Raw genomic sequence first — 57,671 nt, 5'->3', positions numbered from 1 at the left:
CCTGGATGAGGAGTCAGGGGAGCTGATTGTCGAGGGCAAACCCGTGCAGACGCCTGCCCAGGTATTTCTCCTGCTGCAGTATCTGTGCCAGCATCCCAATATCGTCATTTCCAAGACGAAAATGCTTGAAGCCGTATGGGGATTTGACAGCTTTGTGGATGACAATACCGTTACTGTCCATATTCGAAGAATTCGGGAAAGAATTGAGAAAGACCCGAGCCATCCTGAACTGCTCGTGACCGTCCGCGGGCTGGGATACAAACTGGTTAAGGGGAAAATGGAATGATGTCGCTCAGGCGGAGGGTGGCTCTGCATTTCTCTCTTCAATTCATTTCCATCATGGTGTTTGTCGGGATTTTTTCTTTGGTGTTTCTATTTGTGCTTTTGACACATTTAAACAGAGAAGAAATTAAGCAAAACTTTCCTGCCGGTGCTCTTGAAAGCATTGCGATTGATACGCGGATTGACAAAAATAAAGCCATCATCAGCGACTCATGGAAACACCAGCTCAAAGAACGAAATCTCTGGGTTCAGGTTGTGGATAGGAAAGGAGACGTTATCGGATCAGAAAATACACCTAAACTCCTGCCTGACTCCTATTCAGTCAACGATCTTCTCCAGATCGAAAAAACGAACCAATATGAAGGCTACTACGTTTACTCCCAAGTCGACACCACCTTTAATGACCCGTATTTTTATATGCTCGGATACAAAAACAATGAGCTGGAAACCCTCCGGCACTGGTTTTCACTGTATTCAAGCAACGGCAGGATCTCCGGTGCAAACCTGAAGAAGCTGGAAATGGAATTAAAGCCGATGAAAGGCTCCATTCATGTGGTAAACCAGGAAGGGAAAATCATCCAGTCCGCCGGGTCTGACATAATGAAAGAAGACTACAAGCCGCTGGATGTGCTTGTCAGGGCAAAATCACCAGGGATATTTGATACACACACAACCATCTTCAATGATCCGCAATCTGGTTTCACTTGGATTTTGCATACACCGAGGCAGGAAGCAGAACCTGCGTCCTCTTCCATTCTTTCTGAAGTAATGAGGATCTTCATGATCCTTGCAGCTGTTTTGCTCACATTGACAGTAGGCATTTCCTTCTGGAATGGCTTCAGGTACGGCCAGCCCCTGCTTCTCTTCACCGGCTGGCTGGAAAGAATGGGGTACGGAAAGTACGAGGAAGTCCTGACAGAAAAAGAGCGCAAAAAAGTCTTCAAGAAAAATGGGAAAGTGCGCCTGAGGTACAAGCTCTATCAAGAAGTGATCGGGGCCTTCTACGAAATGGCTGAAAAACTTTCCGCCTCAGACAAGGAAAGGGACCGTCTGGAAAAAACGCGTGAAGAGTGGATGACTGGCATTTCCCACGATCTCAGGACACCCCTTACGACGATCCAGGGCTATGCCCATTTGCTTGAAAGCGGCCAGTACCGCTGGACCGAAGAAGAGCTTCTGGATATGGGGAAGATGATCAGGGAAAAAGGAGATTATATGACCGCCCTTATTGAGGACTTCTCCCTTGCTTTCCAGCTCCAAAACCAGTCGCTCCCCCATCAGCTGAAGCGGGCAGACCTGAATGAACTTGTGCGGGGCATTATTCTTAAATTTGTCAACGACCGCACCCTTGAAGACATTCCCTTTAACTTTAAAGGCGCTGATTCAAATCTTTATATACAAGCAGATAGACGCTGGTTCGAGCGGATGCTCGATAACCTTATCTATAACTGCATCAAGCATAACCCAAAGGGCACAAGCATTACCGCCTCAGTCAGCAGACAGGGCGAATCCGCCATTGTCACCATCTCTGACAATGGTGAAGGAATGGACGAAGAAACCGTCCGGCACCTCTTTGACCGCTACTTCCGCGGAACAAGCACAGACGAGCAGACAGAGGGCGCGGGCCTTGGGATGAGCATCGCTCGCGCCATCGTCGAGCTTCATGGAGGGAGCATTTCTGTCTCTTCTGTAAAACACCAAGGCACTGAGTTCAGGCTTGAATTTCCTATGGAAGAGGGGCAAAGCAATTGAAATGAAAAAAAGGAGCCAGCAGCTCCTTTTTCAAGTGTTCTCTTGTTTGTATTGGAAGGAAGCGCAAGAACCGTCCCCGTGCTTCTAAGAGCCTAGGATTGCATCTTTATACAAGGGATGTTGTATTTTCATGGAAGGAAGCATCAGAACCGTCCCTATGCTTCCTATCCCAATATCTCCCCAATTCCCGTCCCATACTTCTTATCCAGCCACTTGCCCAAAGTCTTCATGGTGCTGTCGAAGTCTTTGGTCTGTGTCTTCGATAGAGTGTGGTAAAGAGAGGGAAGGTCTTTTTCATAAAGCTGTTTCCAAAATGTTTCCCCGCAGTCTTCCCAGCCAGTCAATTTCTTGCTTTCCAGGATTTCTCTCAAATCGAACAGATTGTTCCGGTATTTTCGAATGGTGCTGTCTGATTTGCCAATCGTTTTTTCGATGAAAAAGTCCTTCAGATCCCGGGCATAGAAATTATTAATGGTGTTCGGCTGGAAGCCGAGCAATTCATAAAATTCAATATCCGTTTTTGATACACCCTCATCTGTTTGAGGATGGTGTCCGCGCTGCTTTAAGGCAGATATTCTGTCTGCTCCTCCTGTAACGAATGGAGAGAGAGGCAGGTTCAATTTTTTGCGGATTGTATTAAAATCAGCTGTTATTTCTGCATCTGGATGCCGTTGTTTCGTCAGCATATAAGCGTTGAATTCCATCTGTTTCAGCCAGTTGTCCGCTTTTTCTTTTTCACCGGATTCAGCTAATTCACGGATGGAACGGTCATTGAGCATAGGGATCGGCACATTTGCTTCCAGGTTTGCATAAGTTTGAGCAAAATTAGCGAAGTAGAGTGGTACACTCTTGTCAGAGAAATACACTAGCTGATTTTTCACTTGCAGCCTAGCAGGAATCTCTACATTTTTTTCATATTCTTTCTCAAACGTCAGGAGGCTGCGCAGCGGGACAAAAATCTCTTTGAATTTCTCCGCATACTCTTTTTCCTCCGTGATAAGTAGAAGCGTTTGATCAGTGACAGAAATTGTGCCATAAACATTGCCAATGGAAATACTGCTCCCTTTAGCAAGCTCGCTGTCTGTATAAGCCAGCCACTCGCCAACCCAGGTAACCCGCTTTTCATCATCTTTCCATTCATCAATCTCAAACTCTTCCTGAAGCATCATAAATTGATACAAAGCAGTCAGGTCATTCACCTTAAATTCCAGGTGATGATGAGGAACCTTCTTTGTGCCGCTTGCGGCTATCTCTTCTCTCTCAAGCAATGCCCCTAGAATTTCAGGGTAATACTGCAAAAGAACCTGATCATGTTCTAGACCGGTTTCTTCCGACAGCTGATTAACTTTTTCCGCTGCAAGCTCAATGCCTTTTGGTCCTTCAAAAAGAAAGACGCCATTAAAATAGAAGAGGCCGTCAAATTCTTCTAGGAAGCCAATCGTGCCATACCATGGCGCCAATCGATTTTCTTCTTTATTTAACACTTTATAGGTATCCTTAGTAAAAACATCCTCAAAAACGATATGCTTCTCATCGGCAGAGACAGCCTGAACAAGCATCGGCTTAAGCTTTGTCCATTCTTCCAGCATCTCCCGCTCGTCCTGCTTCAAACGGTCACCCATTTCTTGGTAGAACCAATCAACTCCGCGCAGTTCTTTCTGTAACGGGTAAAAGAAGTACATCCAAAAATCGATAAATCCGAACCGGTTCGGATCAGAAATCACATGATTGGAGCGCTCCTTAAACTCACCCTGGATACGCTGAGAGTCAGAAAACGAGACATGATGAGAAACAAAGTCGCTCATCTTCGAAACAAGCGATAACTTACGCTGCAAAAACCGCTCCGTTTTCGCCTCGCTCATCTGCACCACATTTTCCTTCAGCATGCAGCACTTCTTATATTTTTTCCCGCTCCCGCATGGGCAGGGAGCATTTCGGTTAATAGCCATAAATAGTCACCTTTTTCCTTGTTGATAGCATACTATTAGTATCGCATTTATGGCATTAGGTCAACCCAAATACAGGGAAAACAAAGGATTTACATATATTTCAACGAAATAGTCTCCCATAATGTTGCCCCTCTAGCTGAATCTCTGAAAGTAAACATCGTCGTATTGAAAATGACCGTCATCTCGGCTGCCTGCTTAATGGCAGAAGGGGGAATAGGAGTCTGCAGTATTTGAAAGTCATTTAAATGCATGAAATATTCCTCATCAGGTTCACCTTTGTAATCTGCCGTCTCCATCTGTCCTGTCGCAATGCCTCTTGCGATGATCCCTTTCCCGTTGCTGTAGAGGAACACTCGATCATCCCGCTGGATTTTCGTAATGAGTTTTTTCCAGCGGCCGAAGTAGGCTGCGCATTTTTGGTTTTCGAGCATATCGGCTTCACAGGCTGGGTTTTCGGTTTTGTTGGTGTTGATGATGTGGAATTTCATGACTGGTCTCCTTTTTTATAGAAAGAATGAGGATGGGGAGATTTAAAGGATAGCAGAATCAGAAATACTTTTTCTGATATGTAGAATGATTTCTCGGGAAATAGTTTGGTTTTTCGACTTGGCATCCTTTAGTAAGAAAAAGTCCCGCGTTTTAATCCGCCCGTTACTGGGTTTACAACAAAATGCCATTGGCATCTGCCGTATTTATCCTCATCTTCACCTCCCTCACACACAATAGAAGGCAAACCCTCTGTCTCAGACAAACGATAAAAAGAATAGCCGGCAGGAGGGGGCGTTTCAAAGAGAATAGAACCATCTAAAGAAATTCCTATAAGCTTTTCTTTAACTTTATCAATCGCTAAAATTAATTTGTGATCAAAGCAGGATTTTACCTCTGTTAAGGATGCGTTCTGTATTTTTATGGTACACCCATTATGGAGCCAGGTAGCCGTTCCCAGCATGCGGTCATGCGCAAATAGAATCGTACCTTCATTGCTGAACTCATATATGGCGGTCTGGATGAAATTCTTCCCGCACTCTGCATAGATTCCAGAGGGTTCGTCGCTGGCGAAAAATATGTCACTTAACTTCCTAGTGATTTTTTTGCCCCTATGAACCCAGCTTATAGAATTATTGTCATAGATAAGGTCTTTTACTGCCATAAATATCCGCCTTTCAGTAGATAATGGAAAACTAGCGCCGCATCAAAATTGAGAATAGCAAAATTCAGCAAATCCCGCACATAATTCTTCAATCTCTGCCTTTCTCGCCAATGTTTCCAGCCAGTCAGTTGGAATACTGTCCATTCCATATGCCATACCAGCAAGAGTCCCTGTTAATAACCCAATTGTATCGGTATCGTTGCCAAGATTGACTGCTTTAAGGACAGCATCCCGGTAGCTTTCATGGGTTAAAAAACACCATATGGCCGCCTCGAGGGAATGGACTACATAACCAGTCGATTTTATTTCTGAAATATCAGCGTCCAAAATGGATTTGTTGAAAATTCTCTCGTAATGAGAAAACTCTCTTTCGTATTGAGTAAGCCCTCTTAGCTCTTCCAAGCAAGTATCAGCTGCTCGACGGAATGCATGAAGGGGAGGGTGCCCGTTATATAGCTCAAGCAGCAGCTGGATATAGATGATACATCCTAATGTCGAGCGGGGATGCGAATGAGTGATGCCGGCTACTCTCTCAATCTCTTTTCCCCGAACATGAAAATCATTTTCCTGCCTGAGGGTAAAAACAAGCGGAGCAATTCTCATTAAAGCGCCATTTCCATTATCAGATTCGGTTTTTCCGCCGCATTCCTGCAGTGGAATACCATTAACGTAGCGTTCAATGGCATTGTCAGTAGCATGTCCGATATCAAACATCGTCCCATAAGGAGTCCAATAGCCTTTTCGGTACTCCATAAACTTTCCCATCAGGTCGTATTCGTCTTTCTCTTCGATTAAGTTCTCAATCAGGCAAAGTATAAGGGAGGTATCGTCTGACCATGTTCCTGGCGGCTGGTTATGGGTGCCATAGCCCGTCATGCCTGTAATGTGTTGCCCCCTTGGCTGGAATTCGTTTGGTACGCCGAGCGCATCCCCGGCTATGCCGCCGAGAATAGTGGAGTGAATTTTAGTTTCTAACTCTTTAAAAATCGGCATATTTTCCTCCATACTTTTGTTAAAAGATTAGGGAGCCTTATTCTCTCTCTCTTCTAATACCTCAACTCTGTCCTTTGGAATCCACATGTCATAATAGTATTTATCAGTCCTATCCATCCCCAATTCTTCTGCTATTGCTGAATCAGGTGTGCCTATAAAATATTCATTTTCGTTTTCTTTTGAAATATTAACAATCCGGCCTTTTATTTTTCCTTTCGTTTTGACTCTATAACTATTAGTTATTTCCTCTTCTGATATAACTTTGCTATAAAGTCCACTATTATAAGTGTCTATAAAACCTTCTTCAATTGTGGAGGGATCATGGGAAAATACAAGTAAATTTCCTTCCATGTCTCTATTAATTTTATATTCTTTGCCTTTATAAGTTCCGTAGTAACCTTTTCGAATCATCCTATTTCATCCTCCGCCTATTTTTCTAAGGAAACAAATCTATCACCATCAAATATAGCTACTAGTTCTTCTTTCCCTTTTTCCACTATATAAAGCTCAGCCCCTTTTACAGGCAATTCTCTATCTGCAAATTTCCACTCAGGGACAATATTGTTATTTCTAGCTGCAGTAAAACCATTCAAGGTACATGGGGGACCATCTTTATTGGTACCCCCAAACTTTTCACCATAAGGGATTTCTACATCATCTGCATAATTTGATTTAAATCTTATTATCCCATAAGAGGTCCCATCAACTGGAAAAGGCCTGATTCCCCCAGATATAGTATAATCTAATCTTAGCGTTTCAATTACATCATCATATTCTATTAAGTCTTTTAAATCTTCCACTTTCGCAACATACCCGCCTATTTCAGTATATGGATCAGAACCTGAAATGTAATTTTTCACGTCTTGGATTGGAAGGGTTTTTTGTAGCAGAGTTTCCTTAGTTACAGGTGGGACTGAATCCCTGATTTCTTTCATAATTTTAATTTCATCTAAAGTTAACTCTTCAACAGGCTTTAATCTCAGTTCATGAAATTTATCAATTGTTATATCAAGTTTTTTAAGATGAGTTTCAATTTTGTCATTGAAAGATGGTAAATGACGTATAGAATTTAAGCTATATTTTCCTTGGATAGGGGGCTCTTTTGGTTTAATAGTCGGCTTATTCGATTTATTAATCTTATTTATTTTGCTCATATCCTTCTCAATGAGCCGATCTATATCAACAACATTAAACGACCCTTCATTTACTGCAGCAAGAGCGGGTTGAAGTTTCCTGCTTGGAACGGGAACTTTCTTCTTAATGGAATCAATCTTTGTTTTGCTCCCATTTTGCAGTAAAGGTACTTTGCGAGAAGGAGCATTATTCTGATGTATAGAAGCGATCTTCTTACTTTGCATTGATTGAACAAGTTCCCTTTTTACTACAATTCTGCTTTTTGCAGGAGAGCCTGCTATTTTAGCTATAGACGGAACTTTATTTTTGGGAGCGGTTATTCCTTTTCTTATAGCGGTTTTAGCTGCAACTGCGCCTTCTTTTGCAGCGATTGCTCCAGCCTTAGTCCCAGCCTTCGCAACCCCCAACCCAGCCTTCCCAATCCCAGTCGTCCCTTCCGTCAACAGCGCAGGAAGCACGTTTCCAATCATATTCCCGGCCCAGTGCCCTCTGCTTTCCGCGTCACCATAAACTACATCCTTCATAAAGGAATCTTTGATCGCTTTTCCAGCATACTTAATAACCTCTACCGGATGATGGGCAGTATAGACGATCCCGTTCACCGTATCCATCGGATGAGTAAAGATATTTTTTACATCATCCCACATCCCGGTAAAGGCGGCTTTCATGCCGTTCTTTCCGCCGATGTTGAACTTGTATGTATTGTAATCCAGCTTTTGATCCCATGAAAGATTTTCATAGCCGATCTTATCTGCTATTTTGATATATTCTTCTGCTGAGATAAAAGGGTTAAGTTTTGCTTTTAGTCTTTCTATTTCTGCGAGGTGTTTTTTCTCGGCTTCTTCTTCCCTCTTTTTTAAGTAGGCATCGGCATTTTGATTAACGGTGATTTGCTGATTGAATAGGTCTTTTTGGTGAAAGGCTTTGGAGTTGAAATGGAGCGGGTTTGCGCCTTTTCCTCCGGCTGTTGCGCCTGATAGTTCTGTTAGGTAAGATTTGATAAATCTTTCGAGTTCTTCCGATTTTGCATATTCACTTGTCAGCTGGCTGTCTGCATGATGCAATGCCTGCATCGTGTCCTGTCTCTCTTTTTCTGCGCTGTGAATGGCTTGGTCAAAGGGGTCAGTTGAGAAGGAGTCAAGCGGTAAGGTATCATGTATCTCATTTAAAATGGCATCCAGATCACTCTTTTGGCTGTCTATTAATTGCTGGGAGATCCGTAAACCGCCGGGAATGCTTCCTTCGAGGAAATTTCCGTATACAGAAGCATCCTCCAGCTTATATCTCTCTAACACGTCATGAATAGTGTTAATAAAGGCTGTTTTCATCTGGATGAATTTCTTCCATTCTTCAATGAGGGAAGAGTGCTCGGAAAAAAAGCTTTTAATGGACTCCGCACCTTGGCCTGTAAAATGGCCGTTAGTGACAAGTACTTGGATTTGCTTGTCGAGATTTTCGATTTGCTCTTGGTATTGCTTGTATTCTTTTGCGCGCTGCTGGACAGAGGAGAGGAGGGATTCGGCTTCTAATATTTTTGGCATTCGGACGGGACCCTTTCTCGATAAAATAGTATGTATTATGACATTATCTAACAATAATGGTAGCACTTTTATCTCTTTACCCAAATATGCAGGAAGTCCTACCTTTTTTTCGGAAATATATCAGCTAAAGGAAAAAAGCAATCCTATCCTTTTAAGGAAGGGACCGTCTTTTAGCATCCGATTAAGGGGTTTATTTAACTTTTTAACACCAAGTACCATCCAAAAGTTTTATACGATCTCCAAAGTGAACGTGCCAGTGCATATGTTTATTGCTTTGATAATTACCTATATTCGTTGATACAGTACAAGCACCGTATTCATCGTTTACCTGCCTTGATACTTTCTGAATCACTGATAACAAATCATCCAGCTCAATTTTATCTTCTGGTGCAATATCTATTAAAAAAGTAATATGCTTCTTGGGGATCACCACGATATGCACTTCATAAAATGGACGAGTATGATAAAAGGCCACAGTACGATCAGTCTCCAAAACTTTTTCTATTTCCGTCTTACCGCTTAATACTTCTTCACAATAAAAATCCTCAATACCATTTGCCAAAGTAACTGCTCCTTTTTGATAAGTTTATATTCTCAATCTTTCATAAGATGTGCCTGAAATTTCCACTTAAAATCAAGGCTTTCTACTGCTTCATAAACTTTACCGGTATTTTTGCTAACTCACTCCTCGTAATAAATTCGAGTTAATTCATCTGGGTTACAAGGCTGTACAACATATAGTCCATCACCATCATCGCAATTGCTATGAAACCAATCATGACAGCGAGGGGTTTATTATTGCTGTACCTAAACATGGTGAAGCTAACTATTAGATAGTAAATAGCCATCGCAAGAATCAGCAGTACCAAATAAATACTGGTTTTGAATAAAATAGACAGAATGGACAATGGAAAAACAATAACCAGGGCACCATAACTTATTCTTTTATCCATGCTGGAACTCCTTTCCATTTTTTGTTCCATTCCCAAAACAGACGAGATTGTAACCCAGCACAAGTGCGTGGGCTGGTCGCAGCAGTTTTGATTAACTGAGGAGAAACTGAATGAAAAGAGGCGATCCCAAATGAACAAGCTGATCATTCCCTGCATCCTCGTGATTTTCGTGCTATGGATTTTGTTGCAGCTAGCTTTAAAAATGAGTATATTCGCCAATCCATTAAACTATTTCATCGTCATTATCCTGCTGTTCCTGACGATAAAAATGGCAAAGGAAAACTAGCAATCATACAAAAAAGCATCCGGGAAAATTCCCGGATGCTTTTTCCTTCCTCAGTTCTTCGAATACACCACATTTCTCTTCTCATTCATGACATAATATCCGCCGCCGACCATCAGCTTATTGCCCTCAGTGCTGTAGACGCGGTAATCTTTGCCCTGCATGAGGGATTGTACCGCTTTGCCGTCTTTATACATCGGTGTGTCTTTCAGCATTTTAACCATGCCTTCGTAATAAGCGGAAGCCCTGGAGAATTTCACTGTAAAGCCGCCGCCTGTGTCATAGCTGTCAGCCAGAAAGTGATAAACCTTAATGGCTTCGCCGCGGTGTAAGGTGCGGTATGGTTTGCCGTCTGGTGAATAGAGTGTTGCATTTTCTTTTATTAAAATTCTTCCTTGGTACATCGCGGTTTTGCCTTTTTCGAGCATGATGTAGTAATCACCGCCGACGCTGGCCATTTCTTCATTTTGGCCGTAAACGCGGAGCACTTCGCCAGGCTGTGCAGTGCGCCATGGTGTTTTTTCGCCTTTATCGTTCAGCTTGAAAATACTTACCGGCTTCTTAATGATTGCTCTGCCAATCGGAGAAGGAGAGACTTTGATTTCATCTTCTTGCTTTGGAGGAGTTGTTCCGCCGCCGTTATCATCATCTCCTCCGCCGTTGTTGTCATCATCTCCGTGACCGCCGCCCTGATCAGGAGGCGTTACACCCGGTGATTTCACTTCAAGATCCAGTGTTCCGGTGATTTTTCCGTATTTATAGTTGATCTGAATATTCCCGGTTTTCTTCGTCTGAAGCATGCCGTCCTTCAGCAGCTCTAGAGAATTTTCTGGGTTATAGCTTAACTGTACTTCTTTAGGGTCTATGGCGAAAATATTGCCGAATTGGTCCACTGCTGTAAAGGATAGAGCTGTCTTTTCGCCAATCAAAACAGAGCTTTTTGAAAGAGCGCCTTCCAGCTTGATTGGAGTTATGGCAGCAGGATCAACAACGTGTACCTTTACTGAATTGGACTTTCCGCCTGATACAGCTGTGAGTGTGACGGTTCCTTCAGCTTTTGCCGTCAGCTTTCCAGTGGAATCAACAGTTGCAATTTCAGGGTGATCTGATGTCCATCCAATGTTTACTGGCGGGAATTGGCTAATGTTTACGATATAGTGACCAGTGTATTCATGGAAGTCGCCGTACAGCTGCATGTTTCGGGTCGCGCCTTTGGCCATTTTCATTTCACGGTTTGAATTCAACGCCCGATCGACAATCGATACGGAAGAGAGCAGCGGATTGAATTGATAGGACATCTTGTCACCGACAGTCAGAATGCCGCTTCCAAGAATGTTTCCTTCGTCCTTTGTGACATATCCTTTGCTCGCTGCATTTCCGCCTACCGTGTACATAACCCCGTCTTTTTCCCATTGCTGCAATGTGTGAAGGTGACCGAAAAATACCTGGATGTTCACTTCAGGATGAGATTTTTTGTAAGAACCAAGTATGTCTTCGAACTTTTTCGCATCAGCCGGATTCATTTCATGGGCAGTGCCAAAATCGTCTTTTGTCAGAACATGTACAGCGACAATGACGTTTTTCTTTTTGTTTTGTTCCAACACATTCTCCAAGTAATGGAACTGGGTAGAATCAGAGGCTGAAATGCTCTGCCCATAAGCTGTGTTCAAGCCGATGATATTGGCATTGCCGTATTCAGTGGAGAATGTCGGACTGCCGATTATGCTTGTAAAATAATCAAGATCTCCCTTAAATGATTCGTGATTTCCTGGAACCATTAAAAATGGTTTATTCTCAAATATTTTCAGATCATCCTTCGCCTGATTCCATTCTGCTTCAGATGAAGTATCCACGAGATCCCCTGTGTGAAGGACAAGATCAGAATCTTCCTGTTCCGCTCTTTCAAATATCGGTTTTTGATAAATCATTCCATGCGTATCAGGAATCATGGAAATCTTAAAGTTATTTGGATCCTTTGGAGCAGGCAAGGATTTGATCGTGAAATCCGTTTTGATCGTCTCAATGCTGTTTCCGGCGCGGTCTTTTGCGTCAATGGTGTAAGAATGCTTACCATCCGCAAGCTTCTCTGCAGGTACGGCATAGGCCCAGCCAGTTGCCGCATCATAGTAGGTTTCTGCCTGTTTGCCATCAATGGAAACGGCGATATCCTTCTGCTCAAGCCCGCTTTTTGGATCTCTTGCTCTGAAGGTAATTCTAGGCACGGCTGTCTGCTCAGCCGCTGTTGGTGTCGGGGTTACATTTGTTACAGTTGGCGCTTCTGTATCTTCCGTTAAGTCAACTTTGATATTTTTGCTCACAGGCGGAAGGGCCTGGTTGCCTTTCTTATCGCTCGCCGTGATGCTGAGAGGGTAAGTGCCTTCTGCAAGACCTGTGACAGTTCCAGTGATTTTTCCTGTATCCTTATCGTAGTTGAAATCCTGCTCTTTATTGTTAAAGGTCACTTTAATCGTTGAAGGATCAACACCTGAGCCTTCGTCTTTTACCGTTGCGGCAAAATCAAGTTTGTCGCTGTAGATTGTATTGCTCTCTGGTGAAATCTCGCTGAACTCAGGACCGCTGAAGTCCTCTGTTTCATTTGTATAAATAAAGCGCATGTCATCAATGTAGACACTGCCGCTGTAATCTGGCTTTGTCTTGTTTGTTTCGACAAAATAAAGGTAATTGAATGTAATCGGCATAGCCCACTCTGTTGGAATGTCTACTTCGAGATATTTCCAGCCGATCCAGTTCACGCTGCCTGCCAGATCGAGTGTTTTATTGGCACCATTGGATTTGAAAATTAAGCGGGCCCATGGAGCTTTGCCGTCCCCATAAATCCAGACACCGAATTTCTTGGGCCTGATCTCAGTTGTATACGTTTTGAACATGGAGTCAGCTAGCGTATCAGACCATGCTGGAGGGGTTGCTGTGCTTTTAAACCAATGAGGCTTCAAGTTAATTGTCCCATTATATTGGCGGGTCCAGTTTTTTGTATCATAGTTGACTTTAATGCTGCGGCTGCCGGATTTTTTCTGCTCCGTTGAAAGCTCGAAATTTCCTCCAACAAAGCCATTTACCTCATACCCTTCAGCAGGATACGTTTCAAAGTCATCAATCTTCTGTTCCTTTAATCCAACCAAAAGCGTCAGTTCTTTCGTAATGTCTCCAAGTGTCGCTTTGATGGTATAGGTGGAACCGTCCTTTGCGCTGTCAGAAATCTTCAGCTTACCGTCCTCAATGGTGCCGGCTTCAGCTGGAATCTCCCATTTTACAGAGCTTCCGTTCAGGATAATGTCTTTGCCGTCCTTTTGGGCATTCACCTTTAATTCTTTTTCTTCGCCTTTTTGAAGGATGATCGGGCTTGAGTCTGCAAATTGAAAGTCGCTTACGCTGTCAATCACGTGGATGGAAGATTCTCCTTTCGCTCCGTCAATTTCAGCGGTTATTTTTCCTTCGCCAGCTTCACTCGGGGCTGTGAACTCCCCGTCTTTTGAAATCGTGCCAAGCGTTGTGCTCCAATTTACACTGCGGTTGTCCAAATCTGTCGTGTTGCCATTGGCATCTGTCGCTTTAGCCGAAAATTTGTAGGAGGAGCCTTTGAAAATGGTCAGGTCATTTTTCAGCAGCACTTTGCCGACTTCTGGCGATTTTTCAGCAGAAGAGCTGAAAAGAATGCTGTTTGTCACCACACGGGAAGAATTATCAGATGGGTGATTGGCGGAAACGAGCTGGTCTGTGCCTTCAGGTTGAATGACCATCTCTGTTGAACCGCCGCCATCAAGACTAAGCGCTGAAACAACGCCATAGCTTTCATATTCCTTTGCTACCTCTGGGAGAGTCAAACCAACACTGTCAGAGAAGAGCGTGCTTGGCTTGTCCACTGTCATGGCGATCACTTTGTTATCAGCTGTAATACCGATGGACGTACGCCCATTTGGCGCTGTCACATGCGCGTCGTTGGCATTGCGGAATTCGCTTTGAGTTTTCGCTTTTCCGTCCTTCACAAGCCAGTCATATCCTCCGACTGCATCGACGACATCATTTTTCAGTGTATGGCTTGTCCCTTTATAAACATTATATTCAAAAGTAAAAGGAGTGTTTTCTTTCAGGGCTGTGCGCATCCATTCTGCTTTCGTTCCAAAGCCTGCAAGAACAACCCCGTTTTTCGGAATCGCGATATTGCTGATGGAAGGATAAATCTTCGTAATCGTCCCGGTGTAAGCTTTCCCTGGCTTGATATGCTCCGGATCGTCAATACCGGTAATTACGGCCATCGCTCCATTTTTCACAAAGGTATTTTTCAAGTCATAAAAAGACATTTCGCCTTTTTGATTCAGGTTCGGTGTGTAAATGCCGAGCTTTTCTCCGGCACCTTCATTGCGGTTCAGCAGTTCAATTGGTTTATCCGCACCGTCATATGTAAGCTTTCCTTCGATAGACAAATTGTCAATAAACGGCTTGCGGTTTGCATCAATCCCGAATTCCGGCTGTGCATTCACTCCAGAAGGACCTGTATGGCTCACAAGGAGGTTGCCATCCTGGATTTGGGCTGCTACATTCATGCCTGTCTGCATGTTATACATATCCCCATTGATCGCACCCACGACATTTTTCCCTTTAAAGCGCTCGCGGCCCGCCTGGTCGCCAATCGTCTCCATGGCAGCGACTTTATCAAGCGCTTTCCCGGAAGTGACAGAAACATCTGGATTCGACAAATCGGCTGTTAACACATTCAAACGCTGAGTATAATTGATTTTTCCGCCAAAATTCTCAATGCGCTGCTCCTCATGAGTGATCCCGCCTGCAAGCTGATTGCTTGAAAGTACCGTTTTCTTCTCAGCGGGCGTTTCCGCTGCAAAAGTTCCCGCAGCAGGCTGAAGCAGCATCCCGAAGATTAAAAGGACAGGGACTAACTGTTTACGCATGTTTTTCCTCCCATTTTCTGAATATTTTAGGTTAACAGCTTTAGTTTATAAGTCGGATATAAAGGCAGTTTGCTGATTTTGTAAAAGAATCTTCTGGAAACTTTACATATAAATAGGGAATTTAGGGGTAGTATTATTTTTTACGCTTTTTGATCAAAAGCGGTATGGGAGGAAAAAGGTTGGTGGAATGTCAGCTTGTTTAGGTTTCTGACTAATTGGTACAGTGGCTTTAGGATAGGGTCATTTGGCAGGCAAAAGGACTATGTTTCGCAAAACATGTCGAACGATTATAAATAAAGGAAAGACTGTTCAAAGTCTTTCCGGTGATGATTCTCTCACGATTAATCTGGCAGGCAGCAAAATTTCCTGATTTGGTTCATCTTTATGATCCATCCGCCAAAACAGCTGCTCAACGCTTTTTCTGGCAAAAAGCTGGAGATCAACGTCCATCGTTGATATCTTCGGATTAGCCAGCTGGGAAAGCTGTCCGTTATCAAAGGACACAATGGCTGCGTCATCAGGGATCTTGTAACCAAGTCTGTGCAAAGAGGACATGGTTAAAAATCCAAAACCGTCGTTTACGCAAAACCAGGCATCAGGCTTATCGCTCAATGCCTCAAGGGAAGAAGTTAAAAATGATTCATCCTCCGCTGCCTCTGTCAGCATCCATTCTTTTTTCCGCGGTAGACCGTGCTTATGCATAGCCAATAAATAGCCTTCCCATCTTTCCTGATAGCTCGGGGAAATATCAATGTTTCCAATATAGCCGATTGTCCTGCAGCCTGCGGTGATTAAATGCTCGATGGCCAGATAGGCGCCAAACCGATTGTTGGTGAGAACTGCATCAGCAGGATTCAGCGGATGATGATGATCGACAAGAACTGTCGGTATGCCGGTTGAAAGTATTTTATTAATATAGTCAGTGGAAAGATGGGAGAGGATCAGGATACCGTCAATTTTCCCTTCCTGGATAAAGGAGGGCAGAAGCTGCATTTCAATCGCTTCCTCATTGATGGATTCAATCAGCAGGCTCATGCCATTGGCTCTGATTTCTTTTTCTATTGAGAGATAGATTTCTCCAAAGAAGTTCAGCGAAAAAGCCCGTTCTGAAGCAATTAAAGCAATGGTTCCAGAACCGCTATGCTTTACTGTTTCTTTTTTTCCTTTCGTATATTCGTAGCCAAGCTCTTCGGCTGCTTTTTTTATCAGCTCTCTTGTTGGCTCGCTTACACCTGGTTTTCCTGTGAGCGCCTGTGAGACGGAGTTTTTCGAAATATGTAAATGGTCGGCAATGGTTTGCATTGTCACACGTTTTTTCATAATAGCAGCACCTTCCCAAATTGTAACGTTACAAACTGATCATACAAGAAAAACGGTCACACGTAAATAATTAGTGATAATTGCAAGTTGACGTTCTGTTTAGTAACGTGCAATAATGTATCTGTAAAGTTACAATTAAGATTACAAGTTAGTGCTTCTTTTTTTGAATCAAAATGATAACGCTATCATTTTACGGGGAGGATGAGCAGGGTGAAAAGAAAAACAGGTTTGCTTTTAGCCGCATCCTTGGCCATTGGGGTTATGGCCGGATGCTCAAACAGTGGAGACAGCTCGACAAAAAACGGGGTTACGACAATTGATTTCTGGGCCGCGCCAAACCCGCCGCAGCAAGTTTACTGGAAGGAAATGGCGCAGGAATTCCAAAAGGAAAATCCAAAAATTAAGGTGAACGTATCAGCCATTAAAGAAAGTCCGACATCTGAAGCAAGCATTCAATCTGCTCTTGCCGGAAAATCAGCGCCGACGATTTCTGAAAACATTAATAGAGGTTTTGCCGCACAGCTTGCTGACAGCAAGGCCCTTGCACCGCTTGACCAAATAGATGGATTTAATGACATTGTCAAGTCACGCAACATGACAAACACAGTAAAGTCATGGAAGTTTTCTGACGGCCATCAATATGTGCTGCCGATCTATTCCAATCCCATGCTGTTCGGCTGGCGCCTCGATATTTTAAAAGAGCTTGGCTATGATTCACCGCCGAAAACCTACAGTGAAGTGCTGGATGTCGTGAAAAAGCTGAAGCAGAAGTATCCGGACAAATACCTCTGGGCGAAAGCAGACCTTGCTGATCCGACTGCCTGGAAGCGCTGGTTCGACTTTTTCATGCTTTATGACGCGGCATCAAACGGCAACAACTTTATTGAAGGTGACAAATTTGTCGCAGATGACAAAGCAGGCGTTCAAACGTTGACATTCCTTGATGATGTGCGCAAGGAAAAAGGTCTGCTTGCGAAACAGGCACAGGATCCGTTTGAAACAGGCACAGGTATTTTTACCGATATCGGCCCCTGGACCTTCAGCTACTGGGCAGAAAAATTTCCTGATATGAACTACGGCAAAACGTTTACCCTTGCACCGCCGCCTGTCCCAGATGGAGCGAGCACAGAAAATGTCAAAACTTTTGCAGATACAAAAGGGCTTGTCATATTTGCACAGGCAACAGAGGAGCAAAAGAAAGCAGCGCTGAAATTCATTCAATGGGTGTATTCAAAGCCTGAAAATGATTTGAAATGGCTGGAAAAAACAAATCTTCCGCCGGCAAGAGACGATTTGTCATCAAATGAAACTTTCTCGAAATTCTTTAAAGAAAACCCTGAACTGCAGCCTTACGCAGAATCCGTGCCAAATGCGATTCCATCCATAGATAATGCCAATTACAATGACCTGCAAACCATGATCGGCCAGCAGGCTGTCAATCCTGTTGTACAAGGAACCATATCGCCTGAAGAAGGCTGGAAGGCAATGAAACAGGCCATCCAGGGAGGTCTTAAGCAATGAAGTCAAAAGGGAATACGATGGGCTGGCTCTTCGCCAGTCCATACCTTTTATACGGCATTGTCTTTTTCCTGATTCCGCTCTTATGGTCCCTGCAATTGTCGATTACAGACTGGAATCTCATTTCACCGGAATACGCCTATAAAGGCATCGAAAATTATGTAAAAGCTCTTCAAAACCCGGGGGTGCAGGCGGCCTTTGGCGTTACCTTTAAATTTATGGCAGCATTTGTCCCGCTTGTTATTGTTTTATCGCTTATCGTGGCAGGGCTGATTCACGGGCTTCCGAAATTTAAAGGCTTGTTTTTAATCGGCTTTTTCCTGCCGTACCTTTCATCAGGTGTTGTCTCTGCTTTTATCGTAAAAGGATTTTTGTCCTACAACAGCCCGCTGAATGCTTTTTTAAGAGGAACCTTCGGGCTTGATATCAACTGGCTTGGATCGCCGTTTTCCGCTCTTTTTGTTGTCGCTGTGATCATTGCCTGGAAGTTCACGGGCTATTATGCGCTTATCCTGACCTCGGGCTTTGAGAGCATCAACAGCGAGATTTATGAAGCCGCTGCCATTGATGGCGTCAATGCGAGACAGCGGTTTTTCAGAATCACGCTGCCGCTTTTATACCCTGCGCTGTTTACTGTTCTGATTTTGTCGATCGGGGTCACGTTCGGCATTTTTACAGAGGTCTACCAGCTGACAGGGGGAGGTCCGAACAATGCAACCAATACGTGGCAGATGGAAATTTTCAATCAAGCCTTTAAAAATCTGCAGGCAGGCTACGCTTCAGCTGTAGCGATCATTGCCTCGATTGTGACCTTTATTTCCATTTTCATTATCCGAAAACTATTAGAACTGTGGGGGAAGCGCAATGGCTGGGTCTAACAATAAAAGCTTGGCAGTCCGCTATACGCTTGCATCCATCCTGCTCCTGGTTATGGTGTTTCCATACCTTTACATGGTGCTCAATTCATTTGCGGACTGGGGCCAGGTTGATAAGAAACTTATCCCGTCGCATTTTACCCTTCGCTCATGGGAGTGGCTGTTTGGCGGCGGCGAGGCTGTTATTCCGAGGCCGTGGCTGCGGGCATTTTTAAACAGCTTTATCGTCTCAACGGCTTCGACTCTGCTGATGATGGTGACCGCCATTATGGTCGGCTATGCACTCGCAAAGCTTGAGTTTAAAGGAAAAAGAATGCTCGACAACATTATTCTTTTTCAAATGTTTTTTCCTGCGATCATTTTGCTGATTCCTTCCTTCTTGCTTATCCAAAACTTAGGAATCTATGATTCTTACTTGGCTATGATTCTGCCAAAGGCGATGAGCCTGTGGGCGGTCTTTATGTACACGAACTTTTTCCGGGCGATTCCGGACACCTTTATTGAAGCAGCAAGGCTTGATGGTGCCTCTGATTTTCAGATTATGTACCGCGTTGTGCTGCCGATGTCAAAGTCCATTACAACCGTCATCTTTCTGTTTTTATTTATGGAACGCTGGACAGAGCTTCTCTGGGATATGGTTGTTGTCCGGAGCGACAGCATGCTGACATTGAACGTTCTGCTTTCGCAAATGTTCGGTCCATATGGGGGATATCCGGGTCCGATGTATGCCGCATCTGTTCTATTAACCTTGCCTATTATCGTTCTCTTCCTCTTTTTCGCCAAGAAGTTCCAGGAAGGCATGCAATTCACATTAAAATAAGCACGCTGGAGGCATCGTACACTATGAAAACATGTGCAGAATTACTAACAGAGTTTCAGGAGGGGAGCCAGCCTTTTAATCCTGAAAAGATTCTCTTCGGCGGGGTGGAGGAGCTGGATGTTTACAACGTTACTGCTCCATTTGAAAACGTGGGAGAATCCGTAATCGCAGGCAGGGTAGAGGCGAGGGACAGCGAGGAATCCAGGATCCTGTTTTTCAGCAAACAGGGAGAGGTGTGGATGCCGAAAGAAAACACACCTGTTCTGTCTCTTCAGGATCCGTTTTATACCGTCATCAGTGGGGAGCTTGTCATTGGCGGAGTTGAAACCTTTCCGCATCCTGTTTTGGCAAACGCACTTGGCTGGAGAACTGTTTTTTATAAAGGAAAGAATCTGGCAGGATTAACAAAGTTTTTTGAAGGGCCTGACGGGATGAAGGATTTGCGGCTCATTCAGCTGCATAGCGGATCGATTGGTGTTTTGACGCGGCCTCAAGGCGAGAAGGGAGGACGCGGGAAAATCGGTTTTACAACTGTGGCTTCCCTTAAAGACCTGTCAGTAAAGGTTATCGATGAGGCGCCTCTGTTAACTGGTCAGTTCGCAGAAGATGAGTGGGGCGGAGCAAATGAAGCGCATCTTCTCAGCAATGGCATGCTTGGTATATTAGGGCATATCGCTTCTTTTGATGAGGCTGGCGACAGGCACTATTATCCAATGGCTTTTCAGCTGAACCCCGATACGCTGGACTGCTCTGAGATTGAACTGATTGCCGAGCGCCGCAATTTCCTTCCGGGAGAAACGAAGCGCCCGGACTTGGAGGATGTAGTGTTCAGCGGCGGCTTAGTCAGAAAGGGCGATGGTTACGCCGAGCTGTACGCTGGGATCAGTGATGCAGAAGCTCAAAAAATCCAACTGGAAGATCCTTTTAAAAAATATGAAGCAGAGGAGCAGGCATCATGACACCATACCGATACGAGGAAAATCCCCTTATCACGCCGGAAGACGTAAAGCCATATCATGAAAACTTTGAAGTGATCGGAGCGTTTAATGCAGGCATCGCAGAATTCAAGGATGAGGTGATCATGCTTTTAAGGGTTGCGGAACGCCCAATCAGCGGTGAGCATGACGTCATTAAAGCGCCCATTTACCATCCTGACAAAAAAGAGCTTGAAGTAAAAGAGCTGTATAGAACTGATGAAAGATATGACTTCTCCGATCCGCGGGTTATCAGAAAAAGCGGCAGCGAACAGTTTGCCTACTTAACCTCTCTCTCTTATCTTCGGATTGCAAGAAGCAAGGACGGCCGCAATTTCACCGTCGACCCTGAGCCATTTATTTACCCGTCAACAGCCCACGAAATTTTTGGCTTGGAGGATCCCCGCATCACCCAGATCGGGGAGGAGTACTATATTTATTTCACGGCTGTATCACCTATGGGTGCCGGCGAAGCAATGGTCCGGACCTCGGATTTTATCAATGTAGAGCATTTAGGCATGATTTTTGCTCCGGAAAACAAGGATGTCGCGATTTTTCCTGAAAAGATTAACGGCAAATACTATGCGCTGCACCGGCCAGTTCCGAAAAGCAACGGATACCCTGAAGTATGGCTTGCCGAATCGGATAACCTGCTTTATTGGGGCAATCATCATCATTTGTTCGGCCTGAGAGAAAACCATTGGGACAATGCGCGTATCGGGGGCGGAGCGGTTCCAATCAAAACGGAGCAAGGATGGCTTGCCCTGTATCACGGTGCTTCAGATGATAACCGCTATTGCATGGGAGGCGTGCTGCTGGACCTGAATGATCCGAAAAAGGTGATTGCCCGTTCCGAAAAGCCGATCCTCTCGCCTGAAGCAGACTATGAGCAGCACGGATTTTTCGGAAATGTTGTCTTTTCCTGCGGTGCTATATCGCATGGCGATACGATCAAAATGTATTATGGAGCGGCCGATACCTCAATGGCCTGTGCGGAAATCAGCCTGAGAGAAGTATTAGAATCACTTAAGCTATAAGAAAAGAAGCCAAAGCCTAAAAAGGGCTTTGGCTTTTAGCTATTTAAAAAGAGCGCAGAGGTTTTTTCGGCCATTTCCTAGGGAATAATCATGGTAGAATAGACGTTGAAAACACATACATATTATAAATAGGAAGGAAGACGCCGCATGAGCCAGTCACCGATCTTTTTACGTCCTGTTTTTCAGGACCGCATTTGGGGAGGCACAGCCCTTAGGGATGAGTTTGGCTACGACATTCCGACAGAAACAACGGGAGAATGCTGGGCGATTTCAGCCCATCCGAACGGGCAGAGCGTTGTGGCCCTCGGAGAACTGCAGGGGAAAACACTGAGCGAGCTTTGGGAAAACCACCGCGAGCTTTTTGGAAATGTTGCAGGAGAAAAATTCCCGCTGCTGACAAAGATACTGGATGCCAAGAAGGACCTATCTGTACAGGTTCACCCTGATGATGAATATGCAGGAGCTTACGAAAACGGAGAGCTGGGAAAAACAGAATGCTGGTACATTATTGACTGCAAGGAAGGCGCTGGAATGGTATACGGGCATAACGCTGAGTCCCGCGAGGAGCTTGTTTCCATGATTGAAGCGGATGAATGGGACCGTCTTCTCCGCAGAGTCAGCATTAAGCCGGGCGACTTCTATTATGTTCCGAGCGGCACGATCCATGCGCTGTGCGAAGGCACGCTTGTTCTTGAAACACAGCAAAGCTCTGACACAACTTACCGTGTATACGACTATAACCGAAAAGACACAGAAGGCAATACGCGCGATCTTCACCTGAGGCAGTCAGTAGAGGTGACAAAGGTGCCTCACACAGATTGGCAAGGAAAGCCTGCGAGAAATGAGCTCGGCAATATGGCGATCACTTCTTATGTGAAGGAAAAATATTTCTCTGTTGCAAAATGGGAAGTAAAAGGTGAAGTCAGCCTTACCCAGGACGAGCCGTTCCTGCTTGTGAGTGTCATAAAGGGAGATGGCATTTTTACTCAAGGAGATCTTACCTTCCCGCTTTCAAAGGGAATGCATTTTATCCTGCCTGCTGAAACTGGAACATACCAATTAGACGGGGAGCTTGAACTGATTGTTTCCCATGTGTAAAGAAAGCCGGCTGAAAAGCCGGTTTTTTACATTTTACGGCAATAAAATCTACAATTTTACAAAAGTTTACATATAATTAACTTACCAAATATTAGTATTTTTATATAATAGAAATATCTGATAGTTCAAAAGAACTGCCGGGTAGAGGGAAGTAAGACCTATATCTGAGGGGAGGAGGCTATTAACCAAATAAAAAGGGGGATATATATGTTTGAAAAAGACAGAAAAAGTTATTTGATAAGCGGCCAAACCAATTACTTATCACCGGTTTACAACGAATATGGTGAGCTCTGTGCTGACGCAGGAGAACAGTTTCAGGAAGTGAAGGTATTAAAATCACCGAAGAAGATCATTCATGAAAATTGTCTTTATTTTGGAAGCTGCTATAAGGGACGTGTCAAAGCGGCAGGTGATCTTTTTCCTGGTCAAAAAATGCTCCCTATCTGTATCAATGAACTCCTTCATTTGTATTTTGCTCCAACTGCTTCACCAGAGAGCGATACATGTATATGGATTGGCTGCAAAAATTTCAAAAGCGCTGTGCCTTATAATGGGAAGTGCATGGTGATGTTTACAAATGGCAAAAGCCTGTATGTTCCTCTTTCGCCGGAAGCGGTGCAAGCAAGAATTGATAAAGCTTCCCGCATGATGCTTACCCTGCTGATCAGGCACAAAAAACTGCAGCAGGAAGCACTGAAATGGCAGCTTGAACTGGAAGAAAACTTTTATCTGCCGGGCAGTGAGGAAGTTGAGAATGGACTTTATCTAACGTAATATCCCTTCGGGGAAAACGGGGAGCCTTTTGAAACATAGAAAAGAAGATCAGCGGCTATCCGCTGATCTTCTTATTAATCTGCTAAAATGGCATCGATACTTAAAATATCTGTCAGTGTATCAAGAGGTACAGGCCTGCTGTAGTAAAAGCCCTGTCCCTGCCTGCAGCCGATTTCTCCCAGCAGCCTGCTTTGTTCCTCTTTTTCAATGCCTTCTGCAATCACATTCAAATTCATGGAATCAGCGATGCTGATAACAGCCTGTACAATAGCAGCGTCCTGGGCATCGTCTATAATATCCTGAATAAAAGACCTGTCTATTTTTACAATATCAATCGGAAGCTTTTTTAAGTAGTTTAGCGAAGAATAGCCTGTGCCAAAGTCATCCAAAGCAATTTCAATGCCTAATTCTTTAATCCTTTGCAGCTGGCTCAGCACAAGTTCCAGATGATCGATGACAACACTTTCTGTAATCTCTATTTTTAATCGTTCCCTTGGAACCTCATATTCTTCTAACTTTTGGCTGAGTATATCAGGCAGTGACTGATGATAAAACTGCTTGATGGAAATGTTAACAGAAAAAGATATATCACAGTAGCCGGCAGAGCGCAGCTTTTGCAATCCTGCAGCTGCTTCCTCGATCACCCATTCCCCAAGTGTTCGGATAAAGCCCGTTTCCTCAGCTATTGGAATAAACTCACCAGGCGAAATGTTCCCAAGTCTAGGATTCTGCCACCTGACGAGTGCTTCTGCTCCGACAATTTTTTTAGAAACAAGATCCACCTGCGGCTGGTAGTACAAGAAAAACTCCTTGTTTTCAAAGGCTCTTTCCAGCTCTTTTTCAATCTCCAGCTTCCGCTCTCTCGTATCCCGCAGCACGGGATTGAAAAATTCATATGTGTTTTTTCCTTTTTCCTTCGCCCGGAACATCGCAATATCTGCGGTCGTTAAGAGTTCTTCCTGTGTTTCGGCATGATAGGGGAAAAGGCTGATGCCGATGCTGCAGGAAACAGATACTTCATGGCCTTCAACGGGTATCGGCTGCTTCAATTTTTTCAGGATCTGCTGGCTTAGTATTTCCAGCTCATCCGCGTTTTTAATTCCCTGCACGGCAATAAGAAATTCATCGCCGCCATGACGGCACAATATCGCTTTACTGCCGCAAACCTCACGGATGATGTCGCCGATCCCTTTCAGCAGTTCGTCGCCGATCTCATGGCCTAGCGAATCATTAATCAGTTTGAAGCGGTCCAGGTCACAGTACATGACGCCAAGGATGGTCTCCTCGCGGCGAGCCTTCTGCAGCGCTTTTTCGAGCTCTATTGAAAAGGAATAGCGGTTATGCATGTTCGTCAGCACATCGTAATGAGCAAAGTATTCCAGCTTGCTTTGTTTCTTCCTCAGCTCGCCAAGGACAAGATTAAAATCGCTGACAAGCCTCTCAAAGCCTTGGATCAGCCTTGAGACCTCCCTAATAGAGCTCTTTGGCCAAATAATAGCTGCAGCGTCTAATCTTTTGGCTGATAGCTGGTCAGTCAGAAGCGACAGTTTTTTAATAGAAGAAACTAGGAATCTGCTGAGGAAATAGGCAGCGATCAGAGCAAGGAAAATGATCAGCAGCATAAAAAGAAGGATGCCGGTATAATTGCCGTACAGCTTCGACTGATAAGGCTCAATCGGAACTTTTGCCGCCAGATCCCATGGTATGTAGGGCAAATTAATTTTTTCAACAAAATAAGAATCTTGCCAGACGGATACCTTTGAAACGAAAAGATTATCAGGCTCCATTAAGTAAATGGTATGGTCCTTCATGAGGCCGGCCTGTACTTGGCTCTTAATAGAAGTGAGCCGCTGATGTTCAATAAGGCTGTCACTGAAAAGAGACAGGCTGACATCCGTTTGCCTCATATCCTGATGATTCAGCTGCTTTAAGAGCGGCTCCATTTTATATGTTCCGATCACATAGCCGGAAAATCCTTTTTCTTTAATAGGGACGACAAGGCTTGTCATGTCGGCCTTAAGAAGGGCGTCACGGTAAACGCCGGTCACATAGGGCATGCTCGTATCTGTCAGAAGCTTTGCCGGATAAAAAGGCTGCTTTTTGTTTTTCGTATAATAATAGGCGAGATGAAGTGAGCTGTCATATACATAGAGATCTTCAAGCAATGGCATCGACTTGCCGAGCTCAGCGAGATGCGGCTCGTCTAAAGATATTTTTAAGTTTGAAAGAGCGGCCTCGTGAGTCTGCCGCCAGTTGGAAAGATAGTTGGATGTAAACTGTGATTTCTTCTCTAGAATTAACTGCAGTTTATCCAGCTCTTCCTTGTATTCTTTGCTTCCCTCATAACCGAACAAGAAAAGTGAAGGAATCAGGAATACAGCTGAAAACATAATAAAAAGAAGCTCCTGAAAGCGAATCTGCTGATTCTTTTTTATCATTTGAATGGCAACGTGAAGCAGGGAAAAGATAATCACATTGAATATGCCGTTAATGCCATCTTTTAAGGCAACAAGAAAAGAATGGCCCCAGCTGATGTTAAGCAGCAGGCTGTATGATAAAAGAATAATAGGGATGCCGATGATCAGCCAGTATAGAACATCTATTAAAATAAAGCTGTAGCTTTTTCGTTTGCTTAAGGTATAAACGAGAATGAGTTCTAAAATGAATGCAATGGCTCCGTAGAGGTGATGCCACAAAAAGAGGGTATAAAGGCTTGAAACAATGACTGCGGCGAGCCCTGTTTTAAAGCCGAACATTCTGGCAGCTAAAAAGGAAAAAATGGAACCGAACACAAAATCGATCCCGAAGAAGAGCTGGTAAGAAAAAATATTGCCGGCCAGGCTCAGGAGGATTAAAACAAGTACCTGAATGGCATCCGAGAGGTTAAGCTGCTTGTGCGTCATGTCATCACCATATCAGTATATTTTTTGCTGCCTATGTATCTTTGTCATACTTTGTCAAATCTTGCACTACCCCCATTATAAGCGGAATGGTTCTAAACGGCTAGATTTCAGGAAAGAAAAAAACATAAAATTTACAATAGAGGAGAAGAAAGAGAAAAAACTAGGCCAAATGATGCTAAAAAGGGTTTGACGAATGCTGCAGACAGGCATATGATGGAGAAGAAAGTGAGTAAATACTTACTTATCAAGCGTCAGGGGGAAACAGCGATGACAGCAAAACGTACAGTAGTTGTAACAGGCGGAGCAAGCGGGATCGGCAAACAAACTTGTTTGAAGTTTGCAAGAAAAGGCGACAATGTGGTCGTAGCAGACTTTAACGAAGAGCTCGGCAATGAAACAGTTGACTTGATCAAATCAGAAGGCGGAAACGCAATCTTTATCCAAACTGATGTAACTAGCATGGAAAACGTGGAAGCGCTTGTAGAAAAAACGGTTGAAGAATTCGGCAGTGTTGATGTTATGATCAACAACGCAGGTATCGGCGGAGCAGGACCAGTATTAACCCAAAACATGGATCTTTATCACAAAACCATTGCTGTAAACCAGCACGGCGTTGCATACGGTATCATGGCTGCTGCAAGAAAAATGAAGGAGCTCGGCACAAAAGGTGTTATCATTAACATCGCTTCAGTATTCGGCTACCTCGCTTCACCTGGCACGTTTGCCTACCATGCAACAAAAGGCGCTGTGATCATGATGACAAAATCAGCCGCACTTGAATTAGCTGAAGACGGCATCCGCGTGATAGCTGTAGCACCTGGTGTCGTTGACACACCAATCATTCAAGGCTATAAAGACAAAGGTCTTATTGAAGGAATGGCAAAGAAAGTAATGGGCAACCGCTTAACACAGCCTGAGCAGCTGGCAGACGCTATCTACCTCGTATCTCTGGAAGAAGCAAGCGCCATTAACGGAAGTGTAGTCATGGCCGACGAAGGCTACGCATCATTTAAATAATTTTTGTAAAGACCGGCCGGATAAGCTGGTCTTTTTTAGAAGGTGAATGGTTATGAACAAAGGCGAAAAAACAAAGCAGCATATTATTGAAACCGCAAGAAAGCTCTTCGCCAAAAAGGGTTTCGGTGCAGCGAAAACAAGCGAGCTTGCCGCTGCTGCCGGAATTTCAGAAGCAGCGATCTATAAGTATTTTTCCGGGAAAAAGGAACTTCTGCTGGCATGTGTCACGCCTTATGAAGAAGAGGCAGGCCTTGAGCTGGGTCTTAAAGAGCTTACAGTTAAAGACCTGCTGGAGGAATACGTTCTCGCAAAAATTTCATGGGTTGAGAAAAATAGAGAACAGATTGAAATCCTGATCAGTGAGAGTCTCCATCATCCTGAGCTGTCCGAGATGTACCTCAATCATATTGACAAACCGAACAGCTATGAAGAGGAAATTGAGCGGAGGATGCAGCAGGGAGAAATGAGGCAGACAGGGGACTTCTTTCTATTCAGGCTCGCGCTCACCTCCAGCATTCTTAATATCTTGAACCATAAGCGGTATCAGCTGAAGAAAGAGTTTGATTTTTCAGAGGAGATGAGACGCGAAGTGGTGCAGTTGGTGCTGTTTGGGATGGTTGGGGAGTAATATATAGAGGGGCGAAATTCTGTTTAAGCGGTGGGAAACGGGATTTTGCCTTTTTTGTATGGAGAGTGAATGGGAAGTTGGCTTTTTGTATTCGCCAAAATGGAAGAAATATTCACCAAAGCAGGAGAGATATTGACGGAAACGAGAGTCATATTCACCAAACTCCAGGATATATTCACCAACGTAGTTAGTGGCGGGTTCCGGGCAGGCAAAATTGAATTTTAGCGAGTCAAAATGGAATTTTGCCTCTTTGTACAGCTAGTGAACTTAAAGCCGGCTTTACATATTCACCAAAATGGGGGAGAAATTCACCAAAGCAGGAGAGATATTCACGGAAACGAGAGTCATATTCACCAAACACCAGGATATATTCACCAACGTAGTTAGTGGCAGATCCCGGGCAGGCAAAATTGAATTTTAACGAGTCAAAATGGAATTTTGCCTCTTTGTACAGCTAGTGAACTTAAAGCCGGCTTTACATATTCACCAAAATGGGGGAGAAATTCACCAAAGCAGGAGAGATATTCACGGAAACGAGAGTCATATTCACCAAACTCCAGGATATATTCACCAACACAGAAAATCGCCTGCCCACTCATCCAAAATTCAATTATCACGGCTCAAAATTGAATTTTGCCGCCCCCTCCCCGTCACAAATTGGCCAACCAGCCCTCCAAGTTACCAGCCACCACCCTTATGTAAACCCCCACCAAACCTCCTCTTTCAACAAACCCCAAATTTGCCGTAGAAATTTGACTACTGTTTATAGAAGGAAACTTCCAGCAAAAATAGAATTCCCCTTTCAGTAAACTACGTAAATGGGAAAGCAGGGGATTTTGTGAGGAAAGTGTTCAGTATAGCAGCTGCATTGCTGCTCCTGGTTATGCCGCTGGCAAAGGCGGAGACAAAGGATTACAGCCAGAGAAATTGGCAAAAGCTTGTTGCTGTAAATAAAACAACGGTAAAGGCAGCGGCATTAAAAAATGAGAAGAAGGATCCGTACGACAGCAAAACGCTGGTGATCAAATATAAAGAGGCTCTTCCATTAGGAATCTATCAAAAAGCTGGCACAAAGCTGGTGAAGCGAATTCCCGGGCTTAACTATGAAATTGTTCAGATTAGCGGCAGGCAAACTCTTGAAAAGGCGGCAAAGGTTTATTTGCAAACAAAGGGTGTGCTTTCTGTTTCAAGAAGTGCACTTTATTATCCGCAGGGACAGCTTGATCCGAAGGCTGGACTGCAGTATCAGCTGAAAAACCTCCATATTGAAGAAGCGCAAAAGCTTGCCGGCAAAAACAAGGTACGGGTCGCTGTGATAGATACAGGTATTGATGCAAAGCATCCTGAACTTATAAATAGCGTTATATCTAATAACAGTGTGACAAATCCGATGCAAAAAGGCTTGCCGGATGTGCATGGCACACATGTGGCCGGAATTATTGCGGCTAAAAAGGATAACGGCATCGGGGGATACGGAATCAATCCTAATGCAGGGATCCTGTCCTTAGATGTTTTTAACCGCTCGATGTTTACGGGTGATTATGAAATTGCGCTTGGTATTTTAAAGGCAATCGATGAAAAGGCGCAGGTCATTAATATGAGCCTCTCCTCATCCATGTCTTCTCCTATTATTGAAGAGGCGGTCAGGAAGGCACTAAAGGCTAATATCACCATTGTGGCAGCGGCAGGAAATTCAGGGATGAGTGATGCCGAGTATCCTGCTGCCTATGAAGGTGTGATCGGTGTTGGCTCTGTTAACAGCAAAAACCAGCTGTCCAGTTTTTCATCGTACGGTCCTGCTGTTGATGTGACGGCGCCTGGGGAAGAGATTTATTCGACGGTGTATGATTATGAAAAGGGTTCTTCTTTTATGAAGCTGAGCGGGACGTCCATGGCCTCACCGGTTGTCGCCGGCGTCGCGTCGCTGCTCCTGAGCAAGAACCCGAAGCTGACGCCTTATCAGGTGAACTACATCTTGAATAAAACAGCATCTGACCTTGGGGCGAAAGGATACGATTTGAAATATGGGCACGGGCTTGTTAATCCGGTCGCAGCCTTGAAATTTGATTCAAGGAAAATCCCTGCCTCACTTTCCATTTCAGAAGGAGAACTTTTGAAAAAGGCAAAGGAGCTGAAAAGTGATGCAGCAGCAGGTTCGTTTACCAGTTTAAACCAGCATGATGCCTACAGGCTTGAGGTGCACGCAGGAGAAAACATTCAAACAAGGCTTTCCGGCTCAAAGCTGTTTGATTATGAGCTCGATCTCAGGTTTTTTCCTAAAGGCACCAGCAAGCCGACAGTTTCACTGAACCTCAATGATCAGCACGAAGAAAAAGATGAAGGAACACTGTTTGAGGCCCCTGGCAATGGCACACTTGTACTCGTGGCGAAGGATGTGTACGGAAACGCGAGTGAAAGCAAAGGGTCCAGCTACACCCTTACCTTAAATAGATCTGATCAAAAAATGACTGATGAAAGCAGTTCCTTTGATGATGCCAAACCGCTTGAGGCAGCGGGGCCATCGTATTTCACCGATTCATCTGCTGCCGACAGTATATCAAAGGGAGATAAAGACTATTTTACTTTTAAAACAGAAGCAGTCAAACAAGGAGAAAGAAGGGTTCTTTCTATTAATGGCGTGACAGGAATTAATTCCAAGCTGGTGCTCTGGACAAGGCATCAGGATGACAGCGGCCAGTACATAGATGAGCCGATTGAAGAGGCAGATCAGAATGGCATCAGCGAAGGGGAGGAACTTGCTTTTATTCCCAAACCCGACACGGACTATTTTCTTGAAGTGAAGAATACCCCTTACTTTGATCCGTGGGGCGGGACTGCAGGGGATTTAACGAGAAGCTTTTCTTCCCTGCTTCCATACTACGTAAAGGCTGAGACAAAACAGATTCCTGACGATGAAGATGGTTATTCAGCGTCTTCGGAAGGCATTCCGGGTCAGGAAAACGGCGAGGCAGAGGTCATTGCCTCAATCGCTCTCGACTATGCAGAAGGCCAGCCTCAGGAGGGGTATCTTCAGGACTCAGATGATGAAGACTGGTATAAATTTACGCCGGCTAAAAGTGAGATTCTGAAATTCTCCTTCGGCTCACCCAATATTCCAATGGCAGATCTGATGGCATACAACGAGAATACCGGCAGCTTTGATTTCGTTACCACAAATGTTTTAGCGGCAGGGACGATGCCTGAATTTTCTGCTGGACTTGCGGGCGGAAAAACGTATTATCTTCACCTTTATGATTGGGAGAAAACGTCTCTTAAGCCCTATCATTTTCAGTCGAAAACAGTGGCCTCAAATATTACCGACAGCTATGAGCCGAATGACGATTTTTCCATCGCGAGGCCTATGAAAAATTCAATAACCGCAACACTTTCAACCAGCAATGATGTGGACCTTTTCTACTTCAAACCGAAGGATCAGGGCGTGTACGGGCTGACAATGACCCCGCTCAGTAAGCCTGACTCCAAGTTCAGCAAACTGCCGGCACAGTATCTTCAGCCGATTGACGGTGTGCTGATCGTAATCGAAGATACGAACGGAAACGGTGTTCTGGAAGAAGAAGAGCAAATGAAAGGCCTCATGACAGACAGTACTTTTCAAAATGAGCCAGAGACAGCTTCTCTGGATGTGCAGCATGGCAAGGGGTACTTCATCGGCGCTGTCAATTACTTCCCTGACCCGACCCTTCTGCCATATAAACTGGAAGCGGTGAAATTAAACCAGAAGGATGAAGATGCCGGCAATCAAGTGAAACGAAATGTTCCATCAAAGCCGGCAGCGATGAAAAAAGCCGGTTCCGGCTGGAAAGCGGCAGGGCTGTTCAACTCTTCTCATTCTTCGAAGGATGATAGTGACTATTATAAGCTTGTGCTGACCAAGGACAGTAAGCTTACCCTCTCCTTAAAGACTAGCTTTGACACAGACGGGGTTTTGTCCCTGTATGAAGCAAAAGGCAAGCAGCTTCTGCGAGCCGATCAATACGGTACAAACGATAGTGAAGTAATCAAGGTGAATCTTAAGAAGGGAACCTACTATATAAAAGTAGAAGAAGCGCATGGAAGGGCAAGCGTCCAGCCATATGAAATAGCCGTTCAATAAAAAAAGGACTCAAGCCGATTGGCTTGAGTCTTTAATTTGTGCTCGCTGTATTGGCAGGCAAATCGAGATTGTTCCTTAGGCTGTCTATGATTGCCAGTCTTTCTTTATCAGGTACTTCTAAATAGTAAATTTTATCAATTTTAACGCCTTTTCCATTGATTTGGTGCTGCTCAATATGTCCGCGGGCATCTTTATAGTTCTCCTGAATGTCCCACATGTTATCAAATGTCAGGTTCGTCTTAACGTTATCCTGGACAACTTTGAAAAGATCGCCGAATTTGGTAATGCTTGAAATATCAGCGCCTTTTTTTATCACAGCCTCAATGATGCTTCTTTGGCGAAGCTGGCGGCCCCAGTCTCCACGAGGATCATCGTATCTCATTCTGCTGAACCTTAGAGCGTTTGTGCCGTTCAGCTGAATTGGGCCCTTTGTGAAATGCGTTCCTTCATACGTAAAGTCCAAATCATTATTAACTTCAACACCGCCGACAGCATCTACAATATCCTTGAAGCTCTCCATGTTAACTTTCACGAAGTAGTTGACAGGCAGGCCGTTTAAAAAGTGCTTTACAGTATTAATAGCCATCTCAGTGCCGCCGAATGCATAGGCATGGTTAATTTTATCCTGTGTGCCGCGTCCGACGATTTCTGTACGGGTATCACGCGGAATGCTAACCATTTCCATTGTCTTTTTATTTGGATTAACAGTTATATAGATGAGTGAGTCTGAGCGTCCGGCATCACCCTGTCTTTCATCAACGCCCATTAAGAGGATTGCTAGTGGCTGTTTGCTTTTCATATCGTTCACTGGGGTAGTTACACCAGGTTTTGTTGTCTCATTAATATTGGCTACAGTATCGGTTGCTGATTTAAAAAGATAAAAGACATAGCCTCCAACGGCAAGAACTAGAATTCCAATCACACTTAATGAAATCCAAAGCCATTTTTTGCTCTTCTTTTTTTGTTTCGTACTTCTCACTTTTCGCCCTTCTTCCCTATTCTTTCATTATCATGTAAATATTGCCACATTATATGCCAAAAGTCTATATCCTTTTTTGTTAAATATCATCCTTTTTATGCGGATTCTAGCTGTTTTTCCTGCTGATATTTGAGGAATGAATTTCCAGAAAAAATGAAGGTTTTTAAGAAGGAAATACGAATTCTTAGAGCTGAAAGATGATTAAAACAAGAAAGCGGGGATGAGTTATATGAAGAACGCTTTGAAAAAATTATTCAGCATTGCAGCAGCGGCTGTCATGGTGCTTTCGATTTCTATAAGGGATTCACAAGTAAAAGGAGAATACAGCAGTTCAGCAGGAATCTTTCAAAAATGGTTTGGCGTGAAGACGTTTATCCAGGAGAATAGCGAAATCTTTTTCTACCGGGTCGTCAAATTCTGGGGAGCGTCTATTCCTGAGCAATTATTGTATCTGCCTGTTAGTCAGAATTTATGGACCCCTTTATCCCGCGAAAAGTTTGGGATGGAAGCAATCAAGGCGGGCACGAATACCGTTCCGAAGAGAATTGAATTATTAATTGATAAGTTTGAGGATCGAAACGATATAAATAAAGCGGAAAGGCGGTGCAGATCTTCACCTGAAAAAGCAGTGTAAAGAAAAGGGCTTTCTATTTAGACGCGCTATTCACATAGATTTGCTGATTCGAGCGGGCTTGATCAGGACCTGGTGAGAGGTCATTGAAGCGGCAGCAGGCCATATCTTGAATCCAGCAATGCAGGGCATTCTTGAGAAAGGATTAACAGAAAAATAGGGTTGATTTGTGACAACTGAATAGGCAGACAGGCCTTGCAATTTGTGCAGGCTTTTTTTTTGTGCCGGAGTAAGGGGAAACAGTAGCTTTTCGGGAAAAAGTATAATTTAATAAAAGGTAACAACTAATAGGAGGAACACGAAAATAATGAAAAAACCACTGCTCGCAGGGATCAGCTCCGTCCTCATTCTATCTTCAGGTCTTTTTGCTCCTTCTGCCCATGCAGCAACAGCAACTGCCTCCAGTTATCAGGAAGCTGTCCGCCAGGGAAATCTGCTGGCTGGCAAAACATCGTCCTATGCCACTGTCATCAGCAAAGGGAACATCAGCAGCATTTCATCAAGCTATGACAGCTTTAACGCCCAGCTGAAAAAAACAGAGGCTGCAGCCGGGAAAGTATCCGGACAAACTAACCGCCAAAAACTGCTCGCCAAATATGTGACACCAGCGAAAATTCAGCTGGAACGGACGATTTATGAGGTTTCCGTCTACCGATTGTTAGCCAATATGAACAATAAAATCGATGATGCCAACTATGAAATTGATGCAGATATGAGTAAACTGCAGCGCCTGAAAAAGCGTGCGGCCCAAATTAAAGAAGCCGGCGGCTACAAAGCATTACCGGCTCAAGTAAGCAACACGCTTCTATATAACGAAGCACACACTGAAGGAGAATACCTTCAAACTATTACAGACGGCTACACCTACCTGGCTGATGAAGACGGGGATATTTACACAATGGATTACATCTTTGACTATTTCACGCATCACCTGGCAGTCGCTGAACAAAAAATCGGCCAAACACCTGGAGCAAGCAACAGAACCGCTCTGGCCAAAAAATACACAACCCCTGCCAAGGTAGCCTATGAAAGAACCAAATACGAAATCTCCCGCCTTAGGCTGATCTACACCATTTCAGACCTGGCCGACCAAAAGAAAATCGATGAAGCCAAAAAAGAAGCAGCCAAGCTCCAGCGCCTGAAAGACCGCGCAGCAGCCATTAAAAAAGCCGGCGGCTACAAACCGCTGAGCCCGCAGGTTGAAGAGTATTTAGCAGAGGATGAACAGCTTGCTTTGGAGCTGTTGAAATAAGATAGAGTGATGGCGTCTTCCTTAGGGGAGGCGTTTTTTTGTGGTGGGCAGCGTTGTAATTATGGGGTTGGTGAAATTATAAGGCGTTTTGGTGAATATGAGAGCCGGTTTGGTGAATATGAGCTCCCGATAGGTGAATATTTTGGCTGGTTCTGTGAATACGAGTAAGGGCAGTTTATGAAAAAGCTGTTATCTCTTCGTAAAAAAGAATTTTGCGCCCCTGTAGAGAGAGCGGCTCATTGATAGGGGCTTCAAACAAGATGAAATTCCCTGTAGCCGGCCTTTGGTGAAAATAAAGGGTGTTTTGGTGAATATAAGAGCCAGTTTGGTGAATATGTGCATTGGATCGGAGAATATAAAGGCTGGATCAGTGAATATGAGGAAGGGCTGTTTATGAAAAAGCCGTTATCTCTTCGTAAAAAAGAATTTTGCGCCCCTGTAGAGAGAGCGGCTCATTAATAGGGGCTTCAAACAAGGTGAGATTCCCTGTAGCCGGCCTTTGGTGAAAATAAAGGGGGTATTGGTGAATATAAGAGCCAGTTTGGTGAATATGTGCATTGGATCGGTGAATATTAAGGCTGGATCGGTGAATATGAGGAAGGGCTGTTTATGAAAAAGTCCTTATCTCTTCGTAAAAAAGAATTTTGCGCCCCTGTAGTGAGAGCGGCTCATTGATAGGGGCTTCAAACAAGGTGAGATTCCCTGTAGCCGGCCTTTGGTGAAAATAAAGGGGGTATTGGTGAATATAAGAGCCAGTTTGGTGAATATGTGCTCTCGATCGGTGAATATGAAGGCTGGTTCGGTGAATATGGAGAAGAGCTATTTATGAAAAAGCCGTTATCTCTTCGTAAAAAGGAAATTTGCACCCTTATGGAGGGTGATACACATTGGAAGAGAATTAAAACGAGGTAACCCGGCTCCTAAAAAGAGAACAGCAGCAAATTATGCCGCCCCAAATAAAAATTTCGAGCACTGAGCAGGAATCTCCTCATCCTGGCAGAATCTAGAGTAAGAATTCAAAAAGAAGGTGATAAATTGATAATAAAAGAACGTACCAAACCAGTAGTGCTGCTTCAGCTGGAGGCATTGTTAAGAAGGCTGCCAGGAAATCACAGAAAAAGACCATTAATCGAAGCGGATCTGGCGAGGTATGCGGCTGGGTACAGCGGCGAGAAGTCGATTGATTACCATTTAAGTTTTCTGCCTGAAAAAGAATTCACTATTCTTCATGACCTCCGCCTTTCTTCTGGTTCTCATTCCTTCCAAATGGATACCCTTATCCTCCATCCGAATTTCATCCTGATTTTAGAAGTGAAAAACATCACCGGTACATTAATATTTGATCAAAACTTCCACCAGCTTATCAGGAAAATAGGCGATAAAGAAGAAGCATTCCCTGATCCTCTTCTTCAAGCATCCAGGCATAAAAAGCAGCTTCAGCAATGGCTGGCAGCGAATCGGTTTGAGGAAATACCGATTGAATATTTGATTGTGGTAAGCAGCCCGGCCACTATTATAAAAATGATTCCTTTCAACCAGTCCCTATATAAAAGAATTATCCACTCCAACACCATTTATGACCGTGTTAATGAATTAATTGAGAAACATAAAATCCTCCTATTAAAACCACCAGGCTTAAAAAAGCTTTCCCGCCTGCTCGACAAAAACCACACTGTCTTAACGAAACCTATAATGGATCAATACGGGATTCTATTAACTGATTTAATCCCTGGAACAGCATGTCCAAAATGCTTAGCATTCCCAATGGATCGGGTGCAAGGCCATTGGTTTTGCAAGAAATGCTCCATCAAGTCAAAAAACGCTCATTTATCTGCACTTGAAGAATATTTTCTGCTGACAAATGCACCTTCTATCTCCAATAAAGAGTTCCGCTTCTTTTTAAACATCTCGTCAACTTCAATTACAACAAGGTTTCTCCTAGACTCAGGTCTTTCGCATAATAGTTCGAGAAAAAATCGGGTCTATCTTAGAAAAAAGTAAGCTGTCCATTTATGAATTTTATGTAAAAATATGTTTTTACCATGCAAAAGCACCGTTTTTTTGGAAATTTGTTGTATAATGTCAAAGGAAATAAAGGAGTTTTTACATAGAGAAACGATGGAGGACAAATTGGTGAAGCGTTTATTGCTCTTTTTTATCATAATCATTTCTATAGGAAGCGTCATAGCAGGCAAGTTTTATTGGGACAAAAAAATCAGCAGTGCTTCTGCAGAGGCTAAAGGGACAGCGTATCAAGAGACTGTTAAAGCAGACCCGATTAAAAGTGAAAGTTCTTCAGACATACCAGCAGCCGTGAAAAACCTTCCAGCAGAGACAGCCTCAATGCTGCTGAAAGCCGAAAAAGAGAAAAAGAAAGTAAAAATGCTGATCTTCGGATCCGATACATCTGAAGAGGGTGCTCATTCATGGCCGGCCATGCTGAAAAGCGATCTGGAGAAAACTTATTCCAAAGATTTGATGGACGTAAACATTGCTGTTTTTAAAAATAAAACAACAAAGGATATTCTCCAGGAAGATATTGCTGAAAAGCTCTCCCTTGAAAAGCCGGATATTCTTTTGATAGAACCATTCATTTTAAAAGACAATGGCATAGTAGGCATTACGAACACATTGAAAAATGTTGACAGTATTTTGAAAATCTTTAAAAAAGAAAACCCTGGAGTGAAGATCTTTATCCAGCCTTCTCATCCTGTCTATAAAGCGAGATACTACCCTAAAGAAGCTGAGAAGCTGGAGCAGTTTGCGAAAGATAATGGATATGTCTACCTAAACCACTGGAAATCTTGGCCTGATGATCAGTCCGATGACATTCTTACGTATGTAAATAAATCAGACAATACACTTAGTGAAAAAGGCGAAAAGCTTTGGGAAACCTATCTTTCCAGTTATTTTACAGGCAAAAATAATTAGGTGTGGTTTAGAAAAAAGAAAGTTTGGGGTAAAAAGCCTTAGCGAGATGTTTTCTGGAGAAGATAGAGGTAGTATAAGAAATCAATCCTTCCACTATAGCTGCTAATTTTTGGATGTAACATCCTGTGCGTTTGTTCCGTCAAATATACAGGACAGCCGTAAACACAGTCCATATTTATGCAGAATTCTCTTTAATTGCTCCGCATTGAAGACTGATTTTATCCTAACACTAAAGAAAATGTGAAGAAACTTTGAACGTCCATATTTCGGCCTTTCCCCGCTTAGAAATCTTATTGACCTTTCATGGGGTAAGTGATATTGTTCTAATGAGTGAAAACTTTAGGAACAAGTTAAGCAAGGAGAAATACTAATACTGTCAGCCGAAAGAAATATAGAGGTGATTTTTGGTGGCTATTAATCGGGCAGAGTCCAATTTGTATCGTAAGTATCAATCGGTGGCCTTTGCAAAGACTGAACCGAAAAAAACAGCTTATAACCTTCATGGAAAACGAATTCTAGATATACTATTAGCCGTAATAGGACTTATACTCGCATCTCCCATCATTTTGATTACGATGATTGCGATAAGAATGGAGTCACCCGGGAAAGCCTTGTTTTTCCAGGAACGGGTAGGTTTAAGAGGCCAGAGATTCCATGTTGTAAAGCTGAGATCGATGAGAACAGACGCGGAAAAGAATGGAGCCCAGTGGGCATCCAAGGATGATCCAAGGGTAACGAAAATCGGTGCCTTCATCCGCAAAACCCGCATCGATGAACTCCCGCAGCTTTATAATGTATTGAAGGGTGAAATGAGCATGATCGGTCCCCGCCCGGAAAGACCGATGTTTACAGAAGCTTTTGAAAGAGAGATCCCCGGATTTTCCCAGCGTCTTGCAGTGAAGCCTGGTTTAACAGGCTGGGCTCAGGTAAACGGCGGATACGATATCTCTCCAAAAGAGAAATTGCAATACGACTTGTACTATATCTCAAAAATGGAATTTTTATTAGATCTTAAAATTATTTTCAAGACGATACGTGTTATCTTTACTGGTGAAGGCGCTAGATAAGATAAATCCAGGAGGATTATCTGAATTATGAAGGTTTTGGTTACAGGGGGCTGCGGTTTTATCGGCTCGCATATAACAGACAAATTAATTGAAGATGGTCACGAAGTTATGGTTGTCGATGATTTAACAACCGGAAACAAGGACAACCTGAATGATGCAGCAGCGTTTACAGACTGCAGCATTAATGACTCCCGGTTTGAAGAAGCTGTTGCTGAATTCAAGCCTGAAGCCATTATTCATCAGGCCGCACAGGTAAGTGTACCTCGCTCAATCGAGGATCCGTTAAAAGATGAAGAAATCAATGTCAGAGGCTCTCTCAGTGTGATCCAGGCAGCCCAGAAGCATGGCGTCCGCAAAATTGTTTTTGCTTCCTCTGCGGCTGTGTATGGCAATCCTGAGTATTTGCCGGTAGATCTTGCTCATCCAGCTAAGCCGCTTGCTCCTTATGGCGTTTCCAAGCTTTCTGTTGAGAAATATTTGGACATGGCACACAAGCTCTATGGCATAGATTACACCATTTTACGCTATGGCAATGTTTATGGTCCAAGGCAGGATGCACTTGGCGAGGGTGGCGTTATTGCGATTTTTGCTGAAGCATTCTCAAAAGGACAGGCACCGGCGATTTATGGTGACGGCGAACAGACGCGTGATTTTATTTATGTAGAAGACGTTGCGGCAGCGAATGTGAAAGCATTAACGAGCGGCCACAATCAAGTATTGAACGTTTCTTCTAATGAAAAGATTACCATTAAAGAGCTGTTCTTTTTGATGAATGAAATCTCGGGGAATGATTTTTCTCCAGAATATAGAGAAGAGCGCAGCGGAGATATCCGTGAGAGTGTTCTTTGCAATAAAGAAACAATCAGCGCACTAAAATGGGAGCCTGCTGTATCGCTGCCGAAAGGCCTTGAAAGCACGCTTGATTTTTATAAAAAGACAACACGATGAAGTTTTCGCATTTTCTCCCGATGCATTTCGCATGGCTGGCATCCCGGCCTGTGAATCGGGAGAATTTTTACGTTATGCAAGATAAAATATTGAAGCCTTGATAGGAGAAACTAGAGCAGATGAAGCATATAATCGTTTATTTTCCATATGAACTTCAAAAGAATCCGAAAAGCGGGTCTGGTGTACGCCCAAAGAAACTGACTGAAGCCTTCCGGCGCTATGGAGAAAAGCATCAGGTAGAAGTCGTTGTGATTTCAGGACAATCAAGAGAACGCAAGCAAAAAATAAACGAATACCTTCATCAGTACAGCATCAATGAGGCCTTATTCTGCTATATGGAAAACAGCACAATGCCGTTTTGGCTGACCGATCACGATCATGTTCCGCGCGCAATAGGCATGGATGCCGGCTTTTGGAAGAAACTAAAAGCAGCGCACGTTCCAATCGGGTGCTTTTACAGGGATGTTTACTGGCAGTTTAATGACATGTATGTTCCGCCATTCGGCAAGCAATTTTTAACACCTGTCATGCAAAGCATTTACCGGAAAGAGCTGAAGGCGTATCATAAATCTGTTGATATCCTCTATCTTCCATCCCTTGAGATGAACCGATTTGTCAAATGGACAAAGGAATACGACGAGCTGCCGCCAGGAATGGAAAAGGTGGATCACTTGAACCGGTCTGATAAGAGCATTTCGTCAGCGGTTTATGTTGGCGGGATCACAGATCAGCTTGGCATCCTCACCATGCTGAAGGCTTTTGATGGTATTAATGCTGATGGGGTCAAGGTTGAATTAAACTTCATCTGCCGAGAAGGCGAGTTCAAAAAAGATGCAGAAATTCAAGGCTATCAGGACAAGCCATGGATTAATATCCTGCACCTTTCAGGCGACGAGCTGAAAGAGGTTTATGAAAAGTCCGATATCGCGCTCATTCCGCGCGAGAAAAACACGTACCATGATTTTGCCATGCCGGTTAAATTATTTGAATACCTTGCCCACCAGCTGCCAATCGTTGCGACAAATTGTGACGCCCAGGCACGTCTGTTGGAGGATAATAATTTCGGCATCGTCTCCAAAGTAGATAAGGATGATTTCAAAGATGCTGTACTAAGAGCTCTGCAGCCAGAGGTGCACGCAGTCATGATTTCTTCGATCCGTCAGCATGCCTTTGAGAAAAACAGCTGGGACGCAAGAGTAGAGAAAGTAGTCAACGATTTAACATCACTGAACAGACAAGAGGTGAAGCAGTCATGAAAATAGCCATTTTAGCTCCTGCAAACAACGTTCATACAAAGAAATGGCTCGATTATTATAATAAGCTTGGATATGAGACGCTCAACATCAGCTTTGAAAGCCACAGGGACGGGGACGACCGTTCTAAATGGCAGAATGTGAAAACCCATTACCTTCCATTAAAGTTCAGCAACAAGCTGGCTTACTTTCTGACAGTTGGCGACTTGAAAAAGGTATTAAACGAATTTAAGCCGGATCTACTGCACAGCCATTATGTTTCAAGCTACGGGGTTGTCGGGGCTATGGCGAATTTTCATCCTTACATTATTTCTGTTTGGGGCATGGACATCTATGACTTCCCTAAGGAAGGCAAAATCAATGCCGCGATGGTGAAGTACGCCTTGAAAAAAGCAGACGTGATCTGCTCAACAAGCCATGTGATGAAAGACGAAACAGCCAAATATACGAACAAACCAATAGAGGTTACACCTTTTGGCGTAGATATGGAAAAATTCAAGCCCTCTGTCAACCAAAGCCATGAGGATAAAATCCGTTTTGGCATTGTAAAAACGATGGCTGAAAAATACGGTATCCGCTACTTGCTTGAGGGCTATGCCAAGTTTAGAGGCATGGTTCGTCCCGAGCAATTTGAGGCGACACACCTTGATATCGTAGGTCCTGGACCGAAGCTTGAGGAGTACAAGCAGCTTGCAAAGGAGCTTGGAATTGATCATCAGACAACCTTCCATGGCCGAGTGCCTCATGAGCAGGTACCAGCCTTCATTAATTCATTTGACGTCTTTTTTGTACCGTCAACGCTTGACAGCGAAAGCTTCGGTGTCGCAGCGGTTGAGGCGCAGGCGTGCGAAGTGCCTGTTGTAGTGGCGAATGTCGGCGGCCTTCCTGAGGTTGTGAAGGACGGAGAAACCGGCTATATCGTGCCGACGAAAAACAGCAGTGTCCTTGCTGAAAAAATGAAGCTATTCATTGAAAATCCGGAAATCGGAAAAGAAATGGGCGCAAAAGGCCGTCGACATGTCGTCAGTCTTTATGAATGGGAAGACAATGCAAAACTGATGGCTGATATTTATGAAAAGACATTAGGGAGGAAGGTGAGCGTCTGATGAAACCGCTCGTTTCCATCATCACGCCTTCTTATAATAGTACAAACTATATCGGAGATACCATTGCCTCAGTGCAGGCTCAAACGTATGATAACTGGGAAATGATTATCGTTGACGACTGTTCAAAGGATAACTCCCGTGAATACATCAAAGGTTTTGCTGAGGCCGATCCCCGCATCCGCCTCGTCGAGCTCGAGGTGAACAGCGGAGCTGCGGTTGCAAGGAACACAGCGATCAATCTTGCGAACGGCAAGTATGTCGCGTTCCTTGACAGCGATGATCTTTGGCATCCGGAAAAGCTGGAAAAGCAAATTGCATTTATGGAAGAAAAAGGCTATGCTTTTACGTATACGAAGTACCAGCTCATGCAGGAAAATGGAGAGAAACTCGATCGGGTGATCGATGTTCCTGATGAGATGGATTACAAAACCCTTTTAAAAGGGAATTATATCGGGTGTTTGACAGCTGTTGTAAATAAAGAAAAAACAGGTCCTTTCCAAATGCCCAATATTCGTACACGCCAAGATTATGCCCTTTGGCTTTCAATACTAAAAAGGGGTTTTCGCGCTTTTGCTCTCCAGGAATCACTCGCCTATTACAGGCTGGTTCCAGGCTCGATCTCAAGCAATAAAGTGAAGATGGCGAAGCAGAACTGGAAGGTTTACCGGGAAGTGGAGAAGCTTAGCCTGGTTCATTCCATGTACTGCTTTGCCGGCTATGCGTTCAATGCAGTTAAAAAAACATACCTGAAAAAATAGGGGGTCACTTTCAATGAAAGTAAGAAAAGCGATTATTCCAGCTGCAGGTTTGGGCACAAGATTCCTTCCTGCGACAAAAGCGCAGCCAAAAGAGATGCTTCCGATTGTGGACAAGCCGACCATTCAATACATTGTTGAAGAAGCGGTAGCCTCTGGCATTGAAGACATTATTATCGTGAGCGGCCGCGGCAAGCGCGCCATTGAAGACCATTTTGACAAATCCTATGAGCTTGAAGAAACACTCGCAAAAAAAGGCAAACAGGAAATGCTCGACATTGTACAGCAGATTTCAAGCCTTGCCAACATTCATTACATAAGACAAAAAGAACCAAAGGGTCTTGGACATGCCATTAACTGTGCAAGCCGCTTTATTGGAAATGAACCGTTTGCGGTTCTCCTTGGCGATGATATCGTTAAAAGCGAAGTGCCTTGCACACAGCAGCTTATCCAGGCATTTGAACAGAGCGAGCGCAGTGTAGTAGGTGTTCAGCAGGTTCCTCAGGAGGACACGTCCAAATACGGCATTATTGCTCCTAAAGAAGGAACACAGGATGGCGACAAGATGATTTCTGTGAGTTCCCTTGTAGAAAAACCAAAAGCAGAAGAAGCACCGTCCCGCTATGCAATCATGGGCCGCTATATCCTGACGCCGGAGATTTTCTCCATCCTTGACGAGCTCCCTCCAGGTGCAGGCGGTGAGATTCAGCTCACAGACGCCTTAAAAGTACTGAATGAAACCCAGCCGATCCATGCTTACAATTTTGACGGCCAGCGCTATGACGTCGGCGACAAATTCGGATTTATTAAAGCATCCGTAGACTTTGCACTTGAAAGAGAAGACCTCCGCAGCCAGGTGCTTGACTATTTGAACCAGGTTGTCAGCAAGTAACGTCATCATACTAACTGGAGGAAGAAACTCATGAATATAGCAGTTGTAGGCACAGGCTACGTTGGCCTCGTAACAGGCGTCTGCCTGTCCGAAATCGGCCATCACATCACCTGTGTGGATATAGATGAAAGAAAAGTAGAAAAAATGAGGCAGGGAATCTCCCCGATCTTTGAGCCCGGCCTTGACGATTTAATGAAAGAAAACATCAGCCGCGGCCGATTGAATTTCACAACAAATCACAAAGAAGCATTCGCTGACGCCCGCGTCATTTACATTGCTGTCGGCACGCCTCAGCGTCCTGATGGACAGGCTGATCTTCGTTTCGTGGAGCAGGTCGCAAAGGACATTGCCGGCAACATTGAAAAAGATGTGGTCGTTGTGACAAAAAGCACCGTACCGGTTGGAACGAATGAGCACGTAAAGTCCATTGTTCTAGAGTATCTTCAAAAAGATGTGAAGGTGGATGTTGTCTCAAACCCTGAATTCCTTCGCGAAGGCTCAGCGGTTAAAGATACCTTTGAAGGCGACCGCATTGTCATCGGTGCAGAAAACGAGGAAGCAGCAGCTGTTCTCGAAGAAGTGAACAAGCCATTTGGCATTCCGATTTTCAAAACCGACATTCGCAGTGCGGAAATGATCAAATATGCTTCCAACGCATTTTTAGCGACAAAAATCAGCTTTATCAATGAAATCGCCAACCTTTGCGAAAAGCTTGAAGCGAATGTTGAAGATGTGGCATCAGGAATGGGGATGGACGACCGGATCGGCAATAAATTCCTGAAAGCAGGCATCGGCTACGGCGGTTCCTGCTTCCCTAAGGATACAAATGCGCTTGTCCAAATCGCAAGCTATGTCCAGCACGACTTCAACCTTTTAAAATCCGTTATTCAGGTGAACGGCGAGCAGCAGCGCATGCTGATATTAAAAGCGAAAGAGCGCTTCGGAAGCCTGGAGGGCATGAAAGTGGCCATGCTTGGCCTCGCGTTCAAACCAAATACAGATGACATGAGGGAAGCTGCTTCAATTGTCCTGGCAGAAGAGCTAGTGAAGGAGGGCGCAACTGTTGTCGCCTATGATCCGATTGCTGAGGAAAATGCTAGACGTCTTCTTCCAAAGGAAACCATCTATGTGGCAACTCCTGAAGAAGCGATTCAGGATGCAGACTTCGCATTTGTTGTTACAGAATGGGAACAGGTTCGCAATCTATCGATTGATACTTTCCTATCCAAGATGAAGCAGCCTGTAATTTTTGACGGACGCAACTGCTTTGATATAGAAGAAATGGAAAAGCATCCAATCGAATACTACTCAGTGGGCCGCAAGCCTGTAAAAAATATTTAATGCTAGATGGGAAACCATCTAGTTTTTTTTATTTCCAGGGATTACGATAAAGGAGTAAATCCACAGTGGAGAGTGAAGCGTTTGAAGCATTTTTTGAAAAGCCTTATCATCTGCTTGATTTTGTGCGCTACTTTAGCAGCTCCTGCACAAATCGGGCACTCAGCCGGAACAACTAATCAATACCTTGTTCAATTGACGTATTTTAACTCAAAGGTTCAGGACAGCCTTGCAAAGGAAGGCTTTAACGTAATAGACCATTACTCCTTTGAACAGACACAATACGCTGTTGTAACAGGCAGCAAAGGCTTAGACGTGCTTCAAAAGCTGCCGTTTGTAAAATTGGCAGAGCAGGATCAAGCTGTTAAAGCAAAAGGCTTTTCTCAGTTGTTGCCTTGGGGGTTGAAAAGCACAGGAGCAGCAAAATTAAAAGGCAAGGGCTGTGCGTGCAATATCGCTATTATTGATTCAGGAATTTCTGATCATGTGGACTTAAAAGGAAGAGTCAAATCTAAGGTCACCTACCTTTATGGCCAGGAAATAAAGGGCGAGGCAGCTGATCGGACAAAGGTGCAGCACGGCACACATGTCGCAGGAATAGTCGCAGCAAACAATAACAGCATCGGGGTAACAGGCATGGACCCTAACGCCAACCTGCTGATCGTTAAAGCGATGGATGACAGCGGAACTGGATTCCTCTCAGATGTGAGCAAGGGGATTGCCTGGGCGATTGAAAAGAAGGCACAGATCATCAATTTAAGCCTTGAACTGCAGGGCAACTCGGCTATTTTAGAAAACATTTTAAAGAAAGCTTATGACAAGGGCATCTCTGTAGTCGTTGCTTCAGGAAATGAAGGCACAGGCATCGGCTATCCTGCCAGCTCCCCTTATGTGATTTCCGTTGGAGCCGTCGACGAATCGAAAAAGGTAACAGAGTGGTCAAACGCTGATAAAAGACTGACCATTCTTGCCCCTGGAGATACCATCCTATCAACAGTTAACACGAAAGATTATATGTATCTCAGCGGCACCTCTATGGCTGCTCCGTATGTTGCCGGAGCGATCGGGCTGATCCTTCCAAAATACACAGGAGTGCAAAACGGCCAAAAGGTAGAATGGGTAAAATCAAGACTTCAAGATTACGGTGAACAGGTAACAATTACTAGAGGAAAAAGCAAATATACAGTTCCGTCGCTGAATATTTATAAAAGTTATTACTCTCTAAAATAGTCGAAAACATTTAAAAGTTCTGTAAAATTAACAAAACGTTATGAAAATGTTACAAATTAAAACGTAATTTTACAAAAAACTACTAGAAATTTGGATAAGTATGTTATAAACTTGTCAATAGGTGGTCTTACCGGAAAATTATTCTTTTCCGTAGACCAAATAGCTTATTTCCTTTGGATTATTTTTGTTGAAATTTAATCCAAAATATGAAATAATCTACTAGGTTGGTAGATTACCTACATAAACCGCGTTCTTGGTGACTGCTTGATACATAGATAATCAATCAGTTTATCAATACAAAATTTTTCAACACAATTTGAAAGGGGAACAAAACACATGTCTAAAAAAGCTGCTAAGCTTGGACTTACTGCTGCTGTTGCTGCAAGCGCGCTCGTTGCTGCAAACCCAGCACACGCTGCTACTGCAACATCTACAGAAACATTGGTAAAGAAAGCAGAAACTGCTGCTGCTCAACTGAAGCCTTACTACAGCCTCTCTAATGCTGATCAAGTAATGGTAAGCACTGCATTCACTGCAAAATACAACGAAACTGGAGCAGCACTTAAAAGTGCACGCGCTGCAGTAGCTAAATTGACAGGCAGCCAAAAAACAGCGATGACAAATCGTTTAGACGCTGCTGACACTCTTCGCCTTCGTGCTGCACGCATCATCGACGTGGTTAAAGTGGGAGCTGACCTCGACACGAAAGTTGCTGCACTTCAAGCGAAAATCTCTTCTCAAACACTTAATGACGACACTGTAGCAGCTTACAATGCAGTATCTACTGCAATCTCAGCTGTTGAGCGTTCTGCTGGTAAAGTATACGGCGGTGCTGCTCGTGAAGCAGTTCTTACTAAATATGTAACACCTGCGAAAATCGCAAAAGAAACGATCATTTTTGAAGTTTCTCGTTATAACCTTCAAAAGCAAATTTCAGCTGACATCACTGCTGGAAAATTGGCTGACGTTGAAGCTAACTTGGCTATGCTTAGCCGTTTAGAAGTTCGCGCTGTTGCAATTAAAGAAGCTGGAAACAAATTATATCCAGGTAAATACCCAACACTTGACAAAATCGAAGCTCAATTAAAAGCTAGCAAAGATGCTCTTGTTGCTGCTTACGAAGCTAAGTTGACTCCTATGGTTAAGAGTGTTAGTGCTACAAGTGCTACTCAAGTGGTAGTTACTTTCAATAAAGCTATTGATGCTGATTCTTTATTCACTAACGGTAAAAGCGGTTCATTCAAAGCTTCTGTAGCTATGACTTCAATTGATGGGGTACCTGCAGGTGGTCTTACAGGTGAACTTAGTGAAGATGGCAAGACTCTAACTATCACTACTGCTAATCCTGTATCAAAACGCTACAACTTGGTTGTTAACAACGTTAAAGCTGTAGACGGAAAAGACCTTGTTAAATTCGACGATGTAGTTACAATTGCTGCTGATACTGCAGCACCAACAGTTGTTTCTACTACTAAAAATACTGCAAGCTCTTATACTGTGAAATTCTCTGAGCCAATCAAATCACTAGGAAATGTAAGCTACAAATTGGCTGATGGAACTACAGTAAGCGATGTAACAAACGACTTCACAGCTGGTGCTCAAGAAGTAACGTTCACTTTAGGATCTTCTATTGCAGCTGGTAAAGAAGTTAGAGCTACATTCATCGGCGCTCAAGACCAAGCAAGCAATCTATTAACACCAAACCCAGCAACTGTATCCTTTGTTAAAGGTGACAGAGATGGAGTAGCTCCAACTGTAGCCTCTATTACTCAAACTGGTGCTACTACTTTAGCAGTTAAATTCTCTGAGCAGCTGATCGGTAATCCTACTGTTGCTGTAGAAGGAACTACTGTTACTAAAGTAGAAAAAGACTCTACAGATCCAACAGTCTACAAAGTAACTACAGCTGGCGTTCTTGACGGTGCAAAAACTGTTACTGTTAGCGGCTATGGTGACCTAAGCGGAGAAACTGGAAGCAACTACAATAAAGTTGTAGCTTTCGTAAAAGATACTGCAGCTCCAAAAGTAACTTCTAGCACTGTTGTTGCTGATTCAACTAACAACAAGCAGTACTTAGAGCTTACATTCGATAAAGATGTAAATCTTTCCAGCCAGTCAGTAACTGCTTCTGGTTCATATGTGAAAGACTATGTAACACACACAGTTAACGGTTTAACAGCTGTTCCTGCATACAAAGATTCTAATAGCAAGAAAGTGGTTCGCATTGAACTGGATTCTCTATTAGGAGGTTCTGATGTTGAGAATGCTGCATACAAATTGACTTTAGATTTCACTGGTATTGCTAGCGCTGCTAACGTAGAAGTTGCTAACACTAATGTTTCCTTCACTCGCGGTAAAGATGGAGTAGTAGGAAATACTAACGACCTAAATGTTAAGACTGTAGCTCAAGGTGATGACAACAATAAAGTAGCAGTAACTTTTGACAAAGCTGTTGATGGAGCGACTGCAACAAATGTTGCGAACTATCAAATTGATGGCGCAACTGTTGAGTCTGTTACTTTAAAACCAGTAAATTCTTCAACTGGAGAACAAGTTGCTGTTGTAAATCTTAAAGCTGGTTCTAATGCATTTACAGGAACACGCAATATCAACGTTTCTGGAGTAAAAGCACTTGGATCTTCTAAAGTAATGAATGCATTCCACACTACTACAGTAGAATTGAAAGAAAATATTGCACCTGTGGTAACATCTGCAAAACTTTCTAAAACTAACGAAATTACTTTAACTTTCTCTGAAGCTGTAACTGATGCAGTTGGGAATGACTTTGAAGTACTAGTTGGCGGACAATCTCAAGGAACTCCTGAGTATGTAAGTGTAGGTGCTGGTTCAACTGCTTCTACAACTGTTAAAGTTGCAATCGATACAGTAGACGCTACTGAGCTTTCAAAAGGAATTACATTAAAAGCTCTTAGCACACTTGATATCGTTGATGCGGCTGGAAACAAAGTTTCCGTACCAAACGTTATTACTGTTGCTAACTAATCAATAACAAGTTAAAACTCCTTGAGAATCTTTTCTCAAGGAGTTTTTTATATTCTATTGAATTGAGTTAATTATTGGAGTTGCATTGCAAGTTAAATAACCGTGCACATAATCTATAGATACGAAAGGAACTATTTGCAGGGTGATATACATATCCCTCTGTCCCCAACTATATCAACGACTGTCTAATACTCATGTATTTCAATAGTGAAGAGTGCATAGCCGTGTTGAGCAGTCTCTTCCCAAGGAAGCACGTCATTTGAAATCTCCTTCTGTTCTATAAAAGCAAAAAATCATTCCCTTTTACTTGATCCAGAATCTAGTCCCTGCTGTTCTGAATGATGGAAAATCTTCTTAATTTACATAAAATGGATCGTGTTTTCATGAAATTTTTTTGCAAGCAGTAGTCTCTTTCATTAGTGTGAAGATTAGCCAAGAAAGCCCTCTATGAGCGTTGAGCTTATAGAGGGCTTCGAATTTAAGGTTTCCTCATTTGTTTTCTCAAAACAAAGACAATCCCCGAAATAATTGCGCCGCCTAATACATAAAAAATCCAACTAGAAAACTGAGACTTATTATTAGTCTCCTCTGCTTCCTTAGTCTTCTCATCTGCATTAGCGGTTTGAATGCTTTGCTCCTGCTGTACAGGAGTCATAGCCATTCCCCAATCTCTGTTAGCACCTTTAAGAGTTGCTTCACTCTTTTCACTATTTCTCATAACGGTTAATTGATTTGAATAATGATATAGGTGGCTTTGATCATCCGTCAATATACCATCATTAATACTAATATTATCCCCTTCAGAAAACACTGGGTAAATAAAGGACAGTGAAATAGTTTGCCCGTCTCCATTTTGTCCTAGCTGTAATTTCTCTATCTCTCCGGATTGCTCTTCCCCGTTTTTTTCCAAAACCAAACTATCTTCTATCCACTCCTCAAAACGATGGTTTATACTGCTTAGCTCTTTTTCATCCAGCTTTTGATCTCCATTTTCATCCCCACCAAGTCCGTTTATAACTGCTAAAGAATTGATGGAGTATTGAAGCACCGTTTTATCCTTCTGAAATTCCAGCGAGGTATTAGCTGAATTGATAGATTGTGCTTCAGCTGTTCCTGCAAAAATAAAGAAGCAAGCAGCAGATACTGCGGGTATCCATCTGCTTGCTATTTTTTTAGAAAAATTCACTATTAAAGCCTCCATTTATGATAAAAATAACCGTTCAAAAACCCAAAAGGCTCCCATGCAGACAATGAGTGCTGATAATACAGCTGTCAACTTTTTGTAGTTAGCTATTTTTTGTAAATAAGCTAAAACTGGAACAAGTATTAGGACAAGCAGAATTTGAATGATCTCAATCCCTAAATTGAAGCTGACAAGCGAAATGGCAAGCTGTGATTTAGGAATAGGTGTTTCTGCTAATGTACTTGCAAAACCAAGGCCATGAATTAAGCCGAAGATAAAGGTCAGCATCCAGCGGTGGCTGATTTCTTTTCTGAAAATATTTTCTAATGCTACATAACAAATACTTAAAGCGATGACACTTTCCACAAACTTTGAAGGAACATCGACAATTCCTAATACTCCAAGTGTAAGGGTAATACTATGGGCAATGGTAAAGGCAGTTACTATATAGACATATCTTTTAAAAGGCTGTTTTCTAATTAGAAGCGCAAAAAGAAAAAGTAAGTGATCGTAACCGGTAAGAATGTGATGCATTCCTAAAGTTAAGAAATCCCAGATGGAGGAAGAAATATTAAAGACTGCCGCTGGGGGTTCAACCTTTTTTGGCTCTGGTGAAGCAGAAGCTTGCTGGGTTTGCTGATCTTGCTGCTGTTCTTGCTGGTTTTCTGCCAGGATCGTTTCCCACTCCCGGTTTGTTCCTCTAAGCAAATTCTGGCTCAGCTGTGATCCTTGCGTAACGGTTAGAAAGTCAACGTAGTTTGTATTGTTATCATCCATATACAGGTTGTCCTTCATGGCAAGCGTTTGGCCGATCTCCATACCTGAAATATGATAATCGATTTCTACCATTGCCTGGTTGTTCCTATGGATAACTTTCATACCTTGAATTTCTCCATCAACCGATTTCCCGTTAGCTCCAAATTGAATATTGTTGAGAAACCATTTCTTGATTTCTTTTGAAGATTGGTTGATTTCCTTCTGGTCAAGCTCTTGATTGTTATCTGAATCATTATTCAAATATTCTATTATGGACAAGCCATCTATAGTAAATTGGACATCAGCAGACGAGTCTGAAATTGTGATGGATGTAAAGCTTGAACTTAAAGCGTGAGCAGAAGCTTGCTGAGTTGCAGTAAAAATAAGGAAAAAAGTGAGGAGAAGTGCTGAGATCCATTTAACAACATTCTTCAAAAAACAACTTCCTTTCTTTAGTAAGGTGAATACTTTGGCACCCGAAAATTATCTCATTTAATTGTAAATGCTATATTAATAATTTGTAAAAGTAGCAAATTTTGTTGAATGTTGGTGAAAAAAAACATACTATTACCTTGCTAAACTATTTCACCATGTGAAGAAAAAGGAGGCTAATATCACATTAATTTTGGGTTAAAAGTAACTGAAAAAATCCTAATCTATGAAAAAGGGAGTTATCTAATTGAGGCATTCGAAACGCAAAGCAATGAAAGCGTTAAATTGCAGTTTGGTCGGAATTTTGGCAGTCGGTACTTTTTTACCGAATGTGTTAAGTAATAAAGCCTATGCTGAAGGAACTACTGCCAATCATGTAGTAATCAGTGAAGTTTATGGCGGTGGCGGAAATAGCGGGGCAACTCTTAAAAATGATTTCATTGAATTGTACAATCCAACAGATGCAGAAGTGGATCTTAGTGGTTGGACTGTCCAATATGCAAGTAAAACAGGTGCGTTTACTAACCAAACAGAATTAACTGGGAAGATTCCTTCCAAAAGCTATTATCTGATACAAGAGGCTCAAGGTAATGGCGGTACTGATGACCTGCCAACACCAGATGATGTTGGAACAATAGGTCTATCTGGAACCGGTGGAAAAGTAGCGTTGGCTTCTGACAAAGAGGCTGTCATTGATTCACGATCTGCCAATGCCATTGATTTTGTCGGATTTGGTGGTGCAAATGGATATGAAGGCAGTGCTCCTTCTGCTGCTCCTTCCAATACTCAAAGTGTCCAAAGAAATGAAACAAATGATGATACTAATGATAATAATGCCGATTTTGCTGTTGCAGATCCAACACCACAAAATTCAACTGTTGGAACTGAAACTGACCCGGGAACCCCAGCAGTACCACAAGAAGTTACACTCGACAAAGTTAGAGAAAACGATGCAACTGGGAAACCAAAACTATTAGGAAAACCTGTTATCATCACAGGCACAGTTACAGCTGGCAGCACAGCGGATTCCGAAGTCTATATTCAGGATGATAAGGGCGGGGTCAAATTATTTGCCGGTACATTGGCTAATACTTCTCTCTCAGCTGGTGACACAGTAAAAGTAACGGGTACAGTTGCATTTTATAACGGCCTGACTGAGGTAACACCAACTGAGCCGGTTGAAAAAACGGGCACAGCAGAAGTTCCGGTCCCAGCAGAAAACAGCGTTCACGACCTAACCACTTTTGCAACTGCCGAACCGCTTGAAGGAACACTTGTCAAGTCAGTGGGTATTGCAACGAACGTCCCAACGACAAGCGGAAAGCAAAACATTACATTTAAAGACGTAGATACAAATGATACCATTACTGTTCGTGGAGATTCTTCCTATTTCACTCAAGGCAAAGCCTATGAAGTAACAGGTATACTAGGACAGTACAAATCAGCTGCAACCTATGATTCTGGTTATCAAATTCTTGTAAGATCTGCAGAAGACTTAAAAGAAACTACTCCACTGAGCTTTTCTCATACACCTTTAGCAAAAGTCTACAAAGGCAACGATGTAAACTTTACTGCAACTGCGCAAAATGCAGCATCCGTTGATCTCTATTATCGCGCTGCAGGAACAGCAGATTATACAAAGCTTCCAATGACAGCATCTGATAATTCCTATTCCGTTACACTTGATCAGGCAGATGTACCGCAAAACGGCTTTGACTACTATATCGAAGCAAAAGTTGACGATAAAGTTAAAAATTCCGGTACAGCAGAAGTACCAAACCAAGTAGCTGTTGAGGAAGATACTCAAGGGCCGGCTCTTGAAGGAGCTCTTCCAGCTAATAACACACAAACGGAAGAAGTTCGTCCTGAAATTTCCGCGCTGTTTAATGACCCGAGCGGAATTGATTCAGATAATTTCACTGTAAAGCTTGATGGAACAGACGTTAAAGCAGCAGCCAGCTTGGAAAATGGCGAGCTGAAAGTAGCGCTTGATAAAGATCTTGCATTTGCTAAGCACACAGTAGAATACTCTGTACAAGATTCAAAAGGCAACAAAACAGAAGGAAACTGGTCTTTCGAGGTAATGAAGCCATTTACTGGAGGAAATCATTACAGAGGAACGACGCATAACCATACAAATATTTCACATGATGCGACAGGTTCCCCAGAAGCTGCATTAAAAGCAGGCCAAGCGCACAACTATGACTGGTTCGCTTTTTCTGACCATTCCCATGACATTGATCCTGAATCAGTTGATAAGGACACGGTAGATCATAATGGCCAGCCTGAACGTACAGGCGGGACTGAGTGGCAGACAACAAAGGATTTGGCCAAGCAATATACAAAAGATGGCGATTATGTTGTATTCCCAGCGTTTGAAATGACTTCCACAACATGGGGCCACTCCAACGTTTTTGGCTCAGATAATTTCATTGACCGCAAAATGGCTAATGGAAAATACCAGGATTTAAACAACTATTATGCCTGGGTCATGACTTATGATGACATCGTCGCTCAGTTTAACCACCCAGACATGTCAGCTAATGCTTTTAACAATTTTACTCCTTATGACAATAATGTCGACAAGCTTTTCACCATGCTTGAAGTAGGAAACGGTTCAGGGCATTATGGTTATACAAATGCTGATGAAAAGTATTACAAAGCTTTAGACCTTGGCTGGCACATTGCGCCGACTTTTGGTGAAGATAACCATGATGCTTCATGGGGCCAGACTAGCAAGCGTACAGTTATCGTAGCAGATGATTTATCAGAACCTTCTCTTCTTCGCTCCATGAAAAACATGCGTGTGTATATGGAAGAGGATCCAAACTTCCAGCTGGATTATATGGCAAACGGAAAATATATGGGCTCTACAGTTGACGGCAAAACTTTGAAGTTTGATATTAAAGGGTCTGACAGCGTTCGCGAAACTAAGTCAATGCCTGGTTATGAATATCTGTCAGCTGACTATAAAGCAAACGACAACATTGAAAAAGTTGAATTGATCACAAATGGAACAAAGGTAGTTCAAACTTATGCTCCACAGGGCGATGAAACATCCTTTGATTGGAAGCCTGAAGTGAATATTACAGGCGGACAGCAATGGTTTGTAGTAAAAGTTACGCAAAAAGATGGAGATAAAGTTTACTCTGCCCCAATTTGGACACAAGAAGAGCCTGTTGATGTTCGTGTCAGCGGAATCACTATTGCAGGCGATGCCATTGTTGGCGGAAACCCAGCAACAATTGAAGCCGGCATCAGCAACCTTGGTACACAGGATCTTACAGGCTTGAATGTTGATTTTTACTATGACGAAGTAAAAGCAGAAAATAAAATTGGCTCCTCAACAATCGATGCAGCAGCGAAAAGTGTCGGCAAAGCGACAGCTGTATGGAACTCACCGCTTGCTGGAGACCATAAGCTGATTGCAGTAGTGAGCTCCCCGTCTGGTGATGATTCTAAAGATAACACTTACGAGCTCCCAATTAAGATCAAGCCGTCACTGGGTAAGACGGTATTAATTGACGCTGCACACAAAAATGAAAATACCAGTGCAGATTCTGGATCTTACAAAGACAATTTAAAAGCTTTTACTACTGAAATTCAGCGTGAAGGCTACACAGTTGCAGAAAGCAGCGCAGCTATTACAAAAGAAGTGCTGGATCAAGCAGATGTATTTGTGCTGACACATCCAAACAGCGACCTTACAGCTGATGAGAAAACGGCTATAGAGGAGTATGTTAAGGGCGGCGGTTCGCTTCTAATGACAGACAAGAGCAACTATCACAACGATCCGACCAAGAATAATGACATGCTTGCGGAAATGGGTGCAACAATCCAAATCAACAACGATGGTATATTCGACGATACAAAAGAAGGAAACTTCTGGGGTACGCCATCAACATCACCATTTGCAGTACGCCTTCATCCGAGTCTGGTTCCAAACTATATTACGGATAAAGTAAAAACAGTGGAATACTACAGCGGTACAAGTTTGGAGAAAACGGGCCATGAACCGCTTGTAAATAATGATAAAGTGACGATTCTAGCGAGCGGAAACGAAACAACCTACCAGGGCAGTGTAGCTCCTAGCTATAACACATATGATGATGTGTCAGATGACCATGGCGGTTCTGCTATCCCGGCTATTGCCTCTGAGACAGTCGGCCAAGGGAAAATTATTGTTTCCGGTATGAACTTCTTCAACGATAAGCAGATGGATGAATCGTATAACGAAAAAGGAAATAATGAATTAGCCTTGAACAGTATCAACTGGCTTGCTGATAGAGAAACAACTGTGAAAAGCATCAAAGATGTCAGAGGAATGGAAGACGGAACACCTTCTGTCATTCAGGGAACTGTCACAACAGGATCCGGAGTCTTTTATGACGCCTTCTACCTGCAGGATGCAACAGGAGGTATCATGGCGTTCCATGATGTGCCGGATGATTCAATTGTCCCTGGCGACATTGTCAGAATTTACGCATCAACTAAAACATATGAGAACAACAAAGAATTTGAATACGAAGATTTTGCAAAAGACGTGATTAAAGTAGGCCATACTGATCCAATTCAGCCTAAATCTGTGACAACTGGTGCAGCAACAAGCGAAGACAACCAAGGTCAGCTTGTAAAAGTAAAAGGAACAGTTGTTAAAAAATATGATGATAATTCTTACATCATTAACGATGGATCAGGGGAAGTACTTGTCTTCACAGATGGATATATTGTAAACCAAACAGGTCCTGTTCCAGCTCTGCAGCCTGGCGATGTGCTTGAAGCAGTTGGCTTGACTGGAAAGTATGCAGAAGGTTCAAGGATTCGTGTAAGGGATACAAAAGAATTAAGTAAAGGCTCTATCGATGTTCCAAATGATCCAAATACTGGTGAAGATGACGATGATCCAGTTGTTGATCCTCCAAAAGATGATGACAAACCAACTGTTGATCCTGGACATCCAGTAGAAGTTATTAAAGAAAACCCAGTCGGCCGCGTCATCATTAAAAAATCAGTCAAACTGGTTCAAATTGACGCAAAAGGCAAGAAAACAGTAGTCCGTGAAGTGAAACCTGGCGAAGCACTTCGTGTATACGGTGAACAGGACGGTTTCTTCAACGTAGGTGCCAACTACTATGTAGAACTTTCTGGCTCACAAGGAGCTTTCTACACAGGAAGAGTCTTGATTAAAGAAAGGCTTCCGCTATATGCTCCAAACGGAAAACTGTACCGCATGCTTGAGGTTGGCGAAGCGATCAAGATGTACGAACAGCAAGATAACAGCTACCAAGTGGGCGGCGGCTATTATGTGAAAATGGACCATGCAGCGGTTTACTATGAAGGCATGGTGACAATGAAAGCAAATACCACGCTGATGAAAGATAGCAAAGCTGTCAAAACACTGAAAAAGGGAGAACAGTACCGTGTATACAGCACAACTGACTCTACTCTTCAAGTGGGCGGCGGCTATTACATCCAAGATGATGCAAAAGTGAATTACAGCAAAAACTAGAATAAACAGAAACAGCGGCCTTTCCCTTGGGAGAAGCCGCTGTTTTTTTATCTCTGCACATAAACCGAAACCGATCCGCCATTCACATTAAACGTCCCGTACCCATCAGAACCGATCGTCACCGTATCGCTCCGATTACCGGTCATATCAAACCAAACTTCTCCGGCATTTTGCGTTCCGACATACATTCTTTTTGATCCGCCAGGACCATCAGTGATCATCGTGGCAAGCCCAGACTTTGCTTTTGAACTGTCGCCTTCCCGTGTCCAGCCAACCACATCCTGGTTATCGAGGTAGTCATGCTGTGTTCCGTAGGCAAAGTTCTTTCTTGCCTGCAAAAGCGGGTCTAGTTTAGTTTTTAGAGAA

42 protein-coding genes (2 of these 42 cut by a window edge) are annotated in these 57,671 nt (G+C 43.3%); 27 read left to right on the top strand and 15 right to left on the bottom strand.

Annotated elements, in window-relative coordinates:
* Together LRR81_RS09790 and LRR81_RS09785 are read left to right on the top strand one after the other, a co-directional pair.
* Positions 1–286 carry the final stretch of a response regulator transcription factor gene (locus LRR81_RS09790; protein WP_231789180.1) on the top strand. It extends 425 nt beyond the left edge of the window, so 286 of the gene's 711 nt are visible here — the last part of the coding sequence; its start codon lies off the left edge, out of view; it ends in the stop codon at positions 284–286.
* Complete coding sequence (locus LRR81_RS09785) at positions 283–2,034, top strand: sensor histidine kinase (RefSeq protein ID WP_231789179.1); 1,752 nt, start codon at positions 283–285, stop codon at positions 2,032–2,034. The genes LRR81_RS09790 and LRR81_RS09785 overlap by 4 nt, the downstream gene beginning before the upstream one ends.
* A 164-nt stretch (positions 2,035–2,198) precedes the next feature.
* Here LRR81_RS09785 and LRR81_RS09780 read toward each other — a convergent pair whose 3' ends face one another.
* The 8 genes from LRR81_RS09780 to LRR81_RS09745 all read right to left on the bottom strand — a co-directional run bounded on the left by LRR81_RS09780 (position 2,199) and on the right by LRR81_RS09745 (position 9,754).
* Complete coding sequence (locus LRR81_RS09780; protein WP_231789178.1) at positions 2,199–3,983, bottom strand: SEC-C domain-containing protein; 1,785 nt, start codon at positions 3,981–3,983, stop codon at positions 2,199–2,201.
* Between the two features lie 89 nt (positions 3,984–4,072).
* Positions 4,073–4,471: a hypothetical protein gene (locus LRR81_RS09775; protein ID WP_231789177.1), complete on the bottom strand. Its 399-nt coding sequence runs from the start codon at positions 4,469–4,471 to the stop codon at positions 4,073–4,075.
* A 128-nt stretch (positions 4,472–4,599) separates the two neighbouring features.
* Positions 4,600–5,133: a hypothetical protein gene (locus tag LRR81_RS09770; protein WP_231789176.1), complete on the bottom strand. Its 534-nt coding sequence runs from the start codon at positions 5,131–5,133 to the stop codon at positions 4,600–4,602.
* 42 nt (positions 5,134–5,175) lie between these two features.
* Complete coding sequence (locus LRR81_RS09765) at positions 5,176–6,126, bottom strand: ADP-ribosylglycohydrolase family protein (protein WP_231789175.1); 951 nt, start codon at positions 6,124–6,126, stop codon at positions 5,176–5,178.
* Between the two features lie 27 nt (positions 6,127–6,153).
* On the bottom strand, positions 6,154–6,537 hold the full coding sequence (locus LRR81_RS09760; RefSeq protein WP_231789174.1) for a hypothetical protein: 384 nt from the start codon (positions 6,535–6,537) through the stop codon (positions 6,154–6,156).
* 17 nt (positions 6,538–6,554) lie between these two features.
* Positions 6,555–8,801 carry a T7SS effector LXG polymorphic toxin gene (locus LRR81_RS09755; RefSeq protein WP_231789173.1) on the bottom strand — a complete coding sequence of 749 codons (2,247 nt, stop codon included), beginning with the start codon at positions 8,799–8,801 and terminating at the stop codon, positions 6,555–6,557.
* A gap of 202 nt (positions 8,802–9,003) precedes the next feature.
* On the bottom strand, positions 9,004–9,363 hold the full coding sequence (locus tag LRR81_RS09750) for an HIT family protein (RefSeq protein WP_231789172.1): 360 nt from the start codon (positions 9,361–9,363) through the stop codon (positions 9,004–9,006).
* A 142-nt stretch (positions 9,364–9,505) separates the two neighbouring features.
* A complete protein-coding gene (locus LRR81_RS09745) occupies positions 9,506–9,754 on the bottom strand; it encodes a hypothetical protein (protein ID WP_231789171.1) in 249 nt (82 codons plus the stop codon).
* Positions 9,755–9,884: 130 nt separating this feature from the next.
* On the opposite strand from LRR81_RS09745, the gene LRR81_RS09740 reads away from it, so the two are divergent.
* Entirely contained in the window at positions 9,885–10,040 is a 156-nt protein-coding gene (locus tag LRR81_RS09740) for a hypothetical protein (protein WP_231789170.1), read from the top strand.
* 50 nt (positions 10,041–10,090) lie between these two features.
* Here the strand turns inward: LRR81_RS09740 and LRR81_RS09735 are convergent, their stop codons facing one another.
* A complete protein-coding gene (locus LRR81_RS09735) occupies positions 10,091–14,962 on the bottom strand; it encodes a phosphodiester glycosidase family protein (RefSeq protein ID WP_231789169.1) in 4,872 nt (1,623 codons plus the stop codon).
* Positions 14,963–15,271: 309 nt separating this feature from the next.
* Positions 15,272–16,282, bottom strand: a complete 1,011-nt coding sequence (locus LRR81_RS09730; RefSeq protein ID WP_231789168.1) for a LacI family DNA-binding transcriptional regulator — start codon at positions 16,280–16,282, stop codon at positions 15,272–15,274.
* 210 nt (positions 16,283–16,492) lie between these two features.
* On the opposite strand from LRR81_RS09730, the gene LRR81_RS09725 reads away from it, so the two are divergent.
* The 7 genes from LRR81_RS09725 to LRR81_RS09695 all read left to right on the top strand — a co-directional run bounded on the left by LRR81_RS09725 (position 16,493) and on the right by LRR81_RS09695 (position 23,378).
* Positions 16,493–17,803, top strand: coding sequence for an extracellular solute-binding protein (locus tag LRR81_RS09725; RefSeq protein ID WP_408631595.1), 1,311 nt, complete (start codon positions 16,493–16,495; stop codon positions 17,801–17,803).
* Complete coding sequence (locus LRR81_RS09720) at positions 17,800–18,678, top strand: carbohydrate ABC transporter permease (protein ID WP_231789167.1); 879 nt, start codon at positions 17,800–17,802, stop codon at positions 18,676–18,678. Before LRR81_RS09725 ends, LRR81_RS09720 begins: the two co-directional genes overlap by 4 nt.
* Positions 18,665–19,495: a carbohydrate ABC transporter permease gene (locus tag LRR81_RS09715; protein ID WP_231789166.1), complete on the top strand. Its 831-nt coding sequence runs from the start codon at positions 18,665–18,667 to the stop codon at positions 19,493–19,495. The genes LRR81_RS09720 and LRR81_RS09715 overlap by 14 nt, the downstream gene beginning before the upstream one ends.
* Positions 19,496–19,518: 23 nt before the next feature.
* Entirely contained in the window at positions 19,519–20,454 is a 936-nt protein-coding gene (locus LRR81_RS09710) for an MTP-1 family protein (RefSeq protein WP_231789165.1), read from the top strand.
* The gene (locus tag LRR81_RS09705; protein ID WP_231789164.1) at positions 20,451–21,506 is read left to right on the top strand and encodes a BtaManbiosPhlase; all 1,056 of its coding nucleotides are present in this window, start codon (positions 20,451–20,453) and stop codon (positions 21,504–21,506) included. Before LRR81_RS09710 ends, LRR81_RS09705 begins: the two co-directional genes overlap by 4 nt.
* A gap of 147 nt (positions 21,507–21,653) precedes the next feature.
* Positions 21,654–22,604: a mannose-6-phosphate isomerase, class I gene (gene manA / locus LRR81_RS09700; RefSeq protein WP_231789163.1), complete on the top strand. Its 951-nt coding sequence runs from the start codon at positions 21,654–21,656 to the stop codon at positions 22,602–22,604.
* Positions 22,605–22,811: 207 nt separating this feature from the next.
* Positions 22,812–23,378, top strand: coding sequence for a competence protein ComK (locus LRR81_RS09695; RefSeq protein ID WP_231789162.1), 567 nt, complete (start codon positions 22,812–22,814; stop codon positions 23,376–23,378).
* A gap of 74 nt (positions 23,379–23,452) precedes the next feature.
* Here the strand turns inward: LRR81_RS09695 and LRR81_RS09690 are convergent, their stop codons facing one another.
* Positions 23,453–26,281 (bottom strand): putative bifunctional diguanylate cyclase/phosphodiesterase, encoded by a 2,829-nt coding sequence (locus LRR81_RS09690; protein ID WP_231789161.1) that lies wholly within the window; start codon positions 26,279–26,281, stop codon positions 23,453–23,455.
* 267 nt (positions 26,282–26,548) lie between these two features.
* On the opposite strand from LRR81_RS09690, the gene LRR81_RS09685 reads away from it, so the two are divergent.
* The 3 genes from LRR81_RS09685 to LRR81_RS09675 all read left to right on the top strand — a co-directional run bounded on the left by LRR81_RS09685 (position 26,549) and on the right by LRR81_RS09675 (position 32,040).
* Positions 26,549–27,298 (top strand): SDR family NAD(P)-dependent oxidoreductase, encoded by a 750-nt coding sequence (locus tag LRR81_RS09685; protein ID WP_231789160.1) that lies wholly within the window; start codon positions 26,549–26,551, stop codon positions 27,296–27,298.
* 52 nt (positions 27,299–27,350) lie between these two features.
* The gene (locus LRR81_RS09680) at positions 27,351–27,926 is read left to right on the top strand and encodes a TetR/AcrR family transcriptional regulator (protein ID WP_231789159.1); all 576 of its coding nucleotides are present in this window, start codon (positions 27,351–27,353) and stop codon (positions 27,924–27,926) included.
* Between the two features lie 838 nt (positions 27,927–28,764).
* Positions 28,765–32,040 carry a S8 family peptidase gene (locus LRR81_RS09675; protein ID WP_231789158.1) on the top strand — a complete coding sequence of 1,092 codons (3,276 nt, stop codon included), beginning with the start codon at positions 28,765–28,767 and terminating at the stop codon, positions 32,038–32,040.
* Positions 32,041–32,071: 31 nt separating this feature from the next.
* Here the strand turns inward: LRR81_RS09675 and tagU are convergent, their stop codons facing one another.
* Positions 32,072–33,019, bottom strand: coding sequence for a polyisoprenyl-teichoic acid--peptidoglycan teichoic acid transferase TagU (gene tagU, locus LRR81_RS09670; RefSeq protein ID WP_231789157.1), 948 nt, complete (start codon positions 33,017–33,019; stop codon positions 32,072–32,074).
* 229 nt (positions 33,020–33,248) lie between these two features.
* On the opposite strand from tagU, the gene LRR81_RS09665 reads away from it, so the two are divergent.
* The 13 genes from LRR81_RS09665 to LRR81_RS09605 all read left to right on the top strand — a co-directional run bounded on the left by LRR81_RS09665 (position 33,249) and on the right by LRR81_RS09605 (position 49,425).
* The gene (locus LRR81_RS09665) at positions 33,249–33,653 is read left to right on the top strand and encodes a hypothetical protein (protein ID WP_231789156.1); all 405 of its coding nucleotides are present in this window, start codon (positions 33,249–33,251) and stop codon (positions 33,651–33,653) included.
* A gap of 304 nt (positions 33,654–33,957) precedes the next feature.
* The gene (locus LRR81_RS09660; protein ID WP_231789155.1) at positions 33,958–34,902 is read left to right on the top strand and encodes a hypothetical protein; all 945 of its coding nucleotides are present in this window, start codon (positions 33,958–33,960) and stop codon (positions 34,900–34,902) included.
* Positions 34,903–35,937: 1,035 nt separating this feature from the next.
* Positions 35,938–36,903 carry a nuclease-related domain-containing protein gene (locus LRR81_RS09655; RefSeq protein ID WP_231789154.1) on the top strand — a complete coding sequence of 322 codons (966 nt, stop codon included), beginning with the start codon at positions 35,938–35,940 and terminating at the stop codon, positions 36,901–36,903.
* Positions 36,904–37,035: 132 nt separating this feature from the next.
* The gene (locus LRR81_RS09650; protein WP_231789153.1) at positions 37,036–37,833 is read left to right on the top strand and encodes an SGNH/GDSL hydrolase family protein; all 798 of its coding nucleotides are present in this window, start codon (positions 37,036–37,038) and stop codon (positions 37,831–37,833) included.
* 455 nt (positions 37,834–38,288) lie between these two features.
* Positions 38,289–38,900, top strand: coding sequence for a sugar transferase (locus tag LRR81_RS09645; protein ID WP_231789427.1), 612 nt, complete (start codon positions 38,289–38,291; stop codon positions 38,898–38,900).
* A 24-nt stretch (positions 38,901–38,924) separates the two neighbouring features.
* Positions 38,925–39,848: an NAD-dependent epimerase/dehydratase family protein gene (locus tag LRR81_RS09640; RefSeq protein ID WP_231789426.1), complete on the top strand. Its 924-nt coding sequence runs from the start codon at positions 38,925–38,927 to the stop codon at positions 39,846–39,848.
* Between the two features lie 119 nt (positions 39,849–39,967).
* The gene (locus tag LRR81_RS09635) at positions 39,968–41,104 is read left to right on the top strand and encodes a glycosyltransferase family 4 protein (protein WP_231789152.1); all 1,137 of its coding nucleotides are present in this window, start codon (positions 39,968–39,970) and stop codon (positions 41,102–41,104) included.
* Complete coding sequence (locus LRR81_RS09630) at positions 41,101–42,207, top strand: glycosyltransferase (protein ID WP_231789151.1); 1,107 nt, start codon at positions 41,101–41,103, stop codon at positions 42,205–42,207. Before LRR81_RS09635 ends, LRR81_RS09630 begins: the two co-directional genes overlap by 4 nt.
* Positions 42,207–42,965, top strand: coding sequence for a glycosyltransferase family 2 protein (locus tag LRR81_RS09625; protein ID WP_231789150.1), 759 nt, complete (start codon positions 42,207–42,209; stop codon positions 42,963–42,965). Before LRR81_RS09630 ends, LRR81_RS09625 begins: the two co-directional genes overlap by 1 nt.
* A gap of 13 nt (positions 42,966–42,978) precedes the next feature.
* Complete coding sequence (galU, locus tag LRR81_RS09620) at positions 42,979–43,854, top strand: UTP--glucose-1-phosphate uridylyltransferase GalU (RefSeq protein ID WP_231789149.1); 876 nt, start codon at positions 42,979–42,981, stop codon at positions 43,852–43,854.
* 30 nt (positions 43,855–43,884) lie between these two features.
* A complete protein-coding gene (locus tag LRR81_RS09615; protein ID WP_231789148.1) occupies positions 43,885–45,195 on the top strand; it encodes a UDP-glucose dehydrogenase family protein in 1,311 nt (436 codons plus the stop codon).
* Between the two features lie 81 nt (positions 45,196–45,276).
* Positions 45,277–46,422: a S8 family peptidase gene (locus LRR81_RS09610; RefSeq protein ID WP_231789147.1), complete on the top strand. Its 1,146-nt coding sequence runs from the start codon at positions 45,277–45,279 to the stop codon at positions 46,420–46,422.
* 336 nt (positions 46,423–46,758) lie between these two features.
* Positions 46,759–49,425 (top strand): hypothetical protein, encoded by a 2,667-nt coding sequence (locus LRR81_RS09605; RefSeq protein ID WP_231789146.1) that lies wholly within the window; start codon positions 46,759–46,761, stop codon positions 49,423–49,425.
* Between the two features lie 478 nt (positions 49,426–49,903).
* Here LRR81_RS09605 and LRR81_RS09600 read toward each other — a convergent pair whose 3' ends face one another.
* Both LRR81_RS09600 and LRR81_RS09595 read right to left on the bottom strand, forming a co-directional pair.
* A complete protein-coding gene (locus LRR81_RS09600; protein WP_231789145.1) occupies positions 49,904–50,611 on the bottom strand; it encodes a hypothetical protein in 708 nt (235 codons plus the stop codon).
* Positions 50,612–50,626: 15 nt separating this feature from the next.
* On the bottom strand, positions 50,627–51,799 hold the full coding sequence (locus tag LRR81_RS09595; protein WP_231789144.1) for a HupE/UreJ family protein: 1,173 nt from the start codon (positions 51,797–51,799) through the stop codon (positions 50,627–50,629).
* Between the two features lie 244 nt (positions 51,800–52,043).
* On the opposite strand from LRR81_RS09595, the gene LRR81_RS09590 reads away from it, so the two are divergent.
* The gene (locus LRR81_RS09590) at positions 52,044–57,305 is read left to right on the top strand and encodes a CehA/McbA family metallohydrolase (protein WP_231789143.1); all 5,262 of its coding nucleotides are present in this window, start codon (positions 52,044–52,046) and stop codon (positions 57,303–57,305) included.
* Between the two features lie 47 nt (positions 57,306–57,352).
* Here LRR81_RS09590 and amyS read toward each other — a convergent pair whose 3' ends face one another.
* Positions 57,353–57,671 carry the final stretch of an alpha-amylase gene (amyS, locus tag LRR81_RS09585; protein ID WP_408631599.1) on the bottom strand. The gene runs 1,187 nt beyond the window's last position, so only the last 319 of its 1,506 coding nucleotides appear in the window; its start codon lies off the right edge, out of view; its stop codon occupies positions 57,353–57,355.

Source organism: Metabacillus kandeliae (genome assembly GCF_021166585.1).
Taxonomy (GTDB): domain Bacteria; phylum Bacillota; class Bacilli; order Bacillales; family Bacillaceae; genus Metabacillus_B; species Metabacillus_B kandeliae.
The sequence above is the reverse complement of the archived record's forward strand: the minus strand, read 5'-3'. Positions and strand labels throughout refer to the sequence as shown.

What these genes read in the sequence shown, in the direction of transcription:
- LRR81_RS09760 (WP_231789174.1), bottom strand. Translation starts at nt 6,537, where the DNA reads ATGATTCGAAAAGGTTACTACGGAACTTATAAAGGCAAAGAATATAAA.
- LRR81_RS09710 (WP_231789165.1), top strand. Translation starts at nt 19,519, where the DNA reads ATGAAAACATGTGCAGAATTACTAACAGAGTTTCAGGAGGGGAGCCAG.
- manA (WP_231789163.1), top strand. Translation starts at nt 21,654, where the DNA reads ATGAGCCAGTCACCGATCTTTTTACGTCCTGTTTTTCAGGACCGCATT.
- LRR81_RS09630 (WP_231789151.1), top strand. Translation starts at nt 41,101, where the DNA reads ATGAAAATAGCCATTTTAGCTCCTGCAAACAACGTTCATACAAAGAAA.
- LRR81_RS09735 (WP_231789169.1), bottom strand. Translation starts at nt 14,962, where the DNA reads ATGCGTAAACAGTTAGTCCCTGTCCTTTTAATCTTCGGGATGCTGCTT.
- LRR81_RS09770 (WP_231789176.1), bottom strand. Translation starts at nt 5,133, where the DNA reads ATGGCAGTAAAAGACCTTATCTATGACAATAATTCTATAAGCTGGGTT.
- LRR81_RS09665 (WP_231789156.1), top strand. Translation starts at nt 33,249, where the DNA reads ATGAAGAACGCTTTGAAAAAATTATTCAGCATTGCAGCAGCGGCTGTC.
- LRR81_RS09705 (WP_231789164.1), top strand. Translation starts at nt 20,451, where the DNA reads ATGACACCATACCGATACGAGGAAAATCCCCTTATCACGCCGGAAGAC.
- LRR81_RS09605 (WP_231789146.1), top strand. Translation starts at nt 46,759, where the DNA reads ATGTCTAAAAAAGCTGCTAAGCTTGGACTTACTGCTGCTGTTGCTGCA.
- LRR81_RS09765 (WP_231789175.1), bottom strand. Translation starts at nt 6,126, where the DNA reads ATGCCGATTTTTAAAGAGTTAGAAACTAAAATTCACTCCACTATTCTC.
- LRR81_RS09625 (WP_231789150.1), top strand. Translation starts at nt 42,207, where the DNA reads ATGAAACCGCTCGTTTCCATCATCACGCCTTCTTATAATAGTACAAAC.
- LRR81_RS09780 (WP_231789178.1), bottom strand. Translation starts at nt 3,983, where the DNA reads ATGGCTATTAACCGAAATGCTCCCTGCCCATGCGGGAGCGGGAAAAAA.
- LRR81_RS09660 (WP_231789155.1), top strand. Translation starts at nt 33,958, where the DNA reads ATGAAAAAACCACTGCTCGCAGGGATCAGCTCCGTCCTCATTCTATCT.
- galU (WP_231789149.1), top strand. Translation starts at nt 42,979, where the DNA reads ATGAAAGTAAGAAAAGCGATTATTCCAGCTGCAGGTTTGGGCACAAGA.
- LRR81_RS09685 (WP_231789160.1), top strand. Translation starts at nt 26,549, where the DNA reads ATGACAGCAAAACGTACAGTAGTTGTAACAGGCGGAGCAAGCGGGATC.
- LRR81_RS09690 (WP_231789161.1), bottom strand. Translation starts at nt 26,281, where the DNA reads ATGACGCACAAGCAGCTTAACCTCTCGGATGCCATTCAGGTACTTGTT.
- LRR81_RS09720 (WP_231789167.1), top strand. Translation starts at nt 17,800, where the DNA reads ATGAAGTCAAAAGGGAATACGATGGGCTGGCTCTTCGCCAGTCCATAC.
- LRR81_RS09695 (WP_231789162.1), top strand. Translation starts at nt 22,812, where the DNA reads ATGTTTGAAAAAGACAGAAAAAGTTATTTGATAAGCGGCCAAACCAAT.
- LRR81_RS09615 (WP_231789148.1), top strand. Translation starts at nt 43,885, where the DNA reads ATGAATATAGCAGTTGTAGGCACAGGCTACGTTGGCCTCGTAACAGGC.
- LRR81_RS09775 (WP_231789177.1), bottom strand. Translation starts at nt 4,471, where the DNA reads ATGAAATTCCACATCATCAACACCAACAAAACCGAAAACCCAGCCTGT.
- LRR81_RS09680 (WP_231789159.1), top strand. Translation starts at nt 27,351, where the DNA reads ATGAACAAAGGCGAAAAAACAAAGCAGCATATTATTGAAACCGCAAGA.
- LRR81_RS09715 (WP_231789166.1), top strand. Translation starts at nt 18,665, where the DNA reads ATGGCTGGGTCTAACAATAAAAGCTTGGCAGTCCGCTATACGCTTGCA.
- LRR81_RS09755 (WP_231789173.1), bottom strand. Translation starts at nt 8,801, where the DNA reads ATGCCAAAAATATTAGAAGCCGAATCCCTCCTCTCCTCTGTCCAGCAG.
- LRR81_RS09745 (WP_231789171.1), bottom strand. Translation starts at nt 9,754, where the DNA reads ATGGATAAAAGAATAAGTTATGGTGCCCTGGTTATTGTTTTTCCATTG.
- LRR81_RS09730 (WP_231789168.1), bottom strand. Translation starts at nt 16,282, where the DNA reads ATGAAAAAACGTGTGACAATGCAAACCATTGCCGACCATTTACATATT.
- LRR81_RS09785 (WP_231789179.1), top strand. Translation starts at nt 283, where the DNA reads ATGATGTCGCTCAGGCGGAGGGTGGCTCTGCATTTCTCTCTTCAATTC.
- LRR81_RS09635 (WP_231789152.1), top strand. Translation starts at nt 39,968, where the DNA reads ATGAAGCATATAATCGTTTATTTTCCATATGAACTTCAAAAGAATCCG.
- LRR81_RS09740 (WP_231789170.1), top strand. Translation starts at nt 9,885, where the DNA reads ATGAACAAGCTGATCATTCCCTGCATCCTCGTGATTTTCGTGCTATGG.